The following is a 57671-nucleotide window of genomic DNA, read 5'->3' as shown; positions in this document are numbered from 1 at the left end:
CGGCTGCGGCAAGTCGACGCTGATGCGCATGATCGCCGGGCTGGAAAGCGCCACCTCGGGCGATATCGTCATCGACGGGGCGCGCATGAACGAAGTGGGGCCCGCCGACCGCGGCCTGGCCATGGTGTTCCAGAGCTATGCGCTCTATCCGCACATGACCGTCGAGGACAACATGGGCTTCAGCATGCGCCTGGCCGGCGTGCCGAAGGAGGCGCGACGCGAGAAGGTGCTCGAGGCGGCGAAGATCCTGCAGCTCGAGCCGCTGCTGGACCGCAAGCCCAAGGCGCTCTCCGGTGGCCAGCGCCAGCGCGTGGCGATCGGCCGGGCCATCGTCCGCAACCCCAGCATCTTCCTGTTCGACGAGCCGCTCTCCAACCTGGATGCGGCGCTGCGCGTGCAGATGCGCATCGAGCTGGCGCGGCTCCACGAGGAGCTCGACGCCACCATGATCTACGTCACCCACGACCAGATCGAGGCAATGACCATGGCCGACAAGATCGTGGTGCTGCACGACGGCGTGGTCGAGCAGGTGGGCTCGCCCATGGAGCTCTATCACCATCCGTGCAACCGCTTCGTGGCCGGTTTCATCGGCTCGCCCAAGATGAACTTCCTCGACGTCGACCTCGTCCGGTCGGGCCCCGAGGGGGTGAGTATCCGGCTTCCCGGTGGCGGGGTGTGCACGGTGCCGGTGGATGGCAGCCGGCTGGCGGTGGACTCGCCGCTGGAGCTGGGCATCCGACCCGAGCACCTGCAACTCGACGACGAGGGGCCGCTGACGGGGGAGATCAGGGTCCTCGAGCGCCTGGGGGGCCAGACCTCGCTCTATGTGCAGATGGGCGAGGCGATGGTCACCCTGATGACCGACGGGGACGTCGCCCATCGCGTCCACGACAAGGTGCGTTTCGGCTTCGAACCGGGCCGCGCCCACCTCTTCGACGCCGATACCCTGGCGCTGCCCAGCCTGCATCAGCACCCCCTGGCCGGCCTCACCCGCCACGATAACCGCTTGTCGTCCACAAGCGGCTGCCAGTGACGGGGAGCGCCCATGGATATCCTGATCTTCGACTGCGACGGCGTGCTGGTGGACAGCGAGGCGATCGCCGAGGCCACCCTGGTCGGGCTGCTGGGGGAGTGGCTGCCCGACCTGGCCGCCGATACCGTGCTGCGCCAGGCGCTGGGCATGACCACGGCCAACATCCTGGCTCACCTGGAGCCGCTGAGCCGCCATCGGCTGCCGGCCGATGCCACCGAGCGGGTCGATCGGGCCATCGAGGCGCGGCTGGCCAGGGAGCTCGAGGCCGTCGACGGCGTGGCCGCGGCGATCGCCTCGCTGCCCCTGCCCAAGGCGGTGGTCTCCAACAGCCGCCGTCGCCGCGTCCTGGCCTCGCTGGCCACCACCGGCCTGGAGCGGCTGATCGGCGAGTCGCCGGTCTTCACGGCGGACCAGGTCGCCCGCCCCAAGCCCGCCCCCGACCTCTACCTGCTGGCGGCCCGTGAGCTGGGCTGTGCTCCCGCCGACTGCCTGGTGGTGGAGGACAGCGTCTCGGGTGTCACCGCGGCCTACGCCGCCGGCATGACGGTTATCGGCTTCACCGGGGCCAGCCACGTCGAGCCGGAGCAGGCGCGCCGGCTGGTCGAGGCCGGGGCCTGGCGCATTCTCGACCACATGCACGGACTCGAGTCGCTGGTCGACGACTGGCGGCACACTCGCCTGCACACCGCGGCTCGCTAACCCCATCACCAGAGGCAGGAACACATGAAACTCGACAGCAAGACGAGCGTGATCACCGGCGGTGCCCGCGGTATCGGCCTGGCCATCTCCCGTGCCTACCTGGAGGAGGGCGCCTCGGTGGTCATCGCCGATATCGACCAGGGGGCCATCGACGAGGCCCTGGCCACGCTGGAAGGCGAGGGCCACGCCGCCTCCCGGCTGATGGGAGTGCGTCTGGACGTCTGCGATCGACAGGCCATCGACGCCATGGTGGCCAGCGTCAGCGAGCGCTTCGGCGGCATCGACATTCTGGTCAACAACGCCGCCATCTTCGACATGGCGCCGGTGCTCGAGGTGACCGAGGAGAGCTTCGACCGGCAGTTCGCGGTGAACACCAAGGGGCTCTTCTTCACGCTCCAGGCGGTGGCGAAGGCCATGGTCGCGCGGGGCCGGGGTGGCAAGATCATCAACATGTCGTCCCAGGCCGGACGCCGCGGCGAGCCGCTGGTCAGCGTCTACTGCGCCAGCAAGGCGGCGGTGATCAGCCTGACCCAGTCCTGCGGCCTGTCGCTCATCGCGCACGGCATCAACGTCAACGGCATCGCCCCCGGCGTGGTGGATACCCCGATGTGGGACGAGGTCGATGCGCTCTTCGCCCGCTTCGAGAACCGCCCGCTCGGCGAGAAGAAGCGCCTGGTCGGCGAGGCGGTGCCCTACGGTCGCATGGGGCGCCCCGAGGATCACGCCGGGGCCGCGGTCTTTCTCGCCTCGGCGGACAGCGACTATGTGGTGGCCCAGACCCTCAACGTCGATGGTGGCAACTGGATGAGCTGACCCGTGAAGGGGAGGGTGAGACGGCGTCAGGCTTGCGCCCAGTGTCGCGCAGGCGATGATGGCGGTTCGCCAGCCCACTGTGAGGACACTGCCATGTATCCCGAACTACAGGATATCGCCCGCCAGATCAGCGAAGCCGCCTCGGGCCGGCGGCGGTTCATCGTCGCCCTGGCCGGCCCGCCAGGCGCCGGCAAGTCGTACCGCTCGGAGCTGTTGAGCGATGCCATCACGGCATTGCGCCCCGGCGAATCCGTCGTGGTGCCGATGGATGGCTACCACTTCGACAACGCCGTGCTCGAGCCCGACGACCAGGTGCCGGTGAAGGGGGCCCCGCACACCTTCGACGTCGACGGCCTGCGTGTCGATCTCGAGCGCATTCGTCGCGCCGACCGGACGGTGGCGGTACCGGTGTTCGACCGGCCCCTGGACCTGGCCCGCGCCGGCGGACGCCTGATCACGCTCGGGCATCGCATCGTCATCGTCGAGGGCAATTATCTGCTGCTCGACCAGGCGCCCTGGACCGAGCTGCATCCCCTGTTCGACCTGACCGTGATGCTGGACGTGGCCGACGACGTCCTCGAACAGCGTCTGTTCGAGCGCTGGCTGGACATGGGCCAGGACGCCGCCGGCGCCCTGGAGAAGGCCCGCCACAAGGATATGTCCAACGCGCGCCTGGTCAAGACGCGCTCCATTTCGCCCGACCTGGTGTGGCGCTGACCACCGGGCTCCGGGCCTCGTTCACGCCGAGTGCGGCTCGGCCGGAGAGACTCCATGACCCGACTCAACAATGACAACCTGGGCCGGCTGGCCCCCGAGGTGGCGGTGCCCGGCTATGACCGTGGCGCCGTGACCGCCGGCATCGTCCACTTCGGCGTGGGGGGCTTCCACCGTGCCCATCAGGCCATGTACCTGGATGCGCTGATGAACCGCGGCGAGGCCCTGGACTGGGGCATCGTCGGCGTCGGCGTGATGCCCGGCGACCGCCGCATGCAGGAGGTGCTGGCCGCCCAGGACCACCTCTATACCCTGGTGGTCAAGCACCCCGACGGCCGCCGCGAGCCCCGCGTCATCGGCAGCATGATCGATTACCTGTTCGCCCCCGACGACCCGGAGGCGGTGATCGCCCGGATGGTCGACCCGGCCACCCGCATCGTCTCGCTGACCGTCACCGAGGGTGGCTACAACTTCCACCCGGTCAGCGGTGCCTTCGACCTCGACGACCCGGCGGTGCAGCACGACCTGGCCCACCCTGCCGCACCGACGACCACCTTCGGGCTGATCATCGAGGCGCTGGCGCGGCGCCGCGCGCGGGGCATCCCGCCCTTCACGGTGATGTCCTGCGACAACATCCAGGGCAACGGCGAGGTGGCGCACCGCATGTTCACCGCCTTCGCCCGGGCCCGCGACGGCGAGCTCGGCGCCTGGGTCGCCGCCGAGGTGGCCTTCCCCAACTCCATGGTCGATCGCATCACCCCGGTCACCGCCGCCGCGGACATCGAGGAACTGGCCGGCCGTTTCGGCATCGATGACGCCTGGCCGGTGGTCTGCGAGCCCTTCACCCAGTGGGTGCTGGAGGATCGTTTCGTCACCGGGCGTCCCGCCTTCGAGGCGGTGGGGGTGCAGGTGGTCGACGATGTCGAGCCCTATGAACTGATGAAGCTGCGGCTGCTCAACGCCAGCCACCAGGCGCTGTGCTACTTCGGCTACCTGGCCGGCTACCGCTATGCCCATGAGGTCTGCCAGGACCCGCTGTTCGTCGACTTCCTGCTTGACTACATGCGCCGCGAGGGGTCCCCGACCCTGGCGCCGGTGCCGGGTGTGGATCTCGAGCGGTACCGGCTGACCCTGATCGAGCGCTTCGCCAACCCCGAGATCAAGGACACCCTGGCGCGGCTGTGCGCCGAGAGTTCCGATCGCATTCCCAAGTGGCTGTTGCCGGTGATCCGCGAACAACTGGACAAGGGCGGCGAGATCCACCGCTCGGCCGCGGTGGTGGCGAGCTGGGCCCGCTATGCCGAGGGCGCCGACGAGCGGGGCGATGCCATCGCGGTGGTCGACCGCCTCAAGGACGATCTGCTGCGCCGGGCCGCCCGGAATCGCGAGCAACCGACCGCCTTTATCGAGAATCGCGAACTGTTCGGGGACCTCGCCGAGCACGAGCGCTTTCGCACGGCCTATCTCGAGGCCCTGGCTTCCCTTCACGAGTGCGGTGCACGTGCCACACTGGAAGCTCTGGTGTCGGTACGAGGACGTGCATGATGTATATCGGGGTGGATTGCGGTACCCAGAGCACCAAGGTGGTGGTGCTCGATGTCGACGGCGGACGCATCCTCGGCGAGGCGAGTCGCCCCCATCGTCTGATCGAGGGCGAGAACGGGCGGCGCGAACAGCGGCCCGGTGACTGGGTCGAGGCGCTGCGCGGGGCCTTCGCCGAGGCGGTGGCCAAAGCCGGCATCGACAGCCGGACCATCCGCGCCATCGGCGTGTCCGGCCAGCAGCACGGCATGGTGGCGCTGGACGAGCGGGGCGAGCCGGTCCATCCGGCCAAGCTGTGGTGCGATACCGAGACGGCCGCCCGGAATGCCGAGCTGGTCGCGCGGCTCGGGGGCGAGGCGGGTTGCCTCGACAAGCTCGGGCTGGTGCTGCAGACCGGCTACACCGCCTCCAAGCTGGCCTGGCTGCGCGACACCCATCCGGACGCCTACCACCGCATCGACAGCCTGCTGCTGCCCCACGACTACCTGAACTTCTGGCTCACCGGCGAGCGGGTCACCGAGGCCGGTGATGCCTCCGGCACCGGCTATTTCGATACCCGTTCGCGGCGCTGGCGCGAGGACGTGTTCGCCGAGATCGCCCCCGAACTCGATCCGTCCCGCGTGCTGCCACGGCTGATCGACGCCCATGAACCGGCCGGCATGGTGCGCCCCGAACTGGCCCGCGAGCTGGGGCTGGCCAACGATGTCCTGGTGTCGAGCGGGGGAGGCGACAATATGCTCGGTGCCATCGGCACCGGCAATATCCGGCCGGGGCTGGTGACCCTGAGCCTGGGGACCTCGGGGACGGTCTGCGCCCATTCCCCCGAGCCGGTGGTGGCCGACAGCGCCATGGTCGCCAACTTCTGTTCGAGCAGCGGCGGCTGGCTGCCGCTGGTCTGCACCATGAACGTGACCTCGGCGACGACTCGCGTGCGCGAGCTGTTCGACCTCGACCTGGCGACCTTCGGCGAGCGGCTCGCCAGCGCCCCCATCGGCGCCGAGGGGGTCACCGTGCTGCCGTTCTTCAACGGCGAACGGGTGCCGATGCTGCCCGAGGCTACGGCGAGCTTCCTGGGCCTGACCAGCGTCAACACCACCCAGGCCAACCTCTGCCGGGCGGTGGTCGAGGGGGCGACCTTCGGCATGCGCTATGGCCTGGAACTGCTCGGTGGGCTGGCCGAAGGGGCCAGCCAGATCCGCCTGATCGGCGGTGGCGCCAACAGCCCGGTGTGGCGGCAGATGGTCGCCGACATCACCGGCACCCAGGTGATCTGCCCCGAGATCACCGACGCCGCGGCGCTGGGTGCGGCCCTGCAGGCGGCCTGGAGCCATCAATACGAGCAGGGGGGCAGCCTGGAACAGCTCTGCACACGGCTGGTGCATCTCGACGAACGCTCCCTGGCCGATCCCGATCCGGCGAGTGTCGCCGCCTACCAGGGGGTCTATGCTCGCTATCGTGAGGCCCTCGCCGAACGTCATGCCGTCGTCTGCTGACGCGGCCTGCACACCCCAACCTTCGACAGATGGAGCCACCCATGCCTTCTCTACTCGACGCGCTCAAGCAGCACTCGCTGGTGGTCGCCGACACCGGCGACCTCGACGCGATCAAGCGCTACCGGCCCCAGGATGCCACCACCAACCCCTCGCTGCTGCTCAAGGCCTTCGACCTGCCCGGCTACCAGGAGCTGATCGCCGAGACCCTGGACGCGGTCAAGGCCGAGGGCGGCGATCGCCAGCGGCAGGTCGAGCACGCGGCCGACCGGCTCGCCGTGGCCAAGGGCGCGGAGATCGCCAGGTACGTGCCCGGCCGGGTCTCCACCGAGGTCGCGGCGCGGCTCTCCTTCGATACCCGGGCCAGCATCGCCAAGGCTCACGAGCTGATCGGCCTCTACGCGCGCCACGGCGTGGGCCCGGAGCGGGTGCTGATCAAGCTGGCCTCGACCTGGGAAGGCATCCGCGCCGCCGAGGTGCTGGAGCGCGAAGGCATCAACTGCAACCTGACCCTGCTGTTCAGCGACGCCCAGGCCCAGGCCTGCTTCGACGCCGGGGTGTTCCTGGTCTCGCCCTTCGTCGGCCGGGTCACCGACTGGTACAAGCAAGCGACCGGACGCGACTACACCCCGGACGAGGACCCGGGGGTGAACTTCGTGCGCGGGGTCTGCGCCCGTGTTAGCCGGGGCGGCTACGACACCGTGGTGATGGGGGCGAGCTTCCGCACCACCGGCCAGGTGCTGGCGCTGGCCGGTTGCCCGCGGCTGACCATCTCGCCGGGGCTGCTCGAGGAACTCGCCGCCGGCGACGGCGAGGTGGAGCGCCGGGTGGTGATGGAAGACGCCAGTGACATACGGCCGTCGCCATTGTCCGAGGCCGCCTTCCGCTGGGGCCACAACCAGGACGCCATGGCCAACGACAAGCTGGCCGAGGGCATTCGCCGCTTCGATGAGGACCAGCGTACCCTCGAGGCGCGGATCGATCGGCGGCTGGGGTAAGCCGGGCGGCGCCCTCGCTTCACAGCGTCTCCAGCTTCCAGACGTCGAAGGCCGGTTCCTCGTAGGGGTGGGTGGCCCTGAGGGCCGCCACCGCCTCGCGGATCAGGGCGGCGTCGCAGACCAGCTCGACCTTGAGCTCCTCGACCCGCGCCAGGTCACCGACCCGGCCGATGTGCGGGTCGGCGCCGGCGAGGGGGCGAAACTGCCCGGTGCCGGCCGTCTGGAAGCAGCAGGCCTCGTAGTCGCCGATGCGCCCGGCACCGGTGGCGAACACCGCGGCCTTGACCGCCTCGGCGTCTTCCAGGGGGACATAGAAGGCTAGCTTGTACATCGCGAGGCTCCTTTCTCGTGGGGTGGACTCGGCGGAGGAGTGGCGGTGTCCTGGCGTCAATGTGTACCACGATCGGGCTCCCCGCATTCGGCAAGGATGAACGATCGGGCGGCGTCGCGCAGCCTGACCGCTTCCGCCCAGCCGGTGGTCGTCGGTTGGATCGCCTCACCGACGCTGACCCTCACCCTGCCGGGGTGGGGCAACCACTCGCGACCGCGCAGCGCGTCCCGGGTACCCTGCAGGGCCACCGGCAGCACCGGCACGCCGCTCTGCACGGAGATGACGAAGGCCCCCATGTGGAAGTCCCCGACCCCGACCTGCGAGTGGAAGGTGCCCTCGGGAAAGAACGCCAGGGAGTCGTCGCCCTCGACGGCGGCGAAGATTCGTTGCGTGTCGCGGGTGGCCTGGCGGGGGTCGAAGCGCTCCACGAACAGCACCCCCATGCGCTTCAGCACCAGGCGAGAGAGCCAGCGACGCCGGAGCTCGGCCTTGGCCAGGTAGCGGAAGCCGCGGGGTAGCGCCGCTGTCAGCACCAGGGCGTCCAGGTAGCTGGCATGATTGGCCACCAGCACGCAGGGCGCCCGGCGGGGCAAACGATCCACGCCGTGTCGCTCGATGGAAAGGCCGGCGAGCACCGCGGCCAGGCGAGCGACATGATGCGCGACGCGCCAGCGCCAGGCGAGCCGCGGCAGCGGCAGCGCCAGCATGCCCAGCATGGCGGCTCCCAGCCCGCAGACGCTCCAGGCATAGGCGGCATAGAGCCGTTCACCGAGTCGTGCCAGTCGCAGCCGCGCGCGTTGCATGCCGGCCTTGGCCGCCAGGCCGAGCGCCTGGCGCCAGACGGGCGCGCCGCCCTGGCCGAGGCGACCGCTGCGGTAGAGCTCGGCGGTGGCCGCACGGCGGAGCTTGCCGCTGGAGGTCTTCAGCACGCTATGGGGTGGCACCAGGCGGATGGCATCGGCCGGGACGTTGACGATGTCGACCGTGACATCGCGGATCGCCTGGGTGATCGCATCGCGTCGGGACGAGTCGTCGACCTGGGTTTCGGCCACCACGACCAGCTCCTCGACGCCGCTCTCCGGATCGGGATCGCCGAACACCGCCACGCATCCCTTCCTGACGCCCTCGACGCGGCCGATCGCCTCCTCGAGGTCGTAGGGGTAGAGGTTGCGCCCGCCGCGCACCAGCACATCCTTGACCCGGCCGCTGATGTAGAGGTCGCCGTCGGCGAGGTAGCCGCGGTCGCCGGTGCGCAGCCACTCGCCGTCGAAGAGGTCGCGGGTCGCCGCCGGAGTGTCGAAATAGCCCGCGGTGGCCGAGGGGCCGCGGAACTCGATATCGCCCTCGTGTCGCTCCGGCAGCTCGCGGCCGTCACGGGCGACGGCGCGAATCGCGTAGCCGGGCAGCGGTGGACCGCAGTTGACGAAGGTCAGGGCCGGCTCCTTGCCGCGGGCGGGTCGTGCCTGCTGCCTCGCCGTGAAGGCCTCGCGCTCGGCCCGGTCGAGCACGAGCCCGCGGCCGGGCGGGGAGATACACAGTCCCACCGCCGCCTCGGCCAGCCCGTAGACCGGCATCAGCGCGCCGGGGCGTAGGCCACAGGGCGCCAGGGCCTCGGCGAAGCGCTGCATGGTGCGGGCACTGACCGGCTCGGCGCCGTTGAAGGCGACCCGCCAGCTGCTCAGGTCCAGTCCCTGGAGCCGCTCGGGCGTCAGCGAGCGCAGGCAGAGCTCGTAGCCGAAGTTGGGGCCGCCGGAGAGGGTGGCCCGATGGTGATGGATCAGCTCGAGCCAGCGCAGCGGGCGGGCGAGGAAGGCGAGCGGCGACATCACCACCAGCGGGATGGCGTGGTAGAGGCTGCCGAGCCAGGCGCCGATCAGGCCCATGTCGTGGTAGAGCGGCAGCCAGCTGACGAAGACGTCCCGGGAGGTCACCTCCAGGCGTTCGCCCATGGCGCGGATGTTCGCCAGCAACTGGCCGTGGGTCAGCGTGACGCCCTTGGGGTCGCCGGTGCTGCCCGAGGTGTACTGCAGCAGCGCCAGGCTCGTCGCGGCGGGTGGCTCGGCGTCCGTGATGCCGGCTGCCGTCGAGGCATCGAGATCCGCCACCGTGACGATGGCCGCCAGCCGCGGCGCCTCGGCCCGCAGCAGGCGCGCCACGCGGCGGGCCTCGGGCACGGTGATCAGGATCTCCACGCCGGCATTGGTCAGGATGCGCCCGTGGCGTCGCAGGTGCTCCTCGAGCTGGGCCGACCGGGCGGGGGGATAGATGGGCACGGGCACGGCGCCGGCACGCAGGATCCCGAAGAAGGCGATGAAGTAGTCCGGTTCGGTGGGCAGCATCAGCGCGACACGGCTCCCCGCTGGCAGGCCGCGCCTGCGCAGGGCCACGGCGATGCCCCGGGCGCCCCGCTCGAGGTCGGCATAGCTCAGCGTTTGCGGCGTGTCGTCGCCGGCGTAGATGTGCAGGTGGGCGCGGTCGGGGTGGCGTGCCAGGTGCCAGTCCAGCACCGCGTTGAGGCTCTCGGCGGTGTCGGGAGCGCCCTCCACCGGCGCGCTGTCCGCCGCGGGCGCGACGGACGAGGTCTCGCGACCCGTGCCCGGGGTGGCCAGCAGGATCTCCAGCAGCTCCGCCGGCGTGTCCGCCATCAGCACGTTCTCGGGGAGCGTGACAGCGAAGGCATCCTCGAGCCTCAGCAGCAGCTCGGAACGGGCCATGCTGTCGAGGCCGAGGTCGCGGTCCAGCCGCGTCTCCAGGGTCGGCCGGCGGGTCCCGCCCTGGCGAGGCCGCGTCTCGCGCACCAGGGCATCGATCACCTCGAGCAGCCGCCGTTGCAGCGCTTCGGCTTCCTTGGGGGGCCGGTTGTCGTTGGATCGGGCCATCGGTTACCTCGCGGCTGGCCAGCCTGTTCCCCGAATCATTCCGGGCATGCAGTGACGACTCCCGGGGCCGGCCGGAGTTCATGGGGGGCATCCCTGGAGCGTCCTGTCCCGGGGCGCCATGGCAGCGTATGCTGATTTGGACCCCAGGAATGGCGGGTCTGTGGCAGTCAGGCCGAGGAGAAAATGTATGCAAGCCGATCTCGTGGAACTGCTGGAGAGCTGCGGGCTGAGGCCCCAGGCCGAGCTTCGCCCGCTGGGTGGCGGCGATATCGCCGCGGTCTACCGCCTGACGACCGACCAGGGAGCGGTGGTGGTCAAGCGCGACGAGCCGACACGCCTGGCCGGTGAGGCCGAGGGGCTGCGAGTCCTGCGCGAGGCCGGTACCCGGCTGGTCGTGCCCGCCGTGCTGGCGGAAGGCAACGGCTGGTTGGTGATGGAGGCGCTGGAGGCGACCGCCCGGTCCGCGGCCGACGGGGCCACCCTGGGCGCCGGGCTGCGCGAACTGCATGCCTGTACCGGCGCCGAACACGGCTGGCCACGGGACAATGCCTGCGGGAGCACCCCCCAGCCCAATGCACCGCTCCCCGATGGTCGGGCCTTCCAGCGCGAGCGGCGCCTGCTGCCGCTCGCCGCGGCCTGCCACGCCCGGGGCCTGCTCGATGGCCGCCTGCGCGCTCGGCTCGAGGCGATCGCCGAGGGGCTCGATGAGTGGTTGCCCGATGCCCCGGCGAGCCTGGTCCATGGCGATCTGTGGTCGGGCAACGTGCTCTTCACGCCGCATGGGCCGGCGATCATCGATCCCGCGGTGTACCGCCACTATCCGGAGGTGGACCTGGCGATGCTGACGCTGTTCGGGTCACCGGGCGAGGCCTTCTTCACGGCCTACTGGAACGGCGAGGCCCCGGCCGACTGGCCGAGGCGCGAGGCGCTGTTCCAGCTCTATCCGCTGCTCAACCACCTGCTGCTGTTCGGCGGCGCCTACCACAGCGGGGTGGAGCGCACGGTGGCGTGGCTGGAGGTGGCCTGATCAGCCGGCGCGTGCCCTACGCAGCCAGGCGAGTCCCCGCCGCCACCAGGGTGCTCCGTGGTGGCGGTCGGCGGCCGGCAGCAGGTCGCGCCGGGGGCGAGTGAGGAAGTCGGCGATGGGGGCGACCTGGCTCGCCCGGTCGAGCATCGGGGCGTGGCCGCAGCCGGGTACCTCGAGGCGGACCAGGCCGGGATGGACCTCGGCCATGCGCGTCACACTGTCGGCGCGCAGCAGCGGCGAGGTCGCGCCGCGGATCACCATCAGCGGGCAGCGGATCGCCTGCCAGTCTGCCCAGGTATCGCGGGGGGTGTCGTGGATGAATTGCTCGCCGATGCGCGGATCGTAGTGGTAGGTCCAGCTGCCGTCGGGCAGGCGGCGGGCGCTGTCCAGTGCCAGGCGTCGCCAGGCATCGTCGCCCGCGATGCCGAAACCGCCGTAGTGGCGGCGCAGTTCCGCCTCCAGTTCGCCGAAGCGAGAGAAGCGGTGGGGCACGCCGAAGTAGGTGGCCAGTGAGGCCAGGCCGTCCGGGTCGAGCTCGGGGCCCACGTCGTTGAGCACCAGCCGCTCGATGCGCCCGGCGGTGTCGGCCTCGGCGGCCAGCAGCATGCCCAGCAGCCCCCCCATGGAGGTGCCCACCCATGGCACCCGCTCCAGGCCGAAGTGGTCGAGTACCGCCACGGCCACCGTCATGTAGTGGGAATAGAGATAGTCATGGGAGGGGTAGAGCGACCAGCTCGACAGCCCGCGCCCGGGCGTGTCCGGGGCCAGCACCCGCCACCCGGGGCCGAGCTCGCGGGCGAAACCGGCGAAATCGCCACCGTGGCGCGCCAGGCCATGCCAGGCGACCACGGTCCTCGGCGCCCCGGGGTGCCAGATGCGCACGGCCACGTCGAGTTCCCGTACCCGGACCAGTTCCAGTGCCTCCATCGCTGCCTCCATCGAAGGATCATGCTGCAAGGCAGCATAGCGGACTTTCTGGCGTTGCGGAAAAGTTCCACATTTCGCCGCCAGGGTGCGATTGATTCGTCATAAAAACATGCGAGAATGTATGTATGTTCTCGCTCCCAGATCAAGGATGAGCCGATGATGCCTTTCCGCCCCTCCCGTCATTCACCTCGAACCGGTCGGTGGCTGGCCCGCCGCGCCTTGCTGCCGGCCCTGACCGCAGCGGCCTGCGCCGGCCCGCTGCAGGCCGCCGACCTGCTGACCATCACCCGGGACGCCCTGGACAACAATGCCGAGCTGGCATCGGCACGTTCCCAGTTCGGCAGCGTGGAGGCCGGCCGGGATGTACAGCGGGGGGATCTGCTGCCCCAGGTCAATGTCTCGGGCAACGTGACGCACAACCACCAGTACGAGAGCCAGACGGGGGGATTCCAGACCGGGGTCGGACTCGACGACCGCTTCAACAGCGCCGGCGTGGTGCTGGAAGCCACCCAGGCGCTCTTCGATGCCCGCAACCGCCGCGAGGTGGAGCAGGCCGAGCGACAGATCGACCAGCAGACCTATCGGCTGGCGGCCACCGAGCAGCAGGTGCTGCTCGACGTCGCCGGCGCCTACTTCGATATCCTGCGTGCCCACGAGATTCTCGCGGCGCGCCGTGCCCAGGAGCGTGCCATCGGCCGCCAGCTCGAGCAGGCCCGTGAACAGTTCGAGGTGGGGCTGATCGCGATCACCGAAGTGGATGAGGCCCAGGCGAGATTCGACCAGTCGCGGGCCGAGCGTATCGTCGCCGAGAGCAACCTCCAGGTCAGCTTCGAGGCGCTGGAGCGCCTGACCGGCCAGCGCTACCCTGACATCGAGGCCTTGAACGAGGAGATGCCCATCGTGCCGCCGAGTCCAGGTGGCCGCGACCACTGGGTGGAGCTGGCGCTGGGGCAAAATCCCCTGGTGCTGGCCCAGCAGGCCGGCGTCGAGGTCTCGCGCAGCGCCGTCGAGGTATCGAAGGCCCAGCGACTGCCGGTGATCGGGGCGTTTGCCAACTATCAGCGAGCCGACAGCGACAGCGATGCCATCGAGGGCCATGACTCGTCCAGCCAGGTCGGCCTCTCCGTCAGCCTGCCGCTCTACACCGGCGGCAGCACCAGTGCCGGCATCCGGCAGAGCACCTACCTGCTGGAGTCCAGCCAGTACGACTTCGAGGCGCAGCGGCGCGATACCATCCAGCAGGTGCGTTCGCTCTATACCCAGGTGAGCAACGACGTCTCGACGGTGGAAGCCCGGGCCCAGGCCATCGTTTCCAACGAGAGCGCCCTGGAGGCCACCCGGTCGGGCTACGAGGTGGGCACTCGTAACATCGTCGATGTGCTCAATGCCGAACAGAATCTCTACGATGCCGTTGCCGACTACGCCCAGGCCCGTTACGACTACGTGATCAACCTCCTGTCACTGCGACAGCAGGCGGGGGCCCTGGATGCTGCGGTCATCGAGGAACTGAATGGCTGGCTCGACGGCGACAGCGTCTCCTTCAGGCTGTCCCGGGAGGGCGAGCGCTACGACGAGGCCACGCAGATCGGTGAGCCGCCACGCCCCGATGAGGGTGGTTAGTCATCTAACATTTACATCCATACATGAATGAATGTAAAATTCGTCCACTTTTCGATCTACTCAACGGGGTTGAGAGAAGTCATGAGAACGATGATCCGTAGTGGCCGGGCCGTCTTGCTGGTGCTGGCCGCGGGCCTGTTGCTGGCGGCTTGTGGTCAGGACGAGACGCCACAGCAGCAGGCGGCCGGTGGCCAGGAACGGCCTCCACGATCGGTGGAGGTAATGGAGATGGCGCGGCAGGATATCCCGCTGGACAAGTCCTATCCCTCGTTGTTGCGCAGCGATGACGAGGTCACCCTGGTGGCTCGGGTGACCGGCTTCCTCGAGGAGCGGCACTTCGAGCCCGGTCAGTTGGTGGAAGCCGGGCAGCGCCTCTATACCATCGAGCCGGACCTCTACCAGGCGGTGGCCAGCCAGCGTGAGGCCGACCTGCAGAGCGCCCGTGCCGAGCTGTCCCGCGCTCAGCGGGATGCCAACCGCTTCGAGCAGCTGTTGAGCCAGAACTCGGTGAGCCGCCAGCAGTATGATCAGGCGAGAACCGAGCTGGGCGTCGCCCAGGCCAGCGTCGCCCAGGCCGAGGCGGCCCTGGCGAGCGCCAACATCGATCTCGGCTATGCCGAGGTGACGGCGCCGGTGGCTGGCATGATCGGCCTCAGCCAGGTCAACGTGGGCAACCTGGTCAGCGCCGGTACCGAACTCGCCACCATCACCCCGCTGGACCCGCTGGAGGTGCGCTTCCAGTTGCCCCAGCGCGATGCCTTCGAGCTGCGGCGCCAGCTCGATGACCAGCCCCTGTCGGAGGTCGGTGCCAGCCTGCAGACACCGGCTCTGGAGGGTAACGGGGTGGGGAACCTGCAAGGGAACCTGACCTTCCTGGGGTCGCGGGTCGACCAGGGCACCAGTACCGTGCAGGCCTCGGCTACCTTCGACAACCCCGATGCTCAGGTGCTGCCCGGCCAGTTCGTGCGAGTGCGCCTCGAGGGCATGAAGCGCTTCGATGTGCTGGCGGTGCCCGAGATCGCGGTGACCCAGGGACTGATGGGCCCCCAGGTGTTCGTGCTCGACGAGGACAACGTCGCCCGTTCCCGTACCGTGGCCCTGGGCGAAGTGGCCGGGCCCTGGCAGATCATTCGTGAGGGACTGGAGCCCGGTGACCGGGTCGTGGTCGGCGATCCGGCCGGCATCGAGCCCGGTGCGCCCATCGACCCGCAACCCTTCGGGGGGGATGCCGGCGAGATCGTCGACGCGGTCGAGGAGGCCGAGGCCGACGCCCGGGAAGGGGACCAGGCAGCCGCGGTGGCGGCCATGGGGGAGGGCCAGGCTCCCGCGCCGAGTGAAGGGGAAGGGGACCAATGAGCTTTTCCAACTTCTTCATCAAGCGCCCCATCTTTGCCACGGTGCTGGCCATCATCCTCACCCTGGTCGGGGTGATGAGCATGCGGGTGCTGCCCATCGAGCAGTACCCCAGCGTGGTACCCCCCACGGTGTCGGTCCAGGCCCGTTTCCCCGGCGCCAATGCCGAGACCGTCGCCCAGACGGTGGCCGCCCCGCTGGCCGAGGCGATCAACGGCGTCGAGAACATGCTCTACATGACCTCGAACAGTGCCGACAACGGCTCCATGAGCCTCGATGTCGCCTTCGACATCGGCACCGACGGGGACATCAACACCATCAACGTCAACAACCGGGTGCAGGGCGCGCTCTCGCAGCTGCCCGAGGCGGTGCAGTCCCAGGGGGTGACGGTGGAACTGCGCTCCAGCTCGATCCTGATGCTGGTGGCGCTGATCTCGCCGGAAGGCGACTACAACAACGTCTTCATGCAGAACTACGCCACCCTCAATATCCTCGACGAGCTGCGCCAGGTGCCGGGGGTGGGCAACGCCGAGGTGCTCGGTGGCGGCGAATTCGCCATGCGCGTCTGGATGGACCCGGACAAGCTGGCCCAGTACGACCTGACGCCCACCGAGGTCGCCAGTGCCATCCGCGCCCAGAACACCGAGGTGCCGGCGGGTAACCTGGCGGCCACGCCCCAGAGCGAGCCGCGCGCCTATACCTACACCATCACCGCGGGCGGGCGACTCTCCGACGCCGACGACTTTCGCGATATCTTCCTGCGTACCAACCCCGATGGCTCCGCCCTGCGACTCTCCGATGTGGCGCGGATCGAGCTGGGGGCGTCCTTCTACGGGGTCGAGGCGCGGCTCAACGGCGCCACCATGACGCCGATCATCATCAACCAGCAACCCGGGGCCAACGCGCTGGAGACTTCCGAGGCGGTCGAAGCCACCATGGCAGAGCTGGAAGGGCGCTTCCCGCCCGGGCTGGAGTACGTGGTGCCCTATGACACCACGCTGTTCATCGACGCCTCGGTGAATACCGTCACCAAGGTGTTCATCGAGGCCTTCCTGATCGTCGGCGTCATCCTGTTCATCTTCCTGCAGAACTGGCGCTTCACGGTGATCGCCATGTCGGTGGTGCCGGTCTCGGTGCTGGCCACCTTCGCCGGCTTCTACATGTTCGGCTTCTCGATCAACCTGCTGACGCTGTTCGCCCTGGTGCTGTCGATCGGCATCGTGGTGGATGACGCCATCCTGGTGGTAGAGAACGTCGAGCGGGTGCTCAGCGAGGACGAGTCGATCTCGGTGCGGGACGCCACCGTTCGTGCCATGCGGGAGGTGGGGGGGCCGGTCATCGCCACCTCGCTGATCATGGCCGCGGTCTTCGTGCCGGTGGCCTTCCTCGGCGGGTTCACCGGGCAGATCTACCAGCAGTTCGCCCTGACTGTGGCCATCTCGGTGGCCTTCTCGGCGTTGATGGCGCTGACCTTCACGCCGGCCCTGAGTGCGATCTTCATCAAGCACAAGCCACGGCTCGGCGAGTCGAAGCTGAGGCGGGCGATCAACACGCCGCTGCGCCTCTTCGACCGGCTCTTCGCCGGTATCACCGCCGTCTACATGTGGGTGGTGAGGGCACTGGTGAGGTACTGGGGGGTCGCCCTGCTGCTGACCGCGGCGGTCGGCGCCGGCTCCTGGTGGCTCTACGAGCGCACCCCCTCGACCCTGGTGCCCGAGACCGACCAGGGCATCGTGCTGGCCAGCATCTCGCTGCCCGATTCGGCCTCGCTGGACCGCACCAGCGCCTACATGGCCAGGCTCAGCGAGCAGATCGAGGCGATTCCGGGGGTGCGCTACTCCTCGGCGGTGGCGGGGTACGACATCCTCTCCAGCGCGGTGAACACGGCGCGGGGCATCATGTTCATCAACATGGATCCCTGGGGCGAGCGCGAGCTGACCGCCGACGAGCTGGTGGGCCGCATCATGCAGCTGGGGGCGCAGATCGAGGGCGGCTCGGCCATGGCCTTCAACGTGCCGCCGATCATGGGGCTCTCCACCACCGGCGGCTTCACCGGCTACCTACAGTCCTTCGAGGGGGCCTCGTCCCAGGAGCTCTATCAGGCTTCGCTGCAGGTGATGCAGGCGGCCAACCAGCATCCGGCACTGCGCCAGGTGTTCACCACCTTCAACGTCAACGTGCCGGGCTACCGGGCCGAGATCGATCAGCAGAAGGCGCTGAGCTATGGCGTAGCGCTGGAGGATCTCAATGCCACCCTGTCGAACACCTTCGGCAACGGCTTCGTCAACTACTTCAGCTACCAGAACCGTAACTTCCAGGTCTACCTGCAGAACGAGGATGAGTTCCGCAGGACGCCGGACGACATCGCCAACGTCTATGTACGGGGCGGCAACGGCGAGCGGATCCCGCTCTCCGAGTTCGTCGAGCTCGAGCGTCAGGCCGGCCCGGCGGTGGTCTCGCGCTTCGGGGTCTATCTCGGAGCCCAGTTCCAGGGGAGTCCAGCGCCGGGCTACAGCTCCGGCCAGGCCATCGAGGCCATGGAGGAAATCGTCGCGGAGACCCTGGGGGGCAACTGGGGCATGGGCTGGACGGGCACGGCCTACCAGGAGAGCAACATCGGCAACACCGCCACGCTGGCCATCGTCTTCGGTCTGCTGATGGTGTTCCTGATCCTGGCGGCCCAGTACGAGAGCTGGTCGTTGCCCCTGGCGGTGCTCACGGCGACCCCCTTCGCCTTCCTCGGCGGGATCGGCGGGATCGTGTTGCGCGGCCTGGATACCAGCGTCTATGTGCAGATCGGCATGCTGGTGGTGGTGGGGCTGGCGGCCAAGAACGCCATCCTGATCGTGGAGTTCGCCGAACTCCAGCGCAAGGAGCTCGGCAAGACGATCCGCGAGGCGGCGGTGACCGCCGCGGAGCTGCGCTTCCGGCCGATCGTCATGACCTCGCTGGCGTTCATCTTCGGCACCCTGCCGCTGGCCCTGGCCACCGGGGCCAGCGACACCAGCAGCCACCATATCGGCACCACGGTGGCGGTGGGCATGGCTGCGGTGGCGATACTGGGCAGTTTCTTCGTACCGACCTTCTACGCGATGATCGCCCATGTCACCGACTGGCTGCGGCACAAGCTGGGCGGCCATGAGGCCTCCGAGCACCAGCCGGCAGTGGAGAGCGATCGGCGCTGATCGCGCTTCGTCCGCGGCGACGGGGCATCACTCCTGGCGGGGTGGTGCCCTTTTTCGTCGCCCCGGCGCTGCCGTCGAGGGGCGCGTTGCCGGTCGGTCCGAAGCCGGGTGGCTTCCCACCGGGGTGGTCTACGCTGAAGGAGACAACCCATTTGCCGGCCCCGGCTCTTCGATTCGGTACCGGCAGGAGGCGCGCGCCATGGCATCCGTTCTGCAGTCGGCCCTGAGCTTTCCGCTGGTGGTCTTCACCTTGCTGCTGGCGCTCGTGATGCTCTACTGGTTGCTGGTGGCGCTACGCCTGGTGTCGGTGGAGCTCTTCGAGCACGACAGCCTCAAGGGCGATCACCTGGCCAGCACCCTGGTCGCCCTGGGCTTCGCCGGCGTGCCGGCCTCCTTCTCGCTGACGGTGCTGCTGGTGTTGGCGAGCGTCATCACCCTGGCCGTGGAGCTCGTCGTGCTGCGCTGGCTGCCGCTGGGGCTGTTCCGGATACCGGTCGGGGTGGCGGTGCTGTGGGGGGCCTTCGTGCTCGCCTCTCCGCTGGCCGCATCGCTCTGTCATCGCCTGCATCGCTGGTTCCATCGCCATTCGCCGCGGCGTTGCCTGCTGGGCGAGACGGTGGTGGTGAGCGAGAATTCCGGAGAGGACGGCTGCGCCATGGCGACCCTGGCGGATGACCCGGAGTGCCGGGTGCGCCTGCACGGCAAGGCCGGCGCCATGCCCGCCCGCGGCGAACGGCGGGTGCTGGTCAAGTACCTGGCTGGCGAGGGAAGCTATCGCAGCGTGCTCCAGCGCGACTATCTGGAGGCGCGGATCCGCCTGAGTCGCCTACGGGGACGGCGGCGGGGTGGAGGAACGGCCGCCTCCCATTGAGCGTGCCTGGGCTGCCCGGTGGATCAGGGGGCGCTGACCAGGCGCAGCAGGGTATTCACCAGTTCCATGCCGCGCTCGAGGATCGAGAATTGCTCGTAGTTGCGCAGCCAGTCGTGGAAGAGCCCGCCGAGGCAGGACTGCAGCAACTGCGCCGCCACCTCCGGGGGGATGTCGGGGCGTAGCTGGCCGAGCCTGGCGGCGTTGGTGAAATACTCCTGCAGGGCGCCACAGGACTCCTCGGCCATCTCGTTCTGCATGGCGAGGGGGTCGATGTCGCCGAATACCTCGCAGTGATGGATCAGGATGGCATGCACGCGGCGATAGCGTGGCTGCTCGAGGCGGATGAATCCCAGCCGGCATGCCAGACGAATGGCTTCCAGGGGGGCGTCGGCGAGGCCGGGGTCATCGATCTCCTCGACCAGTTCCTCGAAGGGCATGCGGACCCGCTCAAGCAGGGCGCGGAAGAGATCGGCCTTGTTCTTGAAGTGCCAGTAGACGGCACCACGGGTCATGCCCGCATGGCGGGCGATCTGCTCCAGTGAGGTGCGCGCCACGCCCTTCTCCAGGAAGACTTCCTCGGCGGCGTCGAGCAGGGCTTCACGGGTAGCGGCGGCCTCGGCCTTGGTACGTCTGGCCATGGGGAGGGAACTCCGAAGATGACGGGATAGCCGTATTCTACCCGAGTCGGTCGGGATTTACATTCACGGATGTATGGATAGGAGGCTCGTCTTGCAGGGATCCTGAGCGTATAAGGAATGCATGAAGAACAGGGTTTTCGTCGTGCAAGGATGGTCTCATGGCTCGTGCTCCCTTCGAACTCGCCGGCGTCCGGGTGGCCGCGGGGTCCCGCACCCAGATTGACGTGCCCGTCGCCCGGCTCTACACCCATGCGCCGCTGCACATCCCGGTGGAAGTGGTGCATGGCCGCCAGCACGGCCCGGTGCTGCTGGTCTGCGGCGGCATCCATGGCGACGAGATCAACAGCGTCGAGATCGTGCGGCGGCTGCTGCGCTCGCGGCAGCTGCAGAGCGTGCGCGGGACCCTGATCGCCGCCCCCATCGTCAACGTCTTCGGCTTCGTGCAGCACAGCCGCTACCTGCCCGACCGGCGCGACCTCAATCGCTGCTTCCCCGGCAGCGAGTCGGGCTCGCTGGGCGGACGGGTGGCCGCGCTGTTCCGCGAGCAGATCGTCGATCACGCCACCCATATCGTCGACCTGCACACCGGCGCCATCCACCGCACCAACCTGCCGCAGATCCGCGCCCAACTGAGCCCGGGCAGCGAGACCGAGCGCATGGCCAACGCCTTCGGCGCCCCGGTGATCCTCAATGCCGAGCTGCGCGAGGGCAGCCTGCGCCACTATGCCCAGAACCGCGGCATTCCGGTGCTCACCTACGAGGCCGGCGAAGCGCTGCGCTTCGACGAGTGGGCGATCGCCCCGGGGGTGCGTGGCGTGCTGCGGGTGATGCGGCGGATCGGCATGCTGACCGGCGAACACCGCCGTCGCCCGCCGCCACCGGCGGAGCTGGCCAACGGCTCCAGCTGGGCGCGGGCGCCCATCGACGGCATCCTGCGCCCCCAGGTGCGCCTGGGGGCGCGGGTGGCCAAGGGCGAGCTGCTGGGCAAGGTGGCCGATCCCTTCGGCAACGCCGAGGGCGAGGTGAGGTCGATGGCCGACGGCATCGTCATCGGCATGAGCCGGCTGCCGCTGGCCAACGAGGGCGAGGCGCTGTTTCATGTCGCCCGCTTCGACGCCATCGAGGAGGCGGAGAGTGCCGTGGAGAGCTTCCAGTCGAGCCTGGAGCCGCCGCCCGATTCGCTCTATTGACCTTGCTGGCGCCGAGATCGCTCCTAAGGGGTCGGCAGACCGACCCCGGCGGTGAGACCGAGCGTGGCGCGCTTCGAGGCCACAAGAGGCCGAGAATGCCGTGTGCTCGCCGCGGGCTGCGCCTGACGGCAAAGCGGTCTATGCTGAGCGATTTGCGACCCACCGATGAGAGGCTTCGATGCAGTGGCCGTTTTCCCGGCGCGCCAACGCGCTGACCAGTTCCGCTATCCGTGAAATCCTGAAAGTGACAGAACAGCCGGACATGATCTCCTTTGCCGGCGGCTTGCCGTCGGCGGCAACGTTTCCGGTGGAGGCGATGCAGGCAGCGACCCAAAAGGTGCTTTCGGAGCAGGCGGAAAGCGCATTGCAGTATGGCCCGAGTGAAGGGTTCGGCAAGCTGCGTGAATGGGTTGCCACGACGTATTCCCGTGATGGCGCCGAAGTGCGGCCTTCACAGGTACTGCTGACCACTGGCTCGCAGCAGGCGCTGGATTTGATCGCCAAGGCGTTGATAGATCCCGGCAGTCGCATCTTGGTGGAAACGCCGACCTACCTGGGTGCACTGCAGGCATTCTCTCTGTTCGAGCCGCAATATGTCTCGGTTGCCAGCGACGAACAGGGGGTATTGCCCGAGGCATTGACCGCCGAGGTCATCGCGGGAGCGCGTTTCCTCTACGCGCTGCCCAACTTCCAGAATCCAACCGGCCGACGGCTGCCGCTCTCGCGTCGTGAAGCGCTTGCGGCAATCGCTCGAGAGCATGGCTTGCCGGTCATCGAGGATGATCCCTACGGCGACCTCGATTATCAGGGGGAGCGACTGACCAGTCTGCGTTCGCTGGCGCCGCAGCAGGTGATTCATCTGGGGTCGTTTTCCAAGGTGTTGGCACCGGGGCTGCGGCTGGGTTACGTCATTGCCGATGAATCCCTGATCGCCAAGCTGGTGCAGATCAAGCAGGCGGCCGACCTGCACACGCCGAGTTTCACCCAACAGGTGGTCTACGAGATCGTCAGCCAGGGCTTTCTGGAGGAGCACATCCCGGAAATTCGCGCCCTCTATGCCGAACGCTGTCACGCCATGCTCGCGGCGCTGGCGCAGTACATGCCCCAAGGCGTGCAGTGGAACCGACCAGAAGGCGGGATGTTCATCTGGGTGACGCTGCCCGAGTCGCTGGACAGTACCGAGCTATTGACTGAAGCGATTCGCGAGCGGGTGGCGTTCGTGCCGGGGGCGCCGTTCTACGCCACGGCGCCCCAGTCCCACACGCTAAGGCTCTCTTTCGTCACCGTCGATCCGGTGCGTATCGACGAGGGAATACGACGCCTTGGTCGGCTGATTGCCAACCAACTGGGTGGCGCAGCGGAGCACCTGCCCCTGGTTTGACCCAAGGCGGGGTCAGGCGGGCGACGGCTCGCGCTCGGGCACCAGGCTGAGGGCGTCGTCGAAGACTCGCAGGCAGGCGCCGTCCAGATGACCGTGCTCGGAGAGGTGGCGGCGGAAACGCCTGCCCCCCGGCTGGCCCTGGAACAGGCCGAGCAGGTGGCGGGTGATGTGGTTGAGCTTGGCGCCTTCCTCGAGCCGCCGGGCGATGTAGGGGCGCAGGGCGCGCGCCGCGTCATGGCGGCTGGCCGCCGGGCCCGGCTCGCCGTAGAGCGCCTGGTCGATGCCGGCCAGCAGCCAGGGGTTCTGGTAGGCCTCGCGGCCGACCATCACGCTGTCGACGTGCGCGAGCTGCCCGCGGCACTCGTCGAGCGTCCTGATCCCGCCGTTGATGCCGATATGCAGCTCCGGCCGGCTCTGCTTCAGGCGGTGGACGCGTGGATAGTTGAGCGGCGGGATATCGCGGTTCTCCTTGGGCGAGAGCCCCTGCAGCCAGGCCTTGCGGGCGTGGACGATAAAGACGTTACACCCCGCGTCAGCCACTTGAGAGATAAAGCGCTCGAGGTCGGCGTCCTCGTCCTGGTCGTCGATGCCGATGCGGCACTTCACCGTCACCGGAATCGACACCGCTGCCTGCATGGCGCGCACCGCTGCGGCGACCTTCCCCGGGTGGCCCATCAGGCAGGCCCCGATCAGGTTGTTCTGCACCCGATCGCTGGGGCAACCGACGTTGAGGTTCACCTCGTCGTAGCCCCACGCCTCGGCGATGGCCGCACACTCGGCGAGCTCGCCGGCATCGCTGCCGCCCAACTGCAGTGCCAGCGGATGCTCCACCTCGTCATGGCCGAGGAATCGGCTGCGCGGGCTGCCGTGCAGGATGGCGCCGGTGGTGACCATCTCGGTATAGAGCAGCGCACGCCGGGTCAGGGTCCGGGCGAAGACTCTGTAGTCTCTCGTGGTCCAGTCCATCATCGGCGCGATGGAGAAGGTGCGGTCGAGCTGAGGCATCGGCATCACAAGGGGTAGGGCAGGGAGGCAAACATTCTACCAGCCTCCGCGGGCCTTGTGATGCCCTTGACTGCTGCAGATGGGGTTCGTAGGAGCCCAGCTCTGCTGAGCGATTGGCGCCGACAGGCGCCTGGTTTTTTGCATCGACGGACGGAAGCCTTCGGCCTTCCGTCGCGATGCAAGGCATCCCTCTGACTTTTTTTGGCAGTATGGAGAGGGGATGATCAGGGAACTGCCCTGCCATCGATCACGGCCATCGGGGGAATGCCATGCCAGTCGAACCGCAGCACCAGGATGAGCCGCCTCGCGGAGGGCGGCAAGGGAGAGGGGAACGGACGTTCGAGCGGTTCCTGTGGAACTCGCGGTTCCTGGTCATGCTGGCGGTCCTGCCCAGCCTGATCGGGGCGCTGGTGCTGTTCATCATCGGCACCATCGACATCTTCAAGATCCTGCTGGGGGCCACCGCCTACTATCTGCTGGGAGTCGGAGCCGACATCCACGACACGGTGGTACCGAGCATCATCATGGCGATCGACATCTACCTGATCGCTATCGTGCTGCTGATCTTTGGCCTGGGTGTCTATCGGCTGTTCGTGTCGCCGATCGAGCAGGCCGAGGAGCATGCGACCAAGCACCCGTTCAATGTGCAGTCCTTCGATCAGCTGAAGGACAAGATTGCGCGGGTGGTGATTCTGGCCGTGATCATCGAGTTCTTCCGGGCGGTGGTCGATATTCGTTTCCAGACGCCACTGGATGCGATTTACCTGGCGCTCTCGGTGTTGGCCCTGGGGGCCGCCCTTTACCTGATGAGCCTGGCGCACAGGGACGATTGAATCGATGGCGGGCCAGGCTCTCGGCTGGCGGAGCCCGCCCTCACTGCTTGAGGCATCGGCATCACAAGGGGTGGGGCGTTGCGCGATATGGGCAATGGCTTACAGACATCGCCGCCTGGGACTACGGCCATGTCGAGGAGAGGAGACTAGAGTGAGGGTATGCACTGCTCACCTCATCCTGATGTCAGGCGTGTTAGTCCTTGTCTTTGCCCGCTTCCGGCGGGTTTTTTTTGATCCCGTGGGTACCTGCCCGTCTGCTCGTGTCTTGCTGCACTCCATCACGGCATCGCCTGCGTATGGCGTGTGCTATGAAGTAGGGAGGAGAGCGGTGTTCCCGCTCGTGATTCCGCGACCTGCACGAGGTGATCTCATGGCGGATCGGAAGGTGGAACTGGACGCGTTGCGCGACGAGCTGATCGATCGGCTGGATCGCTACCGGGCGCACAAGGAACACAGGGGCGGCCCGCTGGACAAGGACATGGAGGAACAGGCCGTCGAGGTGCAGAACGACGACGTGATCGACTCCCTGGAAGACGAGGCCGAGGCTGAGCTGCGCCAGGTGATGCATGCCTTGGCCCGCATCGAGGCCGGGAAGGGCGAAACGTGCGAGGTGTGCGAAGAGCCGATCTCTCCGGCGCGACTCAAGGCGCTGCCCTTCACCACTCTCTGTCGGGCCTGTGCCGAGCCCCGTTGAGCCATCACGCCATCCCCAGTAATCCGATCGCGCCGATACCCCAGCCCCAGCGGCGAGCTGCCCATGACTGGCGAGCCCATGCCGTGCCGCATGGCCCATTCGGGCGGGACGCGGATGGAGGCGCGGTGGTAGGCTGAGGGTCAATCAATTGGGCTGGAGGGCGTGCATGAAGGCGTGGTGTCGACTGTCCGGCATGGGGCTGCTCCTGCTGTTGCTGGCGGGGTGCGGGGGGAACGACGACGGCACGGAGGGCCCCGGGGAGATCGAGGATCCCGAGGCGGTCGAGGAGGTGGCCGAGGAGGCGCCGGCGTCTCCCCCCGAGCCGGAGGTGGAGCCCTTCAGTGAGCCGGTGGAGATCGATTTCGAGGCCACGCTGCTCAGCGACCGGCGCCTGATGGTCGAGGGCGAGAGCAACCTGCCCGATTCGACCCGGCTGCTGGTCGTGGTGGAGCGTGAGCTCAGCGGCGTGCGCTGGCGGTCACGTATCGGTCTGGAGGAGGGGCGCTTCGCCGCGGGCCCCTTCGGCCCCGGCAGCGGGTTGCCGGATGGCGGCTATCGCATCACCGTGAATCTGCCCGAAGCCAGCGTGCAGCCACTGGCGGTGAGACAGCGCATCGGCGAGCAGGGCGAACACCTGAGCGGGCCACTGGTCAGTACATCGCGGCACGGGCTGGGCCAGGTGGCGAGCAGTTCACGTCGTTTCCTGGTCGGCAGTGAGCCCCGACGCACCACCGACCAGGTCGAGGTGCTGGGCGTCGAGTGAGCCCCGCCGGGTCCTCCGTGGTCAGAGCGGGTTGGCCTGCCAACGGGCCACCAGCTTGCCGAGCAGCCGGCAGTCGGGTGTGTAGGGCGTGATCTCGTCGCTGGTCTGGCGTTCGAACTGCAGCTCGCCGGTGGGGCCCTGGCTCACCCGTCGCACACACTGAGCACCGGCCAGTTCGACCAGATAGAGTCCGGGCTGGCGGAACACCTCGGTGGGAGCGATGGCGATCAGGTCGCCCTGGTCGAGGAAGTCGAATGGTTCGCCGGGCGCCGGGGTCAGCAGGTAGCACTCGCCCTCCCAGCGTTGCGACGGCACCAGCTCGAAGGGCAACTCGATGGCACGGGCTCCGGGATCCTGCCAGGGCGCCGGCGGCAGGCGACGCAGATAGAGGGGAGAGGCGCGGCCCCGTTCATCGCTCTCGATCAGCCGCGACAAGGGGCAGCCGAGGGCCTGGGCCAGGGCGACCAGCCGTTCGTGACCGATCTGCTTGATGGCGCCGGATTCCCAATAGGAAATCGTGACGTCGGATACACCGACCCTGCGGGCAAGAGCTGCCTTGTTGAGATTGGCCTCCAGCCGGAGTTCCTTGATACGAGGGCCTAGTGAATCCATTTCTCCATCCTGTCGACGATTAATGGGACCAGAGATCATCAGTGATCGCTCACAACTGTGCAATACCGCGCATCAACGCTATTCGGCATCACGGTGCATTCGAAGCCCCGCATCGGTAGGGCTGCTCATCTCTTCATCGGCTTCCCGCGGGTACCCGGTGCCGGCTCGAACCGAGAGGGCCCGCGACGCGCGCCGGCGAGAGCCCCTCAGACTGCCCTTCAGGGGCGCGAGTCGCAAGGCGGGTGACACACCCTGTTGGCCGGGCGATGGTGCCGAGGTTGACGAGAGACTCAGGCATGGACCACGCCGGGGAGGAATGATTCCCCCGACACACGGCTGCCGGGCGTGAGTCAGGTGCGTATAATGCGGCCATTGCCCTGTTCGCAGGGGTCATTTCCATTGCCAGGACCAAGGACGACATGACCGTACGCACCCGTATCGCGCCGTCACCCACCGGCGATCCCCACGTGGGCACCGCTTATATCGCCCTGTTCAACCTCTGCTTCGCGCGCCAGCATGGTGGCCAGTTCATCCTGCGTATCGAGGACACCGACCGCGTACGCTCCACCGCCGAATCCGAGCAGATGATCCTCGACTCGCTGCGCTGGTTGGGGCTGGAGTGGGACGAGGGCCCCGACGTGGGCGGCCCCCACGGGCCCTACCGCCAGAGCGAGCGCGGTGACATCTATGGCGAGTATGCCCGGCAGTTGATCGCCTCGGGCCATGCCTTCAAGTGTTATCGCACCGCGGAGGAGCTCGACGAGCTGCGCGAGTCGCGCAAGGCGGCCGGCATGCAGCTGGCGCTCAAGCCCGCCGATCTGGCGCTGCCCGCCGATGAGGCGGCGCGCCGCGAGCGGGAGGGATGGCCCCATGTGGTGCGCATGAAGGTGCCCAGCGACGGCACCTGCGTGATCCAGGACATGCTGCGCGGTACCATCGAAGTGGATTGGGCGCAGGTCGATGCTCAGGTGCTGCTCAAGTCCGACGGCATGCCCACCTATCACCTGGCCAATGTGGTCGACGACCACCTGATGGGCATCACCCACGTGCTGCGTGGCGAGGAGTGGATCAACTCGGCGCCCAAGCATCAGCTGCTCTACGAGTATTTCGGCTGGGAGATGCCGGCGCTCTGCCATATGCCACTGCTGCGCAACCCCGACAAGTCGAAGCTCTCCAAGCGCAAGAACCCCACCTCGATCAACTACTATCGGCGCATGGGCTTCCTGCCCCAGGCGGTGCTCAACTATCTGGGCCGCATGGGCTGGTCGATGCCCGACGAGCGCGAAAAATTCTCGCTCGACGAGATGATGGCGCACTTCGACATCCAGCGGGTATCGCTGGGCGGGCCGGTGTTCGACCTGGAGAAGCTCACCTGGCTCAACGGCGTCTACATCCGTGAGGAACTCGACGACCAGGCCTTCCTCGAGGAGTTGATGAAGTGGGCCTTCAACGAGGAGTACGTGCGCGAGATCCTGCCCCAGGTACGCCCGCGGGTCGAGACGCTCTCTCAGGTGATACCGCTGGCCGGCCACTTCTTCTCCGGCCTGCCGGCGATCGACGAGGAGAGCTTCGACGACGTCAAGCTCGGCCGCGAGGAACTGCTCCGGCTGCTGCAGTTCCTGGTGTGGCGCCTCGAGGCCGTGCCGGCCTGGCACAAGGCGGCGCTGTTGGCCGAGGTCAAGGCGCTGGCCGAGCACTTCGAGCTGAAGATGAAGGCCTTCCTGGCGCCGGTGTTCATCGCCATCACCGGTTCGTCGTCGAGCACCTCGGTGATGGATGCCATGGCAATCCTCGGCTCCGACATGACCCGAGCGCGGCTGCGCCACGCCATCGAGGTACTCGGCGGTGTCTCCAAGAAGCAGGCCAAGCGCTTCGAAAAAGAGTTTCGAGAACTCCAATAAAGGATGAGAAAAGCGCCATATTTCCGTTGCGAGCGAAGATAGGCTGGTCGCCGCCGGAGCGCAGCTCCCGGAGTGTAGCCTGCTACATGAGGAGAGCGAGCACCGCCGGCGGCCAGGATATCGAGCGCAGCAGGAAATAGGCGCTTTTCCTGTTGACGAAGACCAGGCGAATCAGTACCATACGCCTCGTCTTCACGAGATGCGGGGCCTTAGCTCAGCTGGGAGAGCGCAACACTGGCAGTGTTGAGGTCAGCGGTTCGATCCCGCTAGGCTCCACCACGACATCTCGATCGGAAGCACTGCGTCCCATTCGTCTAGTGGTCCAGGACACCGCCCTTTCACGGCGGGAACAGGGGTTCGAACCCCCTATGGGACGCCACTTCTAACTGCCCTCCATCGCCCTTCGATGTCGACAAGTGCGGACGCCCCGAGGCGTCTTTTCTTCGTTTCCACCCGCCGGTGGACTTGTCCACAAGTACCAGATGGCATCAGTCTCTCAAGCCATTACACCTCGTTACCTTCCGTTGTCAAGGGGCCGACATCTCGTTACATTGCGGCGTTTAGGGCTTGACATCAGCCTTCACTTGTCCACTTTGCCGGCTGTCGCGAGATCGTCTGTGCACAGCTTCGGCGCAAACCCGCATGGTTGTGGGGTTTTCTTTAATTATCTTTAAAATCATATAGTTAGAAAAGATCAAAAATTGATCAATCTAAGGCGGTTCCCCATTTCATGGCGATTCGACGGCCTTTTCGTGTGGTTGTGAACAGGCTTATCCACAGAATGTGTGGAAAACACGGCGCCCGGCCCCGGGGTGGGGCGAACCCCGGCGGGCATGGTTGTGCTCGTGCGTCGGTATGAGAATTCTGATGCTCGTGTAGAGGCCGGAGGATGCCGCGGTCACCAGGGGACCGCGACAACCGATCCGGGGTCACGACTGGTCGAAGGCGCGTAGGCGGCGCAGCAGCGAGGAGGTGTCCCAGCGGCCGCCGCCCATGACCTGGAGGTCGCCATAGAACTGGTCGACCAGGGCAGTCACCGGCAGGCGGGCCTGCAGGAGTCGAGCCTGCTCGAGGCAGATGCCGAGATCCTTGCGCATCCAGTTCACCGCGAAGCCATGCTCGTACTCGTCGCCGATCATGGTCTTGTGGCGGTTGTCCATCTGCCAGGAGCCGGCGGCCCCCTGGGAGATGACGTCGACGACCCGCTGCTGATCGAGGCCGGCCCGTTCGGCGAAGTGCAGCCCTTCGGCCAGGCCCTGGACCAGGCCGGCGATGCAGATCTGGTTGACCATCTTGGTCAGTTGGCCGCTGCCGGCGGCGCCCATCAGGGTCACCGCGCGACCGTAGTGGACGAGGGTGGGGCGGGTACGCTCGAAGTCGTCCTCGGTGCCGCCGCACATGACGGTCAGGGTACCGTTTTCGGCGCCCTGCTGGCCGCCGGAGACCGGGGCGTCGATGAAGCCGATGCCCTGCTTGCGGCAGGCGGCGTCGAGCTCCTCGGCGAGGTCTGCCGAGGCTGTGGTGTGGTCCACCAGCAGGCTGCCCGGGGCCATGCCGTACAGGGCGCCGTCATCGCCGGTAGTCACATGGCGCACGTCATCGTCGTTGCCCACGCAGACCAGTACCAGGTCGGCGCCGTCGGCGGCGGCGCGCGGAGTGGGGTGGTGGCTGCCGCCGTGCTCGGCGACCCAGGCCTCGGCCTTGGCGACGGTGCGGTTGTAGACGCGCACGCTCAGCCCCTGGCGGGCCAGGTGGCCGGCCATGGGATAGCCCATCACGCCCAGGCCGATAAAGGCCACTGTCGAGATGCTGCTGCTCATCCTGATGCTCCTTCTTCGGGTGTTGCATGACGCAGAAAGCCGCCCGAGGGCGGCTTTCCGTCACGTCGCGGCCGGGGCCGCTGCCTGCCGACTTACTTGGCAGGATAGTCCTTGGCGGGGTAGTCGCGTTGGGTATGGCCGGTGTAGAGCTGGCGCGGGCGACCGATCTTGTAGCTGTCGCTGAGCATCTCGTGCCAGTGGGAGATCCAGCCGATGGTGCGCGACACGGCGAAGATCACCGTGAACATGTTGGTCGGGATGCCCATGGCCTTGAGGATGATGCCGGAGTAGAAGTCGACATTCGGGTAGAGCTGGCGCTCGATGAAGTACTCGTCCTCGAGGGCGATCTGCTCCAGGCGCTTGGCGATCTTGAGCTGGGGGTCGTCGGCCATGCCGAGCTCGGCCAGCACCTCGTCGCAGGTCTCCTTCATCACCTTGGCGCGCGGGTCGAAGTTGCGGTAGACGCGGTGACCGAAGCCCATCAGCTTGAACGGATCGTCCTTGTCCTTGGCGCGATCGACGAAGCGCTGGATGTTCTCCTCGGAGTCGTCGCCGATCTCGTCGAGCATCTTCAGCACCGCCTCGTTGGCGCCGCCGTGGGCCGGGCCCCACAGCGCGGCGATGCCGGCGCTGATACAGGCGAAGGGGTTGGCACCGGTGGAGCCGGCCAGGCGCACCGTGGAGGTGGAGGCGTTCTGCTCGTGGTCGGCGTGGAGCATGAAGATGCGGTCCATGGCCTTGGCGTAGACCGGGTTGATCCGGTACTCCTCGCACGGGTTGCTGAACATCATGTAGAGGAAGTTCTCTGCATAGCTCAGGTTGTTGCGCGGATAGTTGAACGGCTGGCCGACGTTGTACTTGTAGGACATTGCCGCGAGGGTCGGCATCTTGGCGATCAGGCGGATCGCGCTGATCTGGCGATCCTCTTCCTGGGTGATGTCCATGTGGTCGTGGTAGAAGGCCGCCAGGCCACCGACCACGCCACACAGGATCGACATCGGGTGGGCGTCGCGGCGGAAGCCCTTGAAGAAGTTGTTGATCTGGTCGTGGACCATGGTGTGGTTGCGGACCCGCGACTCGAAGTCCGCGTACTGCTCGTCGCTGGGCAGCTCGCCGAACAGCAGCAGGTAGCAGGTCTCGACGAAGTTGGACTCCTTGGCCAGCTGGTCGATCGGGTAGCCGCGATGCAGCAGCACGCCCTTTTCGCCATCGATGTAGGTGATGGCCGACTGGCAGGAGGAGGTGGCCATGAAGCCGGGGTCGTAGGTGAAGAGGCCTTCCGCGCCCAGGCCGCGGACATCGATCACGTCAGGCCCCAGGGTGCCTGCGTAGATCGGCAGCTCGATCGTCTTCTCCAGACCGTCTACCGTCAGTGTCGCTTTCCTGTCAGCCATATCTGGCCTCCTCTCGAGTGCATGGTGGGACGAAATGTCGTTATTTCGCTGAAGTTGCCGGCGAAAAGGTTCGCCCACTATAGAAGCGTCCCAGCGATTGTCAATTAGCCCATGGCGGGGCTTTACTTGTACATTTATATATTTATAAATTGGGTTTGTACAAAAATTGGTGCTTTGCACCATTGCGGCGCAGGCGCCGCAGGCGGAGCGTGCAAGGCGGCTCGTGGAAAGCGCGCGACGGGCTAGCACCATGGTCGAGTCGGCCGGTGTCCATTTGTCATGGGACAGCCATGTCCCTATAATCCACCCCGCGCGACTGGCAGGAACAGGTGGTCATGCCTCACTCGGCAACGGCCGACCCCCTTCCCGAAACCACCGCCCGCTCGGGCCGCCATGCCCAGAGCACAGAGCGGGCCAAGAGAGTGTGTATAGAGCCGTGAAAAGCAAACGACCCGTAAATCTGGATCTTTCCACGATACAGTTTCCCCTCCCCGCCCTGACGTCGATCGCTCACCGCATTACCGGCGTCATCCTCTTCATCGGCCTGATCTTCGCCTTCTGGGCGCTCGACAAGTCCCTGTCGTCCCCGGCGGGATTCGAGGCGGTGCGTGACGCCCTGGCCACCAACTTCCTGGTCAAGCTGATCGCCTGGGGTCTGCTGTCGGCCCTGGCCTTCCACTTCGTGGCCGGCATCAAGCACCTGTTGATGGATATCGACATCGGCGTGACCCTCGAGGGCGGCGTCAAGAAGGCACAGATCACCGTGGTGGCGAGCGCCGTTCTGATCATTCTGGCTGGAGTCTGGGTATGGTAACCAACATCACGAACTTCGGGCGCAGCGGCCTGTCCGACTGGCTGGTTCAGCGCGTCTCGGCGATCATCCTCGCGCTCTACACTCTCTTCATCGTCGCTTACCTGCTGCTCAACCCGGGCCTCGACTATGCCACCTGGAGCGGCCTGTTCGCCCAGACCTGGGTGCGCATCTTCTCGCTGCTGGCCTTCGTTTCCATTGCCGCCCATGCCTGGATCGGGCTGTGGACCGTGACCACCGATTACCTCAAGCCGACCGGCATCCGCGTCGGCATCCAGACCCTCATCATCCTGGCCATCTTCGTGTTCCTGGTCTGGGGCATTCAGATTCTGTGGGGAGCCTGATCCATGTCCAACATGCGTAGCCTGTCTTTCGACGCCATCATCATCGGCGGTGGCGGCTCCGGCCTGCGTGCCGCCCTCGAGCTGGCCAAGTCCGGCAAGAAGACCGCCGTGCTGTCCAAGGTCTTCCCGACCCGCTCGCACACGGTCTCCGCCCAGGGCGGCATCACCTGTGCCATCGCCTCCGCCGACCCCAATGACGACTGGCGCTGGCACATGTACGACACCGTCAAGGGGGGCGACTACATCGCCGACCAGGACGCGGCCGAGTACATGTGTTCCGAAGGCCCGAAGGCGGTGTTCGAGCTCGAGCACATGGGACTGCCGTTCTCGCGCTTCGACAATGGCCGCATCTATCAGCGCCCGTTCGGTGGCCAGTCCAAGAACTTCGGCGAGGGCGGCCAGGCGGCCCGTACCTGTGCGGCGGCCGACCGCACCGGACACGCCCTGCTGCACACCCTCTACCAGAACAACCTGAAGAACAATACCACCTTCCTCAACGAGTGGTACGCCGTCGACTTAGTCAAGAACGCCAACGGTGACGTGGTGGGATGCATCGCCATGGACATCGAGACCGGCGAGGTGGTTCACGTCAAGTCCAAGGCCACCGTGCTGGCCACCGGCGGCGCCGGGCGCATCTACGCCTCGACCACCAACGCCCTGATCAACACCGGCGACGGCATCGGCATGGCGCTGCGTGCCGGCTTCCCGATGCAGGACATGGAGATGTGGCAGTTCCACCCGACCGGCATCTATGGCGCCGGTACGCTGGTGACCGAAGGCTGCCGCGGCGAGGGGGGCTACCTGGTCAACAAGGACGGCGAGCGCTTCATGGAGCGCTATGCGCCCAACGCCAAGGACCTGGCCGGCCGCGACGTGGTCGCGCGTTCCATGGTCATGGAGATCCTCGAGGGCCGTGGCTGCGGCGAGCACGGCGACCACGTCTTCCTCAAGCTGGATCACCTGGGCGAGGAAGTGCTCGGCAAGCGCCTGCCCGGCATCGTCGAGCTGTCCAAGACCTTCGCCCATGTGGACCCGGCCAAGGAGCCGATCCCGGTGGTGCCGACCTGTCACTACATGATGGGCGGGATCCCCACCAACGTGCACGGCCAGGCGATCATGCAGGACGCCGACGGCAACGACCAGATCGTCGGCGGGCTGTTCGCCTGCGGCGAAGCGGCCTGCGTCTCGGTGCACGGCGCCAACCGACTGGGCGGCAACTCGCTGCTCGACCTGGTGGTGTTCGGCCGTGCGGCCGGCATGTTCATCGAGGGCGCACTCAACGAGGGCATCGACTACCTCGAGGCCTCCGACTCCGACATCGAGTCGGCGATGAAGCGCATGACCCGCTGGAACGAGTCCGGCGAGGGCGAGACCGTGCCCGAGCTCAAGCGCGAGCTGCAGAACATCATGCAGAACTCCTTCGGCGTGTTCCGCGAGGAAGCGAACATGCAGAAGGGCGTGGGGCAGCTGGCCGAGCTGCGCGAGCGCATCGCCAAGGCGCACCTGCCCGACAAGTCCAACGCCTTCAACACCGCCCGTGTCGAGGCCCTGGAGCTGGACAACCTGATGGAAGTCGCCGAAGCGACTGCCATCGCGGCGCTGGACCGCAAGGAGAGCCGCGGTGCGCACTCGCGCTACGACTACCCGGATCGCGACGACGTCAACTGGCTGAAGCACTCGCTCTACTTCCCGACCGAGAAGCGCGTCGGCAAGCGCGACGTCAACTTCACGCCCCGGACGGTCGATACCTTCGAGCCGAAAGTCCGCACCTACTGAGAGGGGAGTCACGATGTCCACGCTTCAGGTATCCATCTACCGCTACAACCCGGAAACCGACTCCGCACCCTACATGCAGGAGTTCCAGGTCGACACCCAGGGCCGTGACCTGATGGTGCTCGACGTGCTGCACCTGATGAAGGAGCAGGACAACGGCCTGGCCTACCGTCGCAGCTGCCGCGAAGGGGTGTGCGGCTCCGACGGCATGAACATGAACGGCAAGAACGGCCTGGCCTGCATCACGCCGCTCTCCGAGGTGGTCAAGCACGGCAAGCTGGCGCTGCGCCCGCTGCCGGGCCTGCCGGTCATTCGCGACCTGGTGGTCGACATGGGGCTGTTCTACAAGCAGTACGAGCGCATCCAGCCGTACCTGCAGAACGACACCCCGGCGCCGGCCATCGAGCGCCTGCAGTCGCCGGAGGAGCGCGACAAGCTCGACGGCCTCTACGAGTGCATCCTGTGTGCCTGCTGCTCGACCTCCTGCCCGTCGTTCTGGTGGAACCCGGACAAGTTCGTCGGTCCGGCCGGCCTGCTGCAGGCCTACCGCTTCCTGGCCGACTCCCGCGATACCGCCACTCGCGAGCGCCTGGCCGAGCTCGAGGATCCGTTCAGCGTGTTCCGCTGCCGCGGCATCATGAACTGCGTCGCGGTGTGCCCCAAGGGGCTCAACCCGACGCGGGCGATCGGCAAGATCCGCGAGATGTTGCTGGCCAATGCCACTTAAATCATGGCGCCCGGCTTGTTATCATGTGCCACGCTTTTCGGCTGCGACCCATCGTCGCAGTCGGAAGCCGGTACAGTAGCGTGAAGAGCCGGTGCCCTGGGCACCGGCTCTTGACCATCGAAATTCAGGGTTTCCGGCTTACGGCCGGAACAGCCGGAGACGAAGACGCCCCACCGGCAGGGCACCACCGATGTCGCCACGCCCATCTGCTGGCGACGCCGACTACACCCCATCAGTGCAGGGTGACCGAGAGATGCAACAAGGCATAATGGAGTTGATGTGGCGCTCCTCCCACGTCAGTGGCGGCAATGCCCACTATGTGGAAGCGCTCTACGAGCAGTACCTCGAAGACCCCGATGCTGTCCCCGACGAATGGCGCAATTATTTCGACCAATTGCCGCGTCCCGAAGGCAGCGCCTCACATGACGTTCCGCTTGCCCCGATCCGCGACCAGTTCTACCAGCTAGGCCGAGCACGACGCACCGCCCAGGCCGGCACCACCGCCGACAGCGGGGAGAACAAGAAACAGGTCAAGGTTCTCCAGCTGATCAACGCCTATCGCTTCCGCGGGCACCAGAAGGCCGACATCGACCCCCTCGGCCTGCGCAGCCCGACCCCCGTCCCCGACCTCGACCTCTCTTTCCACCAGCTCTCGAAGGCCGACCTGGATACCGAATTCCAGACCGGCTCCTTCTTCATGGGCCTGGACAAGGCACCGCTCAAGGAGATCGTCGAGGCGCTGGAGCAGACCTACTGCCGCTCCATCGGCTGCGAGATCATGCACATCGTCGACACCGAGGAGAAGCGCTGGCTGCAGCAGCGTTTCGAGTCGGTGCGCTCGGCGCCCAGGTTCAGCGACGAGGTGCGCAAGCACGTGCTCGAGCGGCTGACCGCCGCCGAGGGCCTGGAGAGCTACCTGGCCTCCAAGTACCCGGGCACCAAGCGCTTCGGGCTGGAGGGCGGCGAAGCCTTCATCCCGATGATGGACGAGCTGATCCAGCGCGCCGGCGGCTACGGGACCAAGGAAGTGGTCATCGGCATGGCCCACCGCGGACGCCTCAACCTGCTGGTCAACATTCTCGGCAAGAACCCTTCCGAGCTGATCGACGAGTTCGACGGCAAGAAGGTCATCGAGCGCGGCTCGGGCGACGTCAAGTACCACCAGGGCTTCAGCTCCAACGTCATGACCCCCGGTGGCGAGGTGCACCTGGCGCTGTCGTTCAACCCCTCTCACCTGGAGATCGTCTCTCCGGTGGTCGAGGGCTCGGTGCGCGCCCGCCAGGACCGCCGTGATGACCCCGACGGCACCAAGGTGCTGCCGATCAACGTGCATGGCGATGCGGCCTTCGCCGGCCAGGGCGTGGTCATGGAGACCTTCCAGATGTCCCAGACCCGTGCCTACAAGACCGGCGGCACGCTGCACATCGTCATCAACAACCAGGTCGGTTTCACCACCTCCAACCCGCTGGACGCCCGCTCCACCGAGTACTGCACCGACATCGCCAAGATGGTTCAGGCGCCGATCTTCCACGTCAACGGCGACGACGCCGATGCGGTGCTGCACGCCACCCAGGTGGCGCTGGACTACCGCCAGCAGTTCAAGCGTGACGTGGTCATCGACCTGGTCTGCTACCGTCGGCGCGGCCACAACGAGGCCGACGAGCCCTCCGGCACCCAGCCGATGATGTACAGCAAGATCAAGCAGCATCCGTCGTCCCGGTCGCTCTACGCCCAGCGCCTGGTCGAGCAGGGGGTGGTCAGCGAGGATGGCGTCAAGGCGATGGTCGAGACCTATCGCGATGACCTGGTGGCCGGCAATCACGTGGCCAATGCCCTGGTGCAGGAGCCCAACACCTCGCTGTTCGTCGACTGGAAGCCCTACCTGGGCCACGAGTGGACCGGCGATGCCGACACCACCGTTGACATGAAGCGCCTGCAGCAGCTGGCGGCGAGGATGTGCGAGATTCCCGACGGGGTCGAGGTGCAGCGCCAGGTGGCCAAGATCTACGATGACCGCCGCAGGATGCAGGCCGGTGGCCTGGCGCTGAACTGGGGCTTCGCCGAGACCCTGGCCTACGCCACCCTGCTCGATCAGGGCCACCCGGTGCGCATCACTGGCCAGGACGTGGGTCGCGGCACCTTCTCCCACCGTCACGCCGTGGTGCACAACCAGAAGGACGGTAGCGCCTACGTGCCGTTGCAGTACATGGCCGACGGCCAGCCGTGCTTCACCATTCACGACTCCTTCCTCTCGGAAGAGGCCGTGCTGGCGTTCGAGTACGGCTACGCCACCACCATGCCCAACGCCCTGATCGTCTGGGAAGCCCAGTTCGGCGACTTCTTCAATGGCGCCCAGGTGGTGGTCGACCAGTTCATCTCCTCCGGTGAGACCAAGTGGGGCCGGCTGTGCGGCCTGACCATGCTGCTGCCCCATGGCTACGAGGGCCAGGGCCCCGAGCACTCCTCGGCGCGTCTCGAGCGCTTCCTGCAGATGTGTGCCGAGCACAACATGCAGGTCTGCGTGCCCACCACCCCGGCGCAGATCTTCCACCTGCTGCGTCGCCAGGTGATCCGCCCGTTGCGCAAGCCGCTGGTGGTGATGTCGCCCAAGAGCCTGCTGCGCCACAAGGAGGCGACCTCGACCCTCGAGGAGCTGGCCTACGGCCGCTTCCAGATGGTACTGCCCGACCAGGGCAAGCTCGAGGCGGGCAAGGTCGAGCGTATCGTGCTGTGTGCCGGCAAGGTCTACTACGACCTGGCCAACTGGCGCGAGGAGTTCGCCCGCGACGACGTCGCCATCCTGCGGCTCGAGCAGCTCTACCCCTTCCCCAAGGAGGAGCTCTTCGAGGCGATCAAGGCCTACACCAACGTCACCGACGTGGTGTGGTGCCAGGAGGAGCCGCTCAACCAGGGGGCCTGGTACTCGAGCCAGCACCACATGCGTGCGGTCGTCGACATGCTCAGTGACGGCCTGGGACGGGAACTGAAGTTCGCCGGACGCCCGGCATCGGCGGCACCCGCGGCGGGCTACATGTCCGTGCACACCGAACAGCAGCGCCAACTGGTGGATGACGCCTTCAACGCCTGAAGCGACCACTGGGACGAGAGAGAACATACAAGGGATACGACATGGCTACCGAGATCAAGGCACCCACCTTTCCGGAATCCGTTGCCGAAGGCAGCGTGGCCGCCTGGCACAAGAAGCCGGGCGACAGCGTCGAGCGAGACGAGTTGATCGTCGAGATCGAGACCGACAAGGTGGTGCTCGAGGTGGTGGCGCCGGAAGCCGGTACCCTCTCCGAGGTGCTGGCCGAGGAGGGTGACACCGTGGCGTCCGAGCAGGTACTGGGGCGCATCGGCGAAGGCGCGGCCAAGGGCGGCGAGAAAGCGGCCGAGCAGAAGGTCAATGCCAAGGCCGAGCAGAAGGTCAATGCCAAGGCCGAGCAGAAGAGCGACGTCAAGCCCGCCGGCGGTGGCAAGCAGCACGAGGTGAAGGCGCCGACCTTCCCCGAGTCGATCCAGGAAGGCACCGTGGCCACCTGGCACAAGAAGGTCGGCGAGGCGGTCAAGCGCGACGAGGTGCTAGCCGATATCGAGACCGACAAGGTGGTGCTCGAGGTGGTGGCGCCGGCCGATGGCGCGCTCGCCGAGATCAAGGCGGAAGAGGGCAGCCAGGTCGAGTCGGAGGCTCTGCTGGCGCTCTTCACCGAGGGCGCGGGGGGCGCCGCCACGGCGGCCGACGAAGCGCCGGCGGCCTCCGCCGCCGACGGTGGCGGCGACGAGAAGGTCGGCGACAAGATCCTCGCCCCGGCCGCCCGCAAGCTGGTTGCCGAGCACGACCTCGACGTGAGCCGGATCGCGGGCACCGGCAAGGGTGGCCGGATCCTCAAGGAGGATGTCCAGAAGGCCGTGAAGGAGGGCTCCGCGAAGAAGGCCGCCAAGCCGGCCAGCGCGCCGAAGCAGGCCGCCGCCACGCCGGCCGTCGAGGGCGAGCGTCCCGAGAAGCGCGTGCCGATGAGTCGCCTGCGCCAGACCATCGCCAAGCGCCTGGTCCAGGCCCAGCAGACCGCCGCCATGCTCACCACCTACAACGAGGTGGACATGGGCGCGGTGATGGCGCTGCGTGCCCAGTACAAGGACACCTTCCTCAAGACCCACGACACCAAGCTGGGCTTCATGGGCTTCTTCGTCAAGGCGGCCAGCGAAGCCCTCAAGCGCTTCCCCGACGTCAACGCCTCCATCGACGGCACCGACATCGTCTATCACGGCTATCAGGACATCGGCGTGGCGGTCTCCACCGACCGCGGCCTGGTGGTGCCGGTGCTGCGTGACACCGACAGCATGAAGATCGCCGATGTCGAGAAGGGCATCGTCGACTTCGGCAAGCGCGCCCGTGACGGCAAGCTCGGCATCGACGAGATGCAGGGCGGTACCTTCACCATCACCAACGGCGGCATCTTCGGCTCGCTGATGTCGACGCCGATCCTCAACCCGCCGCAGACCGCCATCCTGGGCATGCACAAGATCCAGGAGCGCCCCATGGCGGTGAATGGCCAGGTCGAGATCCGCCCGATGATGTACCTGGCGCTGTCCTACGATCACCGCATGATCGACGGCAAGGACGCGGTGCAGTTCCTGGTGACCCTCAAGGAACTGCTCGAGGATCCCGCACGCCTGCTGCTGGACGTCTAGGCGCCGCCCGATTCAACGGACTCAAACGCGAACCGATCAACAGGAAGAACCACATGGCCGATAAATTTGATGTGATCGTCATCGGTGCGGGCCCCGGGGGCTACGTGGCCGCCATCCGTGCCGCCCAGCTGGGGCTGAAGACCGCCTGTGTCGAGAAGTGGGTCAACAAGGCAGGCAAGACCGTCCACGGCGGCACCTGCCTGAACGTGGGCTGTATCCCCTCCAAGGCCTTGCTCGAGACCTCCCACAAGTTCGTCGAAGCGCGCGACCACTTCGCCGAGATCGGCATCGATCTGGAAGCACCCAAGGCCAACGTGGCCAAGATGCTGGAGTTCAAGAACTCCGTCATCGCCAAGAACGTCGGCGGCATCAGCGCCCTGTTCAAGGCCAACGGTGTCACGGCGCTGGACGGCACCGGCAAGGTGGTCTCCAGCAAGCAGGTGGAGGTGACCGGCCACGATGGCAAGACGGCCACCTATGAGGCCGACAACATCGTCATCGCCGCCGGCTCGGTACCGGTGGAGATTCCGCCGACCCCGCTGACCGAGGGCCTGATCGTCGACTCCTCCGGTGCGCTGGAGTTCGAGGAAGTGCCCGAGCGCCTGGGCGTGATCGGTGCCGGTGTCATCGGCCTGGAGCTGGGCAGCGTCTGGAGCCGCCTGGGCAGCAAGGTGACCGTGCTCGAGGCCATGGACTCCTTCCTGCCGATGGTCGATGCCGCCATCGCCAAGGAGACCCAGAAGCTGCTCAAGAAGCAGGGCCTGGACATCCAGCTCGGCGCCCGTGTCACCGGCTCCGAGGTCAAGGGCAAGGAAGTCGTCGTCAAGTACACCGACGCCAAGGGTGAGCAGGAGCTGACCGTCGACAAGCTGATCGTCTGCGTCGGCCGTCGCCCCTATACCCAGGGCGTGGTGGGCGAGGGCGTGGGGGTCAAGCTCGACGAGCGCGGCTTCATCTTCGTCGACGACCAGTGCCGCACCAATGTGCCGAGCGTCTACGCGATCGGCGACTGCGTGCGCGGCCCGATGCTGGCCCACAAGGCCTCCGAGGAGGGCGTGATGGTCGCCGACATCATCGCCGGCCACAAGGCCGAGATGAACTATGATGCTATTCCCAGCGTGATCTACACCTCGCCGGAAGTGGCCTGGGTCGGCATGAACGAGCAGGAAGCCAAGGCCAAGGGAATCGAGGTCAAGACCGGTTCCTTCCCGTTCTCGGCCAACGGCCGGGCACTCGCCAACAATGCGCCCGAGGGCATGGCCAAGATCATCGCCGATGCCGAGACCGATCGCATCCTGGGCATGCACATCGTCAGCCAGCACGCCGGTGAGTTGATCGCCCAGGGCGTGATCGCCATGGAGTTCGGCTCCAGCGCCGAGGACCTGGCGCTGACCTGCTACGCCCACCCGAGCACCTCGGAGGCGATCCACGAGGCGGCCCTGGCGGTGGACGGTCACGCCATCCACATGGCGAATCGCAAGAAGCGCAAGTAGGACAAGAAGCGCTGCCTGCGGGCAGCGCGTCCCTTCCGGCCATGTACCGGAAGGGGTCGGTGGTAGCCTGAGCGCCGCGCCACGCGAGTGCAGGCGAGGTTACCGTTCGAGTCACATGCAACCAATGGCATGAATCGATGAACCTTCACGAGTATCAGGGCAAACAGCTGTTTGCCGACTATGGTCTGCCGGTGTCCAAGGGCTTCGCCGTCGACACCCCCGAAGAAGCCGCCGACGCCTGCAAGAAGATCGGTGGCGACATGTGGGTCGTCAAGGCCCAGGTCCATGCCGGAGGCCGCGGCAAGGCCGGTGGCGTCAAGCTGATCAAGAGCCCGGAGGAGGCCAGGGCCTTCGCCGAGCAGTGGCTGGGCAAGAATCTGGTGACCTACCAGACCGACGAGAACGGTCAGCCGGTCGCCAAGATCCTGGTCGAGAACTGCACCGACATCGCCTCCGAGCTCTACCTGGGCGCCGTGGTCGATCGCACCACTCGTCGCGTGGTCTTCATGGCCTCCACCGAGGGCGGCGTCGAGATCGAGAAGGTCGCCGAGGAGACCCCCGAGAAGATCCTCAAGGCCGAGATCGACCCGCTGGTCGGCGCCCAGCCCTACCAGGCGCGTGAGCTGGCCTTCGCCCTGGGTCTCTCCGGCGACCAGGTGAAGCAGTTCACCAAGATCTTCCTGGGCCTCTCCAAGCTGTTCCACGACAAGGACCTGGCGCTGCTCGAGATCAACCCGCTGGTGATCACCGACGAAGGCAACCTGCACTGCCTCGACGCCAAGATCAACCTGGATAGCAACGCCCTGTACCGTCATCCGGACCTGCAGGCGATGCGTGATCCGTCCCAGGAAGACGAGCGCGAGGCCGAGGCGGCCGCCTGGGAGCTGAACTACGTGGCCCTCGACGGCAACATCGGTTGCATGGTCAACGGCGCCGGCCTGGCCATGGGCACCATGGACATCGTCAACCTCAACGGTGGCAAGCCGGCCAACTTCCTCGACGTCGGCGGCGGTGCGACCAAGGAACGGGTGGCCGAGGCGTTCAAGCTCATCCTCTCCGACGACAACGTCAAGGCCGTGCTGGTCAACATCTTCGGCGGTATCGTGCGCTGCGACATGATCGCCGAGGGCATCATCGGTGCCGTCGAGCAGGTCGGCGTCAACGTGCCGGTCGTGGTGCGCCTGGAAGGTAACAACGCCGAGCTGGGTGCCGAGAAGCTGGCCTCCAGTGGTCTGAACATCATCGCTGCTACCAGCCTGACCGATGCGGCTCAGCAGGTCGTCAAGGCAGCGGAGGGCAAGTAATGAGTATCCTGATCGACAAGAACACCAAGGTCATCTGCCAGGGCTTCACCGGTGGCCAGGGGACCTTCCACTCCGAGCAGGCGATCGCCTACGGCACCAAGATGGTCGGCGGCGTGACCCCGGGCAAGGGCGGCCAGCAGCACCTGGGCCTGCCGGTGTTCAATACCGTCAAGGAAGCCGTGAAGGAGACCGGTGCCGAGGCTAGCGTGATCTACGTACCGGCCCCGTTCTGCAAGGATTCCATCCTCGAGGCCGCCAACGCCGGCATCAAGCTGATCGTCTGCATCACCGAGGGCATCCCGACGCTGGACATGCTCGACGCCAAGGTGAAGTGCGACGAGCTGGGCGTGCGCCTGATCGGCCCGAACTGCCCCGGCGTGATCACCCCGGGCGAGTGCAAGATCGGCATCATGCCGGGGCACATCCACCAGCCGGGCCGGGTCGGCATCGTGTCGCGTTCCGGCACCCTGACCTATGAAGCGGTCAAGCAGACCACCGACCACGGCTTCGGCCAGTCCACCTGCGTGGGCATCGGCGGCGATCCGATTCCGGGCTCCAACTTCATCGACATCCTCGAGATGTTCGAGAAGGATCCGGCGACCGAGGCGATCGTGATGATCGGCGAGATCGGCGGCACCGCCGAGGAAGAGGCGGCGGCCTACATCAAGGCCAACGTCTCCAAGCCGGTGGTCTCCTACATCGCCGGCGTCACCGCCCCTCCGGGCAAGCGCATGGGCCACGCCGGGGCGATCATCTCCGGCGGCAAGGGCACCGCCGACGAGAAGTTCGCCGCCCTGGAGGATGCCGGTGTGAAGACCGTGCGTTCCCTGGCCGAGATCGGCGATGCGCTGAAGGAAGTCACCGGCTGGTAAGCCGCGCTTTCGACAGCCAGGCAGTACGAAAGGGGCACCCGAGGGTGCCCCTTTCGTTCGTCTGCCGGTGGTGTTGGTCCGGCGTCCGGCGCCTCAGCCGGCTACGTCATCGACTGTGGCGTCGCCGAGGCCCAGCAACTGCACCTGGAGATCGCTGCCGCCGGCCACGGCCGTCATGTCGTCGGGCAGCGACGAGTCGTCGCCGTAGGCCTTGTAGGCGAAGCGCCAGGCCTCACCGGGCTCCAGTACCCGTGGGGCGTCGTCGGTGACGAGGTAGTCACCAGCGTCCCGGGAGAGCTCGCCGTTCCACAGGGTATCGATATCGGCGGCCAGGTCGAAGCGCACCTCGGGGGCGATGATGTCGCTGTCCGAGGCGTTCTCGATGAAGATCTCGGCGACATGGCCCGTCGACCAGGTGCTGGTGGTGTTGCCGGTGACGACCAGGTCCGCGTCGTCGTCGATCAGTCCCGGCAGCACGCCATCGCCGTCGAGGATCTCCTCGGGCGAGGGCGTCGCGAGCGGCTCGCCGTCGAAGGCGTTGCCCGAGGCGAGATGCAGGGTGGTGCCATCGCCGAAGACCGCGTACTGCATGTCGACCAGGGTATCGACGCTGCCCTTGCCCTCGATGACGACGTGGTCATCGGCGAAGGCGATGTCGTACTGGTCGTAGTCCTGCGTATAGAGCGCGGTGTCGGTGCCCTTGCCGCCCTCGAGCCGGTCCTCGCCGTCATACCAGTCGTCACCGGGCCCGCCCTGCAGGAGATCGTTGCCGTCGCCGCCGACCAGGGTGTCGTGGCCCAGGCCGCCATCGAGGAAGACGCCGTCGTCCGAGCCCTGGAGGTCGTCGTCGCGACGCGAGCCGATGACATGGTCGAAGGCCACGTCGTTGGCATCGGCATCGGTGATGGCGCCGAAGCTCTCGCCACCGGCATTGACCCACAGCGAGGGTGACATCGCGTCGGCATCGGGGTCGCGGGCGGATTGTTCGACCCGCACGCTGTTGCCATGGTCCAGGCCACCATGGAAGTTGATGTCGCGGTCGGTGAAGGCGACCCCGACATCGTTGCCCACCGACGACCGCCAGGAGTCGAACAGCAGGCCATGGCGCATGCCGCTGTCCTCGAGCCCGCTGAAGGTGCCGTCGTAGCTCTCCCGCAACTCATAGGCGTAACCGTTGCCGCCACTGCCCTTGTTGAAGGCGCCGTGCGCCTGCAGATCGGTGGCGTCGATATCGAGCGACCTGGCGAAATGGAAGGCCTTGGAGGGGCCGTCGAGGACCTGGATATCGGCCAACTCGGCATCGACCGTACCGTCGAGGACGACGGCCTGGTAGCCCGCCAGCTCCTCCCGGGTATTCTCGAAGGCGGCGTTGTCGGGGGTGCCCAGCTCGAAATCGATGCTGAAGCCCGTCAGGGTGACGCCATCGGCCGTGTCGAGGCGCTCGACCTGCGTCTTGCCGCCCTCGAAATCGAAGTGCAGGCCGCGGTCGAGGGTGATGTCGTTGCCGTCGACGGCTTCCACCCGGGCCATGCTGGTGCGCAACTCGGCGTGCTGCACCTTGCGCCAGGAGGTATCGCCGATCTCGTCGAAGAGGGCGTCGTCGTTGTCCTGCCAGACCCGAATGCTGTCGCCGGGGGCCAGGTCGTGATCTCGGTCGAGGGTCACCTGGCGCGTACCTTCACGGTGGTCCAGCGACAGCTGGCCGATGGGTTCTCTCTCGCTGCCATCCACCCGGAGACCGTAGTCGTCGTTGCGTGCCAGTGCCGTGTCGCTGAAGGTGAGGGTGGTTTGGCCGGAGCCCGCGCCGGTCAGGGTGACATCGGACCGCGTGATGGTGATGGCGTCATCCAGCAGGTACCGCCCGGCCTCGAGCTCGAGGGTGGCACCGGGGGGGGCGCCGTTGATCAACTCCTCGAGCTCCCAGGCGGTGGTGCCGGTGCCAACGCGGATAACATCGTTCTGCTCACTCATGCAATCTCTCCGGAAAATCGACGGTCACGACAGCGGGACATCGTCACCGAAGGGGAGACGATGTCCGGGTGCCGGTCAGGGCGCGAGGGAGATGCTAATGGGCGGAAAGCGTGCCGTACAGCGGGGGATTGGAGCGATGTCGACGCTGGCGATGGATCATGTTACCGACCCGAAATGTCGGGCGAGGGCGCTATTCATTCACACGACCTTGATTCTCCTGCCATTCTATAACCTAGCAAGGACGGACCATGATGGCTCAGCCAAAATGCTCAACATGACGATTACAAAAGTCCCATAAAAGTAATCATTAAGTATCATCTCGGCTGGTACTCTGGCGCCTCGTGAGGCTGGCATGACGGGGTCTGGCTCGTTGTGATCGCGTCCTTCCGCCTACGACTCCAAGGGTGTGCCATGGCGTCAAGCAACGAACCCTCCGCTTTGCCGAACGCGCTGAAGGCGTGTCGCGCCTCGCTGATCTCGGTGGCCGGATTCAGCCTGTTCATCAACCTGCTGATGCTGAGCCCGGCCCTCTACATGCTCCAGGTCTATGACCGGGTCATTCCCACGCGCAGCGGGGATACCCTGCTCATGCTGACGCTGGTCGTGCTGTTGCTGTTCGCGGTGCTGGGTGGGCTGGAGATGGTGCGCTCCCGCATCATGGTCCGCCTCGGCAATCGCTTCGATGCCCGACTGGGGCACTCCCTCTATCGCGCCATATTTCGACGCAACATTCTCGCCGCGGGGCAGCAGACGGCCCGGCCACTCGATGATCTCGCCACGCTACGCCAGTTTCTCGCCGGAGGCGGTCTTTTCGCCTTCTTCGATGCCGCCTGGGTGCCGGTCTACCTGGCCGTGATGTTCCTGTTCCATGTCTGGTTCGGGGTCTTTGCCAGCGTCGCCGGTGTCGTGCTGCTGGGGCTGGCGGTCGCCAATGAGAAGGTCACCGGAAGGCTGCTGGCCGAGGCCGAGAACGAGCAGGTCAAGGCGCGTGAACTGGCCGACAGCAACCTGCGCAATGCCGAGGTGCTGCATGCCATGGGCATGTTGCCGGGGATCATGCAGCGCTGGTCGGCCAGGCATCTCGGCTATCTGCTCAAGCAGTCCCGGGCGAGCGATCGTGCCGGGGTGCTCGCCAACCTGACCAGGACCCTGCGGCTGCTCAGCCAGTCGCTGGTGCTGGGGCTGGGCGCGCTGCTGGTGCTGGAGGGCCGCATGACGCCGGGCATGATGATCGCCGGTTCCCTGCTCCTGGGGCGCGCCCTGGCGCCGATCGACCAGATGATCGGCAGCTGGAAGGGCTTCGTCGGGGCGCGCGACGCCTACCGGCGCCTCGATCGCCTGCTCACCGACGCCCCGGCCGAGCCGCGGCGGATGTCGCTGCCGGCGCCACGCGGCACCATCGACATCGAGGGGGTGTCGGCCGGGCCGCCCGGGGCCTCGCTGCCGGTGCTGCGGGGGATCGACCTCAGGGTCGAGCGGGGCGAGCAGGTGGGCATCATCGGGCCCAGTGCCTCGGGCAAGTCGACCCTGGCCCGGGTGCTGCTGGGCGTCTGGCCGGCCCAGGTGGGAACGGTGCGACTCGACGGCGCGGACATCGCGCGCTGGAACCGTGACGAACTGGGCCCCTTCCTGGGCTACCTGCCCCAGGACATCGAGCTGTTCGACGGCACCATCAGTGACAACATCGCCCGCTTCGGCAGCGTCGACGCCGACCGGGTGGTCGAGGCGGCCAGGCGGGCCGGGGTCCATGACATGATCCTGCGGCTGCCCGAGGGCTATGACACCTGGCTCGCCGCCGGCGGCCCGGGGCTCTCCGGCGGGCAGCGCCAGCGCATCGGCCTGGCACGGGCCCTCTACGGCAACCCGGTGGTCGTGGTGCTCGACGAGCCCAACTCGAACCTGGATGACAGCGGCGAGCGAGCCCTGGGCGAGACGCTGGCCCGCCTGCGGGAGGAGGGGGTGACCGTGCTGGTCATCAGCCATCGAACCGGCGTGCTCAAGCGGGTCGACAAGTTGCTGGTGCTCCGGGAGGGCCGCATCGGCCTGTTCGGGGCACGAGACCGCGTGCTGGCCCGGCTGGCGCGGCCGGGAGTCGCCGCGCCGGGTGACCGGGCCGCCGGGGAGGCGCGGCCGGCAGCTGGGCGTGCACACCCGGAGGTGCAGGCCTGATGGTCGATCGGCTGCGACTCACCGACGGCGAGGCCGCGACGCGTCCGCCGGTGGATGACCGGGGATGCCGTCGGCTCGGGATCGCCCTGGTGCTGCTCTGTTTCGGTGGCTTCGGTGGCTGGGCATTGGCGGCCAGCCTGGCGGTGGCGGTGGTGGCCCCGGGCAAGGTGTCGGTGGTCTCCTTCAAGAAGGCGATCCAGCACTACGAGGGCGGCATCGTCAGCGATATCCGTGTCGAGGACGGTGACCATGTCGAGACCGGCGATGTGCTGCTGGTGCTCGACGATACCCAGGCGCTCTCCCGACTGAAGATCGCCCAGTCACAGTACCTGGTCGAGCGCGCCAGCGAGGTCCGGCTGCTGGCCGAGTTGTCCGGTCGCGAGCGACTGGCATTTCCCGACGAACTGCGTGACAGCGACTCGCCTCGGGTCGCCGACGTCATCGCCGTTCAGCGGGGACTGTTCATCGCCCGCCGCCAGGCATTGCAGGGGGCGCTCGATGCCCTCGACCAGCAGACGCGGCAACTGCACGAGCAGCACGATGGCCTCGGCGCCCTGGTGGAGATCAATCGCCAACGGGTCGCGTCGTTGAACAAGGAGGTCGAGGATCACCGCTCGCTGTACGAGCAAGGGCAGGGCGACAACCAGCGAGTACGCGAGCTGGAGCGGGAGGTGCTGGAGATCCGTGGCGAGATCGCCGAACAGCGGTCCAGGATGGCGCAGGTCCAGGCGCAGATCAGCGAGAGCGAGCTGCAGAAGCAGACGCGGGTCCAGGAGTTCCACCAGGAGATCGGCGAGCGGCTACGCCAGGCCCAGGCCGGCATCGCCGATGCCGAGGAGCGCATCACGGCCCTCGGCGATCAGGTCCGACGCACCACGGTGACGGCGCCGGTGGCGGGCACCGTGGTCGGGCTGCAGACCCGGACCCGCGGTGCGGTGATCGGCCCGGGAGACACGGTGATGGAGATCGTGCCCAGCGGCGAGGGCTTCATGGTCGAGGCGCGCATCGCGGACCATGAAATCAACAGCGTCTACCCGGGCCAGCCGGCGGAGATCCGCTTCACGGCCTTCGACCAGCAACGCACCGACACCGTCGAGGGCGAGGTGGTCCACGTCTCGGCCGACAGCTTCGAGGACGAGACGAACGGCACGAGCTACTACCAGGCACGTATCAGGGTCGACGAATCGGGAGGGCCGGCGGTGCCCGAGGGGCGGCGGCTGCTCGCCGGCATGCCGGCCGAGGTCATGATCCGGACCGGGGAACGCACCTTCGCCAGTTATCTGGCCAAGCCGATCACCGACATGCTGGCGCGCGCCCTGCAGGGGGAGTGAGGCCGGCAGGGTGTTGATCGTGGGGTCGTCCGGCGCCGGGCGGATCCGCTATGCTCAGGCACAGCAGCCATCGACTATTGCCCCCGGGAGGCCCCATGGCCAAGGTACCCGCCGCCTATCAGGCGACACGTGGCTCGGTGCTGGATATCGACCGCGATTTCTATGCCGGACTCACCGACCCCGCCGCCCGCACCCGCGTCGAGTCGCTGGTGGTACCGATCCGTGACGGGCGGGCCTGGCAGGTGCCGGCCGGGCACGTGCTGCGCCTCTCGACCCTGGAGGGGCCCCAGGTGGGCGACGTCAACCTCTGGCACCTGCACAACCCCCGCGAGCGCTTCTGGGCCTCGCGCACCCGCCAGTTGCAGCGGGCCCATGTCTCGACCTTCGATCGCCTGTGGTCGACGCTGCCGTATCTGCGCCCCATGGCGACGATCATCGACGATACCCTGGCCGGTTATGGCGTCGATGGGAGCGGTGTCGATGAGGAGGGCGGCCGGGTCCACGACCTGCTGGGGACCCGCTGCGACCCCTACGTCAATCGCCTGCTGACCGGCGAGGACTTCGACCACCATTGCCACTCCAACCTGGTGCGAGCGGTGGCGCCCTTCGGGCTCACCGAATTCGATGTCCACGACGTGCTCAACGTCTTCCAGTGCACCGGGCTCAACGACGACGACCAGTACTTCATGAAGGCGTGCCCGGCGCGGGAGGGCGACTATCTCGAGTTGTTCGCCGAGATCGATCTGCTCTGCGCGCTCTCCTGCTGTCCCGGTGGTGACCTGTCGGTGGACCTGTGGGGGCCGAAGGCGCAGGACCCGCTGGCCACCTGTCACCCCATCGGCGTCGAGGTATTCCGCCTCGATTCGCGGCTGCTCGAGGGCTGGCAGCCGCCGGTACCTTCCCCCTATGCCGGTTGGCATGGCCTGCGCAGCCCGGTAATCGACTGGGCGGAGGAGAAACGTCAGCGCGGCTTCTGATCCATCCCTGCTGCCGCACCGTGGTCGATGGCCCGCTATCAGGCGGGTCATTTTTTTGCGTGCGCGTTGACTATTCACCCGACAGGCCTATTATACCATCCATATGGATGGTATATGGATCCCTTCGGGATGGTTAGAGTTTGCCGAAGATTCTATTTTCAGGGCAACGAGGCATAACAAATGAGCGTGCATGAACTGCGCCGCAAGACCGGCGACTCCAGCGAGAAGATCACCATCAACCTGGGGGTGGTCGACCTGGGGCAGATCGACCTGCTGGTCCAGGAAGGGTTCTATTCCAATCGCACCGATCTGATCCGCACGGCCATCCGTAACCAGTTGTCGACCCATGCCGAGGTGGTCAAGGAAACCGTGACTCGCAAGGCCTTCGTGCTGGGGCTCGAGCATTACAGCCGCACGGATCTGGAAGCGCTGCAGTTGGCGGGAGAGACGTTACAGATTCAGGTCCTGGGCATGGCCAGCATTGCCGACGACGTATCACCGGAGCTGGCCCGCGCCACCATCGAGTCGGTGGTCGTCTTGGGCGCTCTGCATGCCAGCAAGGCGGTCAAGGAGGCCCTGGCGGATCGAATCCACTGAATCACTGAACAGGGACATTGACGATGATCGACGCGCGGCGAATGGAAGAAGCGACGCGGCTCACCCGCGCCGGGAAGCTGCATGAGGCCATGGCCATACTCCAGGGTGCGATGCCCGGTGGGAAGAGCGGGACGGGGGGCGAGGAAGCGCGGGATACCTCCGGCTCTGGGCGTAACACCTTCGAGGGGACCTGTCAGGTCATTGACGAGGAGGTGTCGGTGCCGAAGCCAGCATCTGCCGAGTCGGGTTCGTACCGGACAGGTGCATCGTCAGCGGGAGGGGCGCCATCCTCGGCGTTTGGCCATACCCGACAGGCGGCCTCTGGGACAATACCGAGCGGTGATATCGGGCTGCCTTCTGCCTGGCGCGACAAGTGGCGGCAGTTGCGTGAATCCATGGCCCAGCCCGAGCAGGTACGGGGCACCAACGAGGCAGCACAGCCCGGCGCGTTCACAGCAGGTTGCTTTACCAACCATGCCGGCTCGCGCGATTACAAGCTGTATCTACCCAGCGGCTATCACGGTCAGGCACTACCGCTGGTGGTCATGCTGCATGGCTGCACGCAGAACCCCGATGACTTCGCTGCCGGGACCAACATGAACCGGCTGGCCGAAGAGCAACGGTTTTGCGTGCTCTATCCGGCCCAGCCGATGACCGCCAACAGTTCCAAGTGTTGGAACTGGTTCAAGGCCGAAGACCAGCAGCGCGATGGAGGTGAGCCGGCGATCCTTGCCGGCATGACCCGCCAGGTTATCGACACGTACGGGCTCGATGCGAGCCGGGTCTATGTCGCAGGGTTGTCGGCCGGTGGCGCCATGGCAACGACACTGGCGATGACCTATCCGGACCTCTATGCGGCGGTGGGCGTGCACTCCGGTCTGCCTCACGGCGTGGCTCAGAGTCTCCCCGATGCATTGGGGGCGATGCAGGGTGGCACACGCCCCATGGCCAACGCCTCATTGGCACGAGTGTCTGCATCGGTGTCGCGGGTGCCCGCCATAGTCTTCCACGGTGATCGCGACACCACGGTGCATCCCAGCAATGCGGATCGCGTTGCCGCTCAGTACGCCGCCTCGCGTGCGGCTGGCGAGTCGGCAAACGGTCGTCAGGGCAGTGCCGGGAAGACGGTGGAGCGGGGGCAGGTCCCCAATGGCTACGCCTATACGCAAACCAGCCATCAGGATGCGGATGGGCGGTCGTGCCTTGAGCAGTGGGTGATCCACGGTGCCGGCCATGCCTGGTCAGGTGGCGATGCACGCGGCTCCTACACGGATCCCAAGGGACCCGATGCGGCCAAGGAGATGCTGCGTTTCTTCCATTCGCATGCCAAAGCCAGTCCTTGATGCCGCGCTCGGCCATGCGGGTGGCCACGGGATGCGGGGGGTCGGCCATCGACTGGACGGCGGAGAAGGTGCAGCGCCTCGGGCGGTAGGGCGAGGGGGGCCGCGGCAGGGCCACGGCGGGCCTCGTCATCCCCGGGTGGGGGTGATGCAGCAGCGGTTGCGACCGCTCCGCTTGGCCTGCAGCAGTGCCCGGTCGGCCCGCTGGAGCGTGTCGTCGAGCGGATCCTCGCCCGCTCGGTGCTCGCTCAGTCCGGCACTGGCGGTGATCGATAGCGTGGTATCGCCGACCTCGATCGAGACGGCGGCCAGGCGTCGGAGGAGACGAGTCAGGATGGTCCGGGCCTCCTCTAGCCGGGTCTCGGCCAGCAGCAGCAGAAATTCTTCGCCCCCCCAGCGGGCGCAGAGGTCATACTCCCGCAGTTCTCCCTGCATGACCCGAGCGATGGCCACCAGGACCCGATCGCCGATTTCATGGCCATGACGGTCGTTGATGCGCTTGAAGTGATCGATATCGAGAATGGCCAGGGTGTAGGGGGTGGCGTGTCGCGTGGCACGCTGCGCTTCCTGTTTCAAGTGCTCATTGACCATGCGCCGGTTGGGCAGGCCGGTCAGCGAGTCGTGGGTCGAGTCGCGCGCCAGGGCGAGATTGTGCTCGCGCATGAGCTGCTGGTAACCGTCCGAGATGCGCGACAGTTTTTCCTGACGTCTGCGGATCTTGTCATAACGTTGCCGGGCGGATTGCTGGCTCTCGACGACGAGACGCTGGTAACCGTCGGAGATGCTGACCAGGCGCTCGAGGCGCGCCTTCTCCTCGAGGTGGTGGTGGTAAAGCGCTGCGAGTGCCTGGTGCAGTGGGTGCCGGGCATGGGCCGGGTCGGCGAGCAGCGACTCGACCCGGGACAGCAGCGCCGCGTCCTCCCGGGTCATGCCTCGCTCCGTGCCGGGGTGATCGCGAACGGAAAGGTGCAGTCCTCGCGGAACTCCTCGGCCAGCTCGGCGATGCGTTCGTTTCGCGGGTCGTAGCGCCAGGTCACGCCGATCTTGCGGCCTTCGAGGTGCGCCTCCTCGAGGTGGTCGAAGATATCCATCATGGCCTTGACCGAGCTGGTGTTGAGATAGACGAGTGCCAGTTCCAGTTGGAGCGGCCGCGACTCGCGGTCGAGGAAACGCTCGACCCAGCCGATCACCTGATCGAAGAGTTCGTAGGAGTTCTCGGGGTAGGAGTCACCCTGCATGGCGAGACGGCCCGACTGCCAGTCGCCGAGAATGGTCGGCGTGGATTGGCTGCCGGGAATGTTCAGGTCGGTGGTCATGGGCTTACTCGGCAGGATCAGATGATGGCTGTAAGGCTAAGGAATCCGCGCCCGTCGGGCAACGGCTCGAGTGACGCCTCCATGGGCTCGCTCGACTTGCGTGCGATATCGAGCAGTCCCAGGCCGGCGCCGGTGCGTGACGCCGCGTCACGCGGCTGGCGGAGCTGCTGCTTGTAGGCCTGCTTCAACGCCTGCTTGTCGAGGCCGCGCAGCGTCTCGATGGTCGCGACCACGCGCTCGCCATCCTCCTGCTCGACGAGGTTGCCGGCCGAGACGACATAGTGTCCCCGCTCGTTTCTGGCGACTGCGACCGTGGCCGAGGCGCCTTCCTCGTCGTAACCCTGGCGCAGCGCATAGTGGCGGATGTTCTGGGTCATCTCGATATAGGCGGCGAAGACGTCCATGGCGGCCGAGGGGGCCGCGTCCTGGGAGTGCAGGTAGTTGCGCAGGGCATTGCCGATCTCCTCGATCAGGCTGCGCGATATGGGGCCGTTGAAACACAGCATGATGCGCTGTCGCAGGTAGCTTTCACGCATGCCTAACAGGTCCATGACACCTCCTATTGCGGTCGTCCCGTCCCGGCGGGGGAATCGGTGGGTGGTTCCCGGTGGCTGTCGTGCTCCCGGTTGCGCTGTCGGACGTCGGTGTCCCGGGTGAAACGGAACCCCAGCAGGGTGATGTCATCGCGCTGCGGCAGGCTGCCCTGGTAGGCTCGCAGCTCGGTCTCGAAGGCGGCCATCTGCTCGTCGATGGGGCGCTGGGCCTGGGCCTTGAGCATCGCCTCGAAACGGCGGGTGCCGAACCCGAAGCCGTCATCGCCTCCCGCCTGGTCGAGGAAGCCGTCGGTACACAGCGAATAGGTCCAGCCCAGGTGCAGCGGTGCGCTCTGGTTCTGATAGGTGACGGGGCGCCGGTGCCCCAGGGCCTGTCTGTGGCCCGGCAGTCGTTCCAGGGTGGCGCCATCCGTGGCATAGAGGCCGATCTTGGCGCCGGAGAAGGTCAGCCGCTGTTCCCGGAGGTCCACCCAGACCAGGCCGATATCCATGTTGGTGGCGATCGAGGCGGGCAACTGGTCGGGGCGCAGCGTGTCACGGTTCTGGCGGTCGGTTTCGATCAGGATGGCGGCGGGGTCCTCGGGGCCGACCTGCAGGATGGCGTGGTCGATGATGGCGCGGGCCAGCATGGTCATCAGCGAGCCCGGCACGCCATGGCCGGCACAGTCGACGACCCCCATCAGGTAGCCGCGGTCGGTGGCCCGGAAGACGTAGAAATCGCCGCCGACCGTATCCCGGGGCTTCCACAGCACGCCGTGAGCATGCTCGAGGTGGAGTTCGAGCTGGCGGTCGGGGAGGATGGCACGCTGGATGATGCTGGCGTATTGCAGCGAGTCGCCGATCTGCTGGTGCGCCGCCGCCATCTCGGCATTCGCCTGCTCCAGGGCCCGGGTGCGTTCGCGTACCTTGCCCTCGAGCTCCTGGGTATGACGCTCGACCTGGTCCGCCATGCGGGAAAAGGCCTGGGACAGTTCGCCGATCTCGTCGTTGCGGGACGTCGGAAGCCGCGAGTCGTAGTGCCCGTCGGCGATGGCCTGTGCCGAGAGCTTCAGGCGATTCAGCGGGGCGAGGATCAGCCGATCGATGGCGTAGGCGAAGGCCACCAGGAGGATGCCCAGGACCAGGGTCAAGGCGATGAACAGCGACCACAACCAGCGCCGTTCGAGGATCGGGGCGACGCCGAGGTCGAGGGCGGTGATCAGGTGCCAGTCGATCTCGGGAATATAGCCGACCGAGAGCAGGCGCTCACGGCCCTCGAGGGTCGCCCATAGCGTCTCGACACGCTCGGGCGACCGTCGCGAGGCCTGCATGGCGTCGGTGAGGCGCTGCCGCTGCTCGGCGTCGCCGAGCAGGGAGTGGACGGTCTGCCCCTCGTCGATATCGCCGTCACCGGCCCCGGAGCTGAAGGCGATGCGCTCCAGGGAGGGATGGGCCTGCAGGGCACCCTGGCGGTCGACGATCAGCGGGGTCAACCCCGGGGCTTCATCGCGGACGAAGGCATCGAGAAAGTCGCTGAGGTCGAGCCCGGTACCGGCGAGGCCGAGCGGGCCCTGGCCGTTGCGCACCACGACGTTGAACCAGACCTTGGTGACGCCGAGCTTGCGGTCGACATTGACATTGAGGTTGTAGGGTTCGTCGCTGGCGATGGTGCCGAAGTACCAGGCATCGTCCGGGTCCTCGGCGTCGAGCCGATAGCGGGGCTGGCGCTGGTCGGGCTGGTCGTCGTCGCTGAAATAGTAATCGCCACCGGCATCGGTGATGACGAAGTAGGAGCGGTCGGCGAAGGCGTGGCGAAAGCCTTCGGCCTCCGCGAAGAAACGGGCCCGCTTGTCGGGGTCCGCTTCGTCCTCGAGCCATTGGCGCGTCACGACGGAGTCGGCGAGGCGTCGTGACAGGGCGAGTTCCCGCGATACCGGCGCCAGGATCTTCTGCATGTGCAGCAGGGTATAGTTTTCGGCGTAGGCGTTGGCGAAATGACGGCGAATGTCGTCGATCGCCTGCCAGCCGATGAGGGCGGCGGGGATCAGTGACAGTAGGCAGGCCAGTAGCAAGGTCGCGGCCGACTTGCCTCTCAGCCCCCAGCGTGCGGCCATGGTGAAGGTTCCCCAAGAATCCCGATGCAGCATCGTGATTATCATTGTCATGCCGCGGGACTAGCCGCGGACTGATGCTTTTGCATCAAGAGTGGCATAAAGGGGGCGCCAAGGCGAGCGGGTCGCGACCAACGAAAACGCCCCGGCCACTTGAACTGCACCCCGAAAGTTGGACACCTAATCCAACCCTCGGGGTGTTTCTATGAGCAATCGATACGACGAGTGGTTCAAGCTGCTAGTGGTGCAGCAGTGTTTGCATGAGGACACTAGCCTACGCGAGGTGGCTCGCCAGCATCGCCTTGACCATTCCCTGGTGCGTAAATGGCGGGAACGCTACCGCCAGCATGGCGCGCCGGGGCTAGGCAAGAAGTACAGTCACTACAGTGCTGCCTTCAAGCTGGCGGTACTCGAGAGAATGTGGCGAGATGGCTTGTCACGCCGGCAGGCTGCCACCCTGTTCGATATTCGCGGAGATGCCGCTATTGGCATATGGGAGCAGCAGTACCATAGTGGTGGCCTGACTGCGTTATCGCCAAAGCGAAAGGGACGCCGCCCGATGGTCAAAAAGCCGCCTTCACCACCACCCCCACCTGATGAAGAGCGCTCTCATGAGGAGTTGCTCAAAGAGTTGGCGTATCTGCGGGCGGAGAACGCCTATCTAAAAAAGCTCGATGCCTTGATCCGGGAGAAGCAGGCGGCAACGCAGGGCAGAAAGCCCAAGCCGTCCAAGGGTTAAGGCACGAGCATTCGCTGGCTCTGCTGCTGCGTGCGGCAGAGCTACCGCGCAGCACGTTCTACTACCAGCTCAAGGCCCTGGGCGCTGACGATCAGTGCGCGCCCCTGAAGGCGCGTATCCGGGCGATCTACGATAGCCACAAAGGGCGCTATGGTTATCGCCGCATCACTGCTGCCCTACGGCAGGCAGGTGAAGTGATCAACCACAAGGCCGTCCAGCGCTTGATGCAACAGCTGGGCTTGAAGTCCCTGGTTCGCCCAAAGCGGTATCGCGCCTACCGAGGAGCAGTGGGACATGTGGCTCCCAACGTACTCGACCGGCAGTTTCAGGCAGAAGGACCGAATCAGAAGTGGGTGACCGACATCACGGAGTTCAACGTCGACGGACAGAAGCTGTATCTGTCCCCCATCATGGATCTCTACAACGGCGAGATCGTCGCCTATCAGACCAGCAGGCGTCCCGTACTCTCACTGGTGAAGCACATGCTGCAGCAGGCCTTTGCCCGCTTGAAGCACTCGGACCGGCCACTGCTGCATTCCGATCAGGGGTGGCATTACCAGCATCCCACCTATCGCGCCCTGTTGGCAGGACAGGCGCTGACCCAGAGCATGTCACGCAAGGGCAACTGCTTGGACAATGCCGCCATGGAGAGCTTCTTCGGCACCCTGAAGGCCGAGTATTTCCACCTGAACCGGTTCGATACGGTTGAGCAGTTGCAGCAAGGCCTCGATCGTTACATCCATTACTACAACCACGAGCGCATCAGGCTGAAACTAAAAGGCCTGAGCCCCGTACAGTACAGGACTCAGGCCTTGGGCGCCGGCTGAACGAACCGTCCAACTATTGGGGGTCAGTTCA

General features: G+C 66.7%; 46 protein-coding genes and 2 tRNA genes (1 of these 48 running past the window's edge). 35 read left to right on the top strand and 13 right to left on the bottom strand.

All coding sequences use genetic code 11. The features are described from left to right. The 7 genes from QLQ85_RS15355 to tal all read left to right on the top strand — a co-directional run. Positions 1-1033 carry the 3' portion of an ABC transporter ATP-binding protein gene (locus tag QLQ85_RS15355; protein WP_282739794.1) on the top strand. It extends 113 nt beyond the left edge of the window, so 1033 of the gene's 1146 nt are visible here — the last part of the coding sequence; the start codon falls outside the window, past its left edge; its stop codon occupies positions 1031-1033. 12 nt (positions 1034-1045) lie between these two features. Further along, the gene (locus QLQ85_RS15350) at positions 1046-1732 is read left to right on the top strand and encodes an HAD family hydrolase (RefSeq protein WP_282739793.1); all 687 of its coding nucleotides are present in this window, start codon (positions 1046-1048) and stop codon (positions 1730-1732) included. A 24-nt stretch (positions 1733-1756) separates the two neighbouring features. Beyond that, on the top strand, positions 1757-2545 hold the full coding sequence (locus tag QLQ85_RS15345; RefSeq protein WP_282739792.1) for an L-iditol 2-dehydrogenase: 789 nt from the start codon (positions 1757-1759) through the stop codon (positions 2543-2545). A gap of 93 nt (positions 2546-2638) precedes the next feature. Beyond that, positions 2639-3262, top strand: a complete 624-nt coding sequence (locus QLQ85_RS15340) for a nucleoside/nucleotide kinase family protein (protein ID WP_282739791.1) — start codon at positions 2639-2641, stop codon at positions 3260-3262. A 54-nt stretch (positions 3263-3316) separates the two neighbouring features. Next, the gene (locus QLQ85_RS15335; RefSeq protein ID WP_282739790.1) at positions 3317-4804 is read left to right on the top strand and encodes a mannitol dehydrogenase family protein; all 1488 of its coding nucleotides are present in this window, start codon (positions 3317-3319) and stop codon (positions 4802-4804) included. Next, the gene (xylB, locus tag QLQ85_RS15330) at positions 4804-6294 is read left to right on the top strand and encodes a xylulokinase (RefSeq protein ID WP_282739828.1); all 1491 of its coding nucleotides are present in this window, start codon (positions 4804-4806) and stop codon (positions 6292-6294) included. The genes QLQ85_RS15335 and xylB overlap by 1 nt, the downstream gene beginning before the upstream one ends. Positions 6295-6335: 41 nt before the next feature. Further along, positions 6336-7289: a transaldolase gene (gene tal, locus QLQ85_RS15325; protein ID WP_282739789.1), complete on the top strand. Its 954-nt coding sequence runs from the start codon at positions 6336-6338 to the stop codon at positions 7287-7289. Between the two features lie 19 nt (positions 7290-7308). On the opposite strand, the gene QLQ85_RS15320 is transcribed toward tal, so the two are convergent. Next, complete coding sequence (locus QLQ85_RS15320; RefSeq protein ID WP_282739788.1) at positions 7309-7620, bottom strand: Nif3-like dinuclear metal center hexameric protein; 312 nt, start codon at positions 7618-7620, stop codon at positions 7309-7311. A gap of 56 nt (positions 7621-7676) precedes the next feature. Further along, a complete protein-coding gene (locus QLQ85_RS15315; RefSeq protein WP_282739787.1) occupies positions 7677-10499 on the bottom strand; it encodes an AMP-binding protein in 2823 nt (940 codons plus the stop codon). A gap of 187 nt (positions 10500-10686) precedes the next feature. Between QLQ85_RS15315 and QLQ85_RS15310 the strand changes: the two genes are divergently transcribed. Continuing rightward, entirely contained in the window at positions 10687-11526 is an 840-nt protein-coding gene (locus QLQ85_RS15310; RefSeq protein ID WP_282739786.1) for a fructosamine kinase family protein, read from the top strand. Here the strand turns inward: QLQ85_RS15310 and QLQ85_RS15305 are convergent, their stop codons facing one another. Beyond that, positions 11527-12453 (bottom strand): alpha/beta fold hydrolase, encoded by a 927-nt coding sequence (locus tag QLQ85_RS15305; protein WP_282739785.1) that lies wholly within the window; start codon positions 12451-12453, stop codon positions 11527-11529. A gap of 156 nt (positions 12454-12609) precedes the next feature. Between QLQ85_RS15305 and QLQ85_RS15300 the strand changes: the two genes are divergently transcribed. The 4 genes from QLQ85_RS15300 (at position 12610) to QLQ85_RS15285 (ending at position 19482) form a co-directional block, all read left to right on the top strand. Continuing rightward, the gene (locus tag QLQ85_RS15300) at positions 12610-14073 is read left to right on the top strand and encodes a TolC family outer membrane protein (RefSeq protein ID WP_282739784.1); all 1464 of its coding nucleotides are present in this window, start codon (positions 12610-12612) and stop codon (positions 14071-14073) included. Between the two features lie 81 nt (positions 14074-14154). Then, positions 14155-15429, top strand: a complete 1275-nt coding sequence (locus QLQ85_RS15295) for an efflux RND transporter periplasmic adaptor subunit (RefSeq protein WP_282739783.1) — start codon at positions 14155-14157, stop codon at positions 15427-15429. Further along, positions 15426-18611 (top strand): efflux RND transporter permease subunit, encoded by a 3186-nt coding sequence (locus QLQ85_RS15290; RefSeq protein ID WP_282739782.1) that lies wholly within the window; start codon positions 15426-15428, stop codon positions 18609-18611. Before QLQ85_RS15295 ends, QLQ85_RS15290 begins: the two co-directional genes overlap by 4 nt. A 199-nt stretch (positions 18612-18810) precedes the next feature. After that, entirely contained in the window at positions 18811-19482 is a 672-nt protein-coding gene (locus QLQ85_RS15285; RefSeq protein WP_282739781.1) for a hypothetical protein, read from the top strand. A 23-nt stretch (positions 19483-19505) separates the two neighbouring features. Here QLQ85_RS15285 and QLQ85_RS15280 read toward each other — a convergent pair whose 3' ends face one another. Continuing rightward, complete coding sequence (locus tag QLQ85_RS15280; RefSeq protein WP_282739780.1) at positions 19506-20120, bottom strand: TetR family transcriptional regulator; 615 nt, start codon at positions 20118-20120, stop codon at positions 19506-19508. Positions 20121-20278: 158 nt separating this feature from the next. Between QLQ85_RS15280 and QLQ85_RS15275 the strand changes: the two genes are divergently transcribed. Both QLQ85_RS15275 and QLQ85_RS15270 read left to right on the top strand, forming a co-directional pair. Beyond that, the gene (locus QLQ85_RS15275; protein WP_282721367.1) at positions 20279-21310 is read left to right on the top strand and encodes a succinylglutamate desuccinylase/aspartoacylase family protein; all 1032 of its coding nucleotides are present in this window, start codon (positions 20279-20281) and stop codon (positions 21308-21310) included. A 178-nt stretch (positions 21311-21488) separates the two neighbouring features. After that, positions 21489-22691 (top strand): aminotransferase-like domain-containing protein, encoded by a 1203-nt coding sequence (locus QLQ85_RS15270; protein WP_282739779.1) that lies wholly within the window; start codon positions 21489-21491, stop codon positions 22689-22691. 12 nt (positions 22692-22703) lie between these two features. On the opposite strand, the gene dusA is transcribed toward QLQ85_RS15270, so the two are convergent. Beyond that, entirely contained in the window at positions 22704-23696 is a 993-nt protein-coding gene (dusA, locus tag QLQ85_RS15265) for a tRNA dihydrouridine(20/20a) synthase DusA (RefSeq protein WP_282739778.1), read from the bottom strand. A 269-nt stretch (positions 23697-23965) separates the two neighbouring features. Between dusA and QLQ85_RS15260 the strand changes: the two genes are divergently transcribed. The 3 genes from QLQ85_RS15260 to QLQ85_RS15250 all read left to right on the top strand — a co-directional run bounded on the left by QLQ85_RS15260 (position 23966) and on the right by QLQ85_RS15250 (position 25986). Continuing rightward, positions 23966-24529: a YqhA family protein gene (locus QLQ85_RS15260; RefSeq protein WP_282739777.1), complete on the top strand. Its 564-nt coding sequence runs from the start codon at positions 23966-23968 to the stop codon at positions 24527-24529. A 370-nt stretch (positions 24530-24899) separates the two neighbouring features. Then, a complete protein-coding gene (locus tag QLQ85_RS15255) occupies positions 24900-25223 on the top strand; it encodes a TraR/DksA family transcriptional regulator (RefSeq protein WP_102629861.1) in 324 nt (107 codons plus the stop codon). Positions 25224-25389: 166 nt separating this feature from the next. Beyond that, positions 25390-25986, top strand: a complete 597-nt coding sequence (locus QLQ85_RS15250) for a hypothetical protein (RefSeq protein WP_282739776.1) — start codon at positions 25390-25392, stop codon at positions 25984-25986. A gap of 21 nt (positions 25987-26007) precedes the next feature. On the opposite strand, the gene QLQ85_RS15245 is transcribed toward QLQ85_RS15250, so the two are convergent. After that, positions 26008-26598: a helix-turn-helix domain-containing protein gene (locus QLQ85_RS15245; protein ID WP_282739775.1), complete on the bottom strand. Its 591-nt coding sequence runs from the start codon at positions 26596-26598 to the stop codon at positions 26008-26010. A 419-nt stretch (positions 26599-27017) separates the two neighbouring features. Between QLQ85_RS15245 and gltX the strand changes: the two genes are divergently transcribed. From gltX to QLQ85_RS15230, 3 genes are all read left to right on the top strand, one after another. Next, positions 27018-28499, top strand: coding sequence for a glutamate--tRNA ligase (gltX, locus tag QLQ85_RS15240; protein ID WP_282739774.1), 1482 nt, complete (start codon positions 27018-27020; stop codon positions 28497-28499). 203 nt (positions 28500-28702) lie between these two features. Beyond that, positions 28703-28778, top strand: a tRNA-Ala gene (locus QLQ85_RS15235). Positions 28779-28802: 24 nt separating this feature from the next. Then, positions 28803-28878: transfer RNA gene (locus tag QLQ85_RS15230), tRNA-Glu, on the top strand. A gap of 550 nt (positions 28879-29428) precedes the next feature. Here the strand turns inward: QLQ85_RS15230 and QLQ85_RS15225 are convergent. Together QLQ85_RS15225 and gltA are read right to left on the bottom strand one after the other, a co-directional pair. Then, a complete protein-coding gene (locus QLQ85_RS15225; RefSeq protein WP_282739773.1) occupies positions 29429-30319 on the bottom strand; it encodes an NAD(P)-dependent oxidoreductase in 891 nt (296 codons plus the stop codon). 92 nt (positions 30320-30411) lie between these two features. Then, complete coding sequence (gltA, locus tag QLQ85_RS15220) at positions 30412-31713, bottom strand: citrate synthase (protein ID WP_282739772.1); 1302 nt, start codon at positions 31711-31713, stop codon at positions 30412-30414. Between the two features lie 436 nt (positions 31714-32149). On the opposite strand from gltA, the gene sdhC reads away from it, so the two are divergent. The 9 genes from sdhC (at position 32150) to sucD (ending at position 43729) form a co-directional block, all read left to right on the top strand. After that, a complete protein-coding gene (gene sdhC, locus QLQ85_RS15215) occupies positions 32150-32527 on the top strand; it encodes a succinate dehydrogenase, cytochrome b556 subunit (RefSeq protein ID WP_282721376.1) in 378 nt (125 codons plus the stop codon). After that, positions 32521-32868 carry a succinate dehydrogenase, hydrophobic membrane anchor protein gene (gene sdhD / locus QLQ85_RS15210; protein WP_282721377.1) on the top strand — a complete coding sequence of 116 codons (348 nt, stop codon included), beginning with the start codon at positions 32521-32523 and terminating at the stop codon, positions 32866-32868. The genes sdhC and sdhD overlap by 7 nt, the downstream gene beginning before the upstream one ends. A gap of 3 nt (positions 32869-32871) precedes the next feature. Further along, entirely contained in the window at positions 32872-34644 is a 1773-nt protein-coding gene (gene sdhA / locus QLQ85_RS15205; RefSeq protein ID WP_282721378.1) for a succinate dehydrogenase flavoprotein subunit, read from the top strand. 13 nt (positions 34645-34657) lie between these two features. After that, complete coding sequence (locus QLQ85_RS15200) at positions 34658-35368, top strand: succinate dehydrogenase iron-sulfur subunit (protein ID WP_102629869.1); 711 nt, start codon at positions 34658-34660, stop codon at positions 35366-35368. Between the two features lie 253 nt (positions 35369-35621). Continuing rightward, on the top strand, positions 35622-38456 hold the full coding sequence (locus QLQ85_RS15195) for a 2-oxoglutarate dehydrogenase E1 component (RefSeq protein WP_282739771.1): 2835 nt from the start codon (positions 35622-35624) through the stop codon (positions 38454-38456). A gap of 41 nt (positions 38457-38497) precedes the next feature. After that, entirely contained in the window at positions 38498-40060 is a 1563-nt protein-coding gene (gene odhB / locus QLQ85_RS15190) for a 2-oxoglutarate dehydrogenase complex dihydrolipoyllysine-residue succinyltransferase (RefSeq protein ID WP_282739770.1), read from the top strand. Between the two features lie 53 nt (positions 40061-40113). Further along, complete coding sequence (lpdA, locus tag QLQ85_RS15185) at positions 40114-41553, top strand: dihydrolipoyl dehydrogenase (RefSeq protein WP_282739769.1); 1440 nt, start codon at positions 40114-40116, stop codon at positions 41551-41553. Between the two features lie 137 nt (positions 41554-41690). Further along, positions 41691-42857 (top strand): ADP-forming succinate--CoA ligase subunit beta, encoded by a 1167-nt coding sequence (gene sucC, locus QLQ85_RS15180; RefSeq protein ID WP_282739768.1) that lies wholly within the window; start codon positions 41691-41693, stop codon positions 42855-42857. After that, a complete protein-coding gene (sucD, locus tag QLQ85_RS15175) occupies positions 42857-43729 on the top strand; it encodes a succinate--CoA ligase subunit alpha (RefSeq protein ID WP_282721383.1) in 873 nt (290 codons plus the stop codon). The genes sucC and sucD overlap by 1 nt, the downstream gene beginning before the upstream one ends. 93 nt (positions 43730-43822) lie before the next feature. Here the strand turns inward: sucD and QLQ85_RS15170 are convergent, their stop codons facing one another. Continuing rightward, positions 43823-45700 (bottom strand): alginate biosynthesis protein, encoded by a 1878-nt coding sequence (locus QLQ85_RS15170; protein WP_282739767.1) that lies wholly within the window; start codon positions 45698-45700, stop codon positions 43823-43825. A gap of 411 nt (positions 45701-46111) precedes the next feature. Between QLQ85_RS15170 and QLQ85_RS15165 the strand changes: the two genes are divergently transcribed. The 5 genes from QLQ85_RS15165 to QLQ85_RS15145 all read left to right on the top strand — a co-directional run bounded on the left by QLQ85_RS15165 (position 46112) and on the right by QLQ85_RS15145 (position 52117). Further along, positions 46112-47869: a type I secretion system permease/ATPase gene (locus tag QLQ85_RS15165; RefSeq protein WP_282739766.1), complete on the top strand. Its 1758-nt coding sequence runs from the start codon at positions 46112-46114 to the stop codon at positions 47867-47869. Next, positions 47869-49200, top strand: coding sequence for an HlyD family type I secretion periplasmic adaptor subunit (locus tag QLQ85_RS15160; protein ID WP_282739765.1), 1332 nt, complete (start codon positions 47869-47871; stop codon positions 49198-49200). The genes QLQ85_RS15165 and QLQ85_RS15160 overlap by 1 nt, the downstream gene beginning before the upstream one ends. Positions 49201-49295: 95 nt before the next feature. Beyond that, positions 49296-50177 carry an urea carboxylase-associated family protein gene (locus QLQ85_RS15155; protein WP_282739764.1) on the top strand — a complete coding sequence of 294 codons (882 nt, stop codon included), beginning with the start codon at positions 49296-49298 and terminating at the stop codon, positions 50175-50177. A gap of 180 nt (positions 50178-50357) precedes the next feature. Next, positions 50358-50774 (top strand): CopG family transcriptional regulator, encoded by a 417-nt coding sequence (locus tag QLQ85_RS15150; RefSeq protein WP_282739763.1) that lies wholly within the window; start codon positions 50358-50360, stop codon positions 50772-50774. 23 nt (positions 50775-50797) lie between these two features. Further along, complete coding sequence (locus QLQ85_RS15145) at positions 50798-52117, top strand: extracellular catalytic domain type 1 short-chain-length polyhydroxyalkanoate depolymerase (protein ID WP_282739762.1); 1320 nt, start codon at positions 50798-50800, stop codon at positions 52115-52117. Between the two features lie 126 nt (positions 52118-52243). Here the strand turns inward: QLQ85_RS15145 and siaD are convergent, their stop codons facing one another. From siaD to siaA, 4 genes are read right to left on the bottom strand one after another with little or no spacing between them, the layout of a single operon-like run. Next, positions 52244-53044, bottom strand: coding sequence for a biofilm regulation diguanylate cyclase SiaD (gene siaD / locus QLQ85_RS15140; RefSeq protein ID WP_282739761.1), 801 nt, complete (start codon positions 53042-53044; stop codon positions 52244-52246). Beyond that, positions 53041-53430 carry a biofilm regulation phosphoprotein SiaC gene (gene siaC, locus QLQ85_RS15135; RefSeq protein WP_282739760.1) on the bottom strand — a complete coding sequence of 130 codons (390 nt, stop codon included), beginning with the start codon at positions 53428-53430 and terminating at the stop codon, positions 53041-53043. Before siaC ends, siaD begins: the two co-directional genes overlap by 4 nt. Positions 53431-53447: 17 nt before the next feature. Beyond that, positions 53448-53981 (bottom strand): biofilm regulation protein kinase SiaB, encoded by a 534-nt coding sequence (siaB, locus tag QLQ85_RS15130; protein WP_282739759.1) that lies wholly within the window; start codon positions 53979-53981, stop codon positions 53448-53450. An 8-nt stretch (positions 53982-53989) separates the two neighbouring features. Beyond that, entirely contained in the window at positions 53990-56077 is a 2088-nt protein-coding gene (siaA, locus tag QLQ85_RS15125) for a biofilm regulation protein phosphatase SiaA (protein ID WP_282739758.1), read from the bottom strand. A 202-nt stretch (positions 56078-56279) separates the two neighbouring features. Here siaA and QLQ85_RS15120 point away from each other — a divergent pair. Next, positions 56280-57640 (top strand): IS3 family transposase gene (locus tag QLQ85_RS15120; protein WP_407650358.1). Its coding sequence is split into 2 segments (ribosomal slippage): positions 56280-56745 and positions 56745-57640, totalling 1362 coding nucleotides; the frame shifts between segments, so codons are not numbered across the junction. Positions 57641-57671: the final 31 nt, after the last annotated feature.

Origin of the sequence: Halomonas kalidii (genome assembly GCF_030010475.1) — a bacterium.
Lineage (GTDB): Bacteria > Pseudomonadota > Gammaproteobacteria > Pseudomonadales > Halomonadaceae > Halomonas > Halomonas heilongjiangensis.
Note: the sequence above shows the minus strand (reverse complement) of the source record. Positions and strands in the feature narration are given on the sequence as shown.

What these genes read in the sequence shown, in the direction of transcription:
- QLQ85_RS15225 (WP_282739773.1), bottom strand. Translation starts at nt 30,319, where the DNA reads ATGAGCAGCAGCATCTCGACAGTGGCCTTTATCGGCCTGGGCGTGATG.
- siaC (WP_282739760.1), bottom strand. Translation starts at nt 53,430, where the DNA reads ATGACCACCGACCTGAACATTCCCGGCAGCCAATCCACGCCGACCATT.
- QLQ85_RS15195 (WP_282739771.1), top strand. Translation starts at nt 35,622, where the DNA reads ATGCAACAAGGCATAATGGAGTTGATGTGGCGCTCCTCCCACGTCAGT.
- QLQ85_RS15250 (WP_282739776.1), top strand. Translation starts at nt 25,390, where the DNA reads ATGAAGGCGTGGTGTCGACTGTCCGGCATGGGGCTGCTCCTGCTGTTG.
- QLQ85_RS15165 (WP_282739766.1), top strand. Translation starts at nt 46,112, where the DNA reads ATGGCGTCAAGCAACGAACCCTCCGCTTTGCCGAACGCGCTGAAGGCG.
- QLQ85_RS15335 (WP_282739790.1), top strand. Translation starts at nt 3,317, where the DNA reads ATGACCCGACTCAACAATGACAACCTGGGCCGGCTGGCCCCCGAGGTG.
- lpdA (WP_282739769.1), top strand. Translation starts at nt 40,114, where the DNA reads ATGGCCGATAAATTTGATGTGATCGTCATCGGTGCGGGCCCCGGGGGC.
- QLQ85_RS15310 (WP_282739786.1), top strand. Translation starts at nt 10,687, where the DNA reads ATGCAAGCCGATCTCGTGGAACTGCTGGAGAGCTGCGGGCTGAGGCCC.
- tal (WP_282739789.1), top strand. Translation starts at nt 6,336, where the DNA reads ATGCCTTCTCTACTCGACGCGCTCAAGCAGCACTCGCTGGTGGTCGCC.
- QLQ85_RS15160 (WP_282739765.1), top strand. Translation starts at nt 47,869, where the DNA reads ATGGTCGATCGGCTGCGACTCACCGACGGCGAGGCCGCGACGCGTCCG.
- QLQ85_RS15270 (WP_282739779.1), top strand. Translation starts at nt 21,489, where the DNA reads ATGCAGTGGCCGTTTTCCCGGCGCGCCAACGCGCTGACCAGTTCCGCT.
- QLQ85_RS15155 (WP_282739764.1), top strand. Translation starts at nt 49,296, where the DNA reads ATGGCCAAGGTACCCGCCGCCTATCAGGCGACACGTGGCTCGGTGCTG.
- QLQ85_RS15145 (WP_282739762.1), top strand. Translation starts at nt 50,798, where the DNA reads ATGATCGACGCGCGGCGAATGGAAGAAGCGACGCGGCTCACCCGCGCC.
- QLQ85_RS15150 (WP_282739763.1), top strand. Translation starts at nt 50,358, where the DNA reads ATGAGCGTGCATGAACTGCGCCGCAAGACCGGCGACTCCAGCGAGAAG.
- QLQ85_RS15315 (WP_282739787.1), bottom strand. Translation starts at nt 10,499, where the DNA reads ATGGCCCGATCCAACGACAACCGGCCCCCCAAGGAAGCCGAAGCGCTG.
- QLQ85_RS15260 (WP_282739777.1), top strand. Translation starts at nt 23,966, where the DNA reads ATGCCAGTCGAACCGCAGCACCAGGATGAGCCGCCTCGCGGAGGGCGG.
- QLQ85_RS15300 (WP_282739784.1), top strand. Translation starts at nt 12,610, where the DNA reads ATGATGCCTTTCCGCCCCTCCCGTCATTCACCTCGAACCGGTCGGTGG.
- QLQ85_RS15280 (WP_282739780.1), bottom strand. Translation starts at nt 20,120, where the DNA reads ATGGCCAGACGTACCAAGGCCGAGGCCGCCGCTACCCGTGAAGCCCTG.
- QLQ85_RS15345 (WP_282739792.1), top strand. Translation starts at nt 1,757, where the DNA reads ATGAAACTCGACAGCAAGACGAGCGTGATCACCGGCGGTGCCCGCGGT.
- sdhA (WP_282721378.1), top strand. Translation starts at nt 32,872, where the DNA reads ATGTCCAACATGCGTAGCCTGTCTTTCGACGCCATCATCATCGGCGGT.
- QLQ85_RS15170 (WP_282739767.1), bottom strand. Translation starts at nt 45,700, where the DNA reads ATGAGTGAGCAGAACGATGTTATCCGCGTTGGCACCGGCACCACCGCC.
- gltA (WP_282739772.1), bottom strand. Translation starts at nt 31,713, where the DNA reads ATGGCTGACAGGAAAGCGACACTGACGGTAGACGGTCTGGAGAAGACG.
- QLQ85_RS15290 (WP_282739782.1), top strand. Translation starts at nt 15,426, where the DNA reads ATGAGCTTTTCCAACTTCTTCATCAAGCGCCCCATCTTTGCCACGGTG.
- QLQ85_RS15320 (WP_282739788.1), bottom strand. Translation starts at nt 7,620, where the DNA reads ATGTACAAGCTAGCCTTCTATGTCCCCCTGGAAGACGCCGAGGCGGTC.
- QLQ85_RS15340 (WP_282739791.1), top strand. Translation starts at nt 2,639, where the DNA reads ATGTATCCCGAACTACAGGATATCGCCCGCCAGATCAGCGAAGCCGCC.
- QLQ85_RS15295 (WP_282739783.1), top strand. Translation starts at nt 14,155, where the DNA reads ATGAGAACGATGATCCGTAGTGGCCGGGCCGTCTTGCTGGTGCTGGCC.
- sucC (WP_282739768.1), top strand. Translation starts at nt 41,691, where the DNA reads ATGAACCTTCACGAGTATCAGGGCAAACAGCTGTTTGCCGACTATGGT.
- dusA (WP_282739778.1), bottom strand. Translation starts at nt 23,696, where the DNA reads ATGCCTCAGCTCGACCGCACCTTCTCCATCGCGCCGATGATGGACTGG.
- QLQ85_RS15350 (WP_282739793.1), top strand. Translation starts at nt 1,046, where the DNA reads ATGGATATCCTGATCTTCGACTGCGACGGCGTGCTGGTGGACAGCGAG.
- QLQ85_RS15245 (WP_282739775.1), bottom strand. Translation starts at nt 26,598, where the DNA reads ATGGATTCACTAGGCCCTCGTATCAAGGAACTCCGGCTGGAGGCCAAT.
- odhB (WP_282739770.1), top strand. Translation starts at nt 38,498, where the DNA reads ATGGCTACCGAGATCAAGGCACCCACCTTTCCGGAATCCGTTGCCGAA.
- xylB (WP_282739828.1), top strand. Translation starts at nt 4,804, where the DNA reads ATGTATATCGGGGTGGATTGCGGTACCCAGAGCACCAAGGTGGTGGTG.
- QLQ85_RS15275 (WP_282721367.1), top strand. Translation starts at nt 20,279, where the DNA reads ATGGCTCGTGCTCCCTTCGAACTCGCCGGCGTCCGGGTGGCCGCGGGG.
- sucD (WP_282721383.1), top strand. Translation starts at nt 42,857, where the DNA reads ATGAGTATCCTGATCGACAAGAACACCAAGGTCATCTGCCAGGGCTTC.
- QLQ85_RS15305 (WP_282739785.1), bottom strand. Translation starts at nt 12,453, where the DNA reads ATGGAGGCACTGGAACTGGTCCGGGTACGGGAACTCGACGTGGCCGTG.
- siaB (WP_282739759.1), bottom strand. Translation starts at nt 53,981, where the DNA reads ATGGACCTGTTAGGCATGCGTGAAAGCTACCTGCGACAGCGCATCATG.
- QLQ85_RS15285 (WP_282739781.1), top strand. Translation starts at nt 18,811, where the DNA reads ATGGCATCCGTTCTGCAGTCGGCCCTGAGCTTTCCGCTGGTGGTCTTC.
- siaD (WP_282739761.1), bottom strand. Translation starts at nt 53,044, where the DNA reads ATGACCCGGGAGGACGCGGCGCTGCTGTCCCGGGTCGAGTCGCTGCTC.
- siaA (WP_282739758.1), bottom strand. Translation starts at nt 56,077, where the DNA reads ATGGCCGCACGCTGGGGGCTGAGAGGCAAGTCGGCCGCGACCTTGCTA.
- gltX (WP_282739774.1), top strand. Translation starts at nt 27,018, where the DNA reads ATGACCGTACGCACCCGTATCGCGCCGTCACCCACCGGCGATCCCCAC.
- QLQ85_RS15255 (WP_102629861.1), top strand. Translation starts at nt 24,900, where the DNA reads ATGGCGGATCGGAAGGTGGAACTGGACGCGTTGCGCGACGAGCTGATC.
- sdhD (WP_282721377.1), top strand. Translation starts at nt 32,521, where the DNA reads ATGGTAACCAACATCACGAACTTCGGGCGCAGCGGCCTGTCCGACTGG.
- QLQ85_RS15200 (WP_102629869.1), top strand. Translation starts at nt 34,658, where the DNA reads ATGTCCACGCTTCAGGTATCCATCTACCGCTACAACCCGGAAACCGAC.